This window comes from Enterobacter sp. ECC_219_Taxon_10, assembly GCF_058354905.1.
The window spans coordinates 171,982-229,652 of the sequence record NZ_CM178005.1 but is presented as its reverse complement, the minus strand read 5'-3'; the positions used below and the strand labels follow the sequence as shown (position 1 = coordinate 229,652).

At 56.2% G+C, this 57,671-nt stretch carries 48 protein-coding genes, 1 tRNA gene and 2 pseudogenes (1 of these 51 running past the window's edge); 23 read left to right on the top strand and 28 right to left on the bottom strand.

Features of this window, described 5'->3' with window-relative positions; genetic code table 11:
- The 9 genes from dppF to AC4ICF_RS00940 all read right to left on the bottom strand — a co-directional run.
- On the bottom strand, positions 1–328 hold the beginning of the coding sequence (gene dppF / locus AC4ICF_RS00980) for a dipeptide ABC transporter ATP-binding subunit DppF (protein WP_116343104.1). The gene continues 686 nt to the left of window position 1, outside the view; the window shows 328 of its 1,014 coding nt (coding positions 1–328); its start codon is at positions 326–328; its stop codon lies beyond the left edge, outside the window.
- A complete protein-coding gene (gene dppD, locus AC4ICF_RS00975; RefSeq protein WP_008502772.1) occupies positions 325–1,308 on the bottom strand; it encodes a dipeptide ABC transporter ATP-binding protein in 984 nt (327 codons plus the stop codon). The genes dppF and dppD overlap by 4 nt, the downstream gene beginning before the upstream one ends.
- A gap of 10 nt (positions 1,309–1,318) precedes the next feature.
- The gene (dppC, locus tag AC4ICF_RS00970; protein ID WP_233003603.1) at positions 1,319–2,221 is read right to left on the bottom strand and encodes a dipeptide ABC transporter permease DppC; all 903 of its coding nucleotides are present in this window, start codon (positions 2,219–2,221) and stop codon (positions 1,319–1,321) included.
- Positions 2,222–2,230: 9 nt separating this feature from the next.
- Positions 2,231–3,250 carry a dipeptide ABC transporter permease DppB gene (gene dppB, locus AC4ICF_RS00965; RefSeq protein ID WP_028015092.1) on the bottom strand — a complete coding sequence of 340 codons (1,020 nt, stop codon included), beginning with the start codon at positions 3,248–3,250 and terminating at the stop codon, positions 2,231–2,233.
- A gap of 161 nt (positions 3,251–3,411) precedes the next feature.
- A complete protein-coding gene (dppA, locus tag AC4ICF_RS00960; protein ID WP_080329898.1) occupies positions 3,412–5,019 on the bottom strand; it encodes a dipeptide ABC transporter periplasmic-binding protein DppA in 1,608 nt (535 codons plus the stop codon).
- Positions 5,020–5,639: 620 nt separating this feature from the next.
- Positions 5,640–5,716: transfer RNA gene (locus AC4ICF_RS00955), tRNA-Pro, on the bottom strand.
- Between the two features lie 91 nt (positions 5,717–5,807).
- Positions 5,808–7,502, bottom strand: coding sequence for a kdo(2)-lipid A phosphoethanolamine 7''-transferase (gene eptB, locus AC4ICF_RS00950; protein ID WP_116343100.1), 1,695 nt, complete (start codon positions 7,500–7,502; stop codon positions 5,808–5,810).
- A gap of 237 nt (positions 7,503–7,739) precedes the next feature.
- Positions 7,740–8,942: an L-lactate MFS transporter gene (locus AC4ICF_RS00945; protein WP_316380448.1), complete on the bottom strand. Its 1,203-nt coding sequence runs from the start codon at positions 8,940–8,942 to the stop codon at positions 7,740–7,742.
- Between the two features lie 238 nt (positions 8,943–9,180).
- On the bottom strand, positions 9,181–9,879 hold the full coding sequence (locus AC4ICF_RS00940) for an autotransporter domain-containing protein (RefSeq protein WP_316380447.1): 699 nt from the start codon (positions 9,877–9,879) through the stop codon (positions 9,181–9,183).
- Between the two features lie 162 nt (positions 9,880–10,041).
- Here AC4ICF_RS00940 and tag point away from each other — a divergent pair, with 162 nt between their 5' ends.
- Positions 10,042–10,623, top strand: coding sequence for a DNA-3-methyladenine glycosylase I (gene tag / locus AC4ICF_RS00935; RefSeq protein WP_116343083.1), 582 nt, complete (start codon positions 10,042–10,044; stop codon positions 10,621–10,623).
- Positions 10,601–11,047 (top strand): N-acetyltransferase, encoded by a 447-nt coding sequence (locus AC4ICF_RS00930; RefSeq protein ID WP_116343081.1) that lies wholly within the window; start codon positions 10,601–10,603, stop codon positions 11,045–11,047. Before tag ends, AC4ICF_RS00930 begins: the two co-directional genes overlap by 23 nt.
- Here AC4ICF_RS00930 and AC4ICF_RS00925 read toward each other — a convergent pair.
- Positions 11,010–13,289: a molybdopterin guanine dinucleotide-containing S/N-oxide reductase gene (locus AC4ICF_RS00925; protein ID WP_439209900.1), complete on the bottom strand. Its 2,280-nt coding sequence runs from the start codon at positions 13,287–13,289 to the stop codon at positions 11,010–11,012. The two genes, AC4ICF_RS00930 and AC4ICF_RS00925, sit on opposite strands and share 38 nt — an antisense overlap.
- A 211-nt stretch (positions 13,290–13,500) precedes the next feature.
- On the opposite strand from AC4ICF_RS00925, the gene AC4ICF_RS00920 reads away from it, so the two are divergent.
- The 6 genes from AC4ICF_RS00920 to ghrB all read left to right on the top strand — a co-directional run bounded on the left by AC4ICF_RS00920 (position 13,501) and on the right by ghrB (position 19,552).
- The gene (locus AC4ICF_RS00920) at positions 13,501–14,163 is read left to right on the top strand and encodes an OmpA family lipoprotein (RefSeq protein WP_008502762.1); all 663 of its coding nucleotides are present in this window, start codon (positions 13,501–13,503) and stop codon (positions 14,161–14,163) included.
- Positions 14,164–14,292: 129 nt separating this feature from the next.
- Positions 14,293–15,309, top strand: coding sequence for a LacI family DNA-binding transcriptional regulator (locus AC4ICF_RS00915; protein ID WP_116343076.1), 1,017 nt, complete (start codon positions 14,293–14,295; stop codon positions 15,307–15,309).
- A 103-nt stretch (positions 15,310–15,412) separates the two neighbouring features.
- Positions 15,413–16,162, top strand: coding sequence for a sugar phosphate isomerase/epimerase family protein (locus tag AC4ICF_RS00910; RefSeq protein WP_316380446.1), 750 nt, complete (start codon positions 15,413–15,415; stop codon positions 16,160–16,162).
- A gap of 3 nt (positions 16,163–16,165) precedes the next feature.
- Positions 16,166–17,104 carry a sugar kinase gene (locus tag AC4ICF_RS00905; protein ID WP_316380445.1) on the top strand — a complete coding sequence of 313 codons (939 nt, stop codon included), beginning with the start codon at positions 16,166–16,168 and terminating at the stop codon, positions 17,102–17,104.
- 166 nt (positions 17,105–17,270) lie between these two features.
- On the top strand, positions 17,271–18,551 hold the full coding sequence (locus tag AC4ICF_RS00900) for an MFS transporter (RefSeq protein ID WP_316380443.1): 1,281 nt from the start codon (positions 17,271–17,273) through the stop codon (positions 18,549–18,551).
- A gap of 26 nt (positions 18,552–18,577) precedes the next feature.
- Positions 18,578–19,552 carry a glyoxylate/hydroxypyruvate reductase GhrB gene (gene ghrB / locus AC4ICF_RS00895; protein ID WP_116343068.1) on the top strand — a complete coding sequence of 325 codons (975 nt, stop codon included), beginning with the start codon at positions 18,578–18,580 and terminating at the stop codon, positions 19,550–19,552.
- A gap of 58 nt (positions 19,553–19,610) precedes the next feature.
- Here the strand turns inward: ghrB and cspE are convergent, their stop codons facing one another.
- The gene (gene cspE, locus AC4ICF_RS00890; protein ID WP_003860775.1) at positions 19,611–19,823 is read right to left on the bottom strand and encodes a transcription antiterminator/RNA stability regulator CspE; all 213 of its coding nucleotides are present in this window, start codon (positions 19,821–19,823) and stop codon (positions 19,611–19,613) included.
- Positions 19,824–20,070: 247 nt separating this feature from the next.
- Positions 20,071–20,781 carry a DUF3053 domain-containing protein gene (locus AC4ICF_RS00885; RefSeq protein ID WP_045260020.1) on the bottom strand — a complete coding sequence of 237 codons (711 nt, stop codon included), beginning with the start codon at positions 20,779–20,781 and terminating at the stop codon, positions 20,071–20,073.
- A 331-nt stretch (positions 20,782–21,112) separates the two neighbouring features.
- Here AC4ICF_RS00885 and AC4ICF_RS00880 point away from each other — a divergent pair, with 331 nt between their 5' ends.
- On the top strand, positions 21,113–21,400 hold the full coding sequence (locus AC4ICF_RS00880; protein WP_116343066.1) for an HTH-type transcriptional regulator: 288 nt from the start codon (positions 21,113–21,115) through the stop codon (positions 21,398–21,400).
- A gap of 38 nt (positions 21,401–21,438) precedes the next feature.
- On the opposite strand, the gene AC4ICF_RS00875 is transcribed toward AC4ICF_RS00880, so the two are convergent.
- A complete protein-coding gene (locus AC4ICF_RS00875; protein WP_316380441.1) occupies positions 21,439–23,058 on the bottom strand; it encodes an ABC-F family ATP-binding cassette domain-containing protein in 1,620 nt (539 codons plus the stop codon).
- An 840-nt stretch (positions 23,059–23,898) separates the two neighbouring features.
- On the opposite strand from AC4ICF_RS00875, the pseudogene AC4ICF_RS00870 reads away from it, so the two are divergent.
- Positions 23,899–24,003 (top strand): annotated as a pseudogene (locus tag AC4ICF_RS00870) (hypothetical protein); the annotation flags it as partial.
- A pseudogene (locus AC4ICF_RS00865) lies at positions 23,970–24,419 on the top strand (hypothetical protein). The pseudogenes AC4ICF_RS00870 and AC4ICF_RS00865, both read left to right, overlap by 34 nt.
- A gap of 93 nt (positions 24,420–24,512) precedes the next feature.
- Here AC4ICF_RS00865 and glyS read toward each other — a convergent pair.
- The 3 genes from glyS to AC4ICF_RS00850 all read right to left on the bottom strand — a co-directional run bounded on the left by glyS (position 24,513) and on the right by AC4ICF_RS00850 (position 27,969).
- A complete protein-coding gene (gene glyS, locus AC4ICF_RS00860; RefSeq protein WP_316380439.1) occupies positions 24,513–26,582 on the bottom strand; it encodes a glycine--tRNA ligase subunit beta in 2,070 nt (689 codons plus the stop codon).
- A gap of 9 nt (positions 26,583–26,591) precedes the next feature.
- Positions 26,592–27,503, bottom strand: coding sequence for a glycine--tRNA ligase subunit alpha (gene glyQ, locus AC4ICF_RS00855; RefSeq protein ID WP_003860141.1), 912 nt, complete (start codon positions 27,501–27,503; stop codon positions 26,592–26,594).
- 160 nt (positions 27,504–27,663) lie between these two features.
- Positions 27,664–27,969 carry a YsaB family lipoprotein gene (locus AC4ICF_RS00850; protein WP_192984078.1) on the bottom strand — a complete coding sequence of 102 codons (306 nt, stop codon included), beginning with the start codon at positions 27,967–27,969 and terminating at the stop codon, positions 27,664–27,666.
- A gap of 182 nt (positions 27,970–28,151) precedes the next feature.
- Here AC4ICF_RS00850 and AC4ICF_RS00845 point away from each other — a divergent pair, with 182 nt between their 5' ends.
- Complete coding sequence (locus tag AC4ICF_RS00845; protein WP_316380438.1) at positions 28,152–29,147, top strand: acyltransferase; 996 nt, start codon at positions 28,152–28,154, stop codon at positions 29,145–29,147.
- Here AC4ICF_RS00845 and AC4ICF_RS00840 read toward each other — a convergent pair.
- The 4 genes from AC4ICF_RS00840 to xylA form a co-directional block, all read right to left on the bottom strand.
- The gene (locus AC4ICF_RS00840) at positions 29,140–30,060 is read right to left on the bottom strand and encodes a GlxA family transcriptional regulator (protein ID WP_233003611.1); all 921 of its coding nucleotides are present in this window, start codon (positions 30,058–30,060) and stop codon (positions 29,140–29,142) included. The two genes, AC4ICF_RS00845 and AC4ICF_RS00840, sit on opposite strands and share 8 nt — an antisense overlap.
- Positions 30,060–30,599 (bottom strand): isochorismatase family protein, encoded by a 540-nt coding sequence (locus AC4ICF_RS00835; protein WP_166709722.1) that lies wholly within the window; start codon positions 30,597–30,599, stop codon positions 30,060–30,062. The genes AC4ICF_RS00840 and AC4ICF_RS00835 overlap by 1 nt, the downstream gene beginning before the upstream one ends.
- A 103-nt stretch (positions 30,600–30,702) precedes the next feature.
- Complete coding sequence (gene xylB, locus AC4ICF_RS00830; RefSeq protein WP_316380435.1) at positions 30,703–32,157, bottom strand: xylulokinase; 1,455 nt, start codon at positions 32,155–32,157, stop codon at positions 30,703–30,705.
- Positions 32,158–32,218: 61 nt separating this feature from the next.
- A complete protein-coding gene (gene xylA / locus AC4ICF_RS00825) occupies positions 32,219–33,541 on the bottom strand; it encodes a xylose isomerase (RefSeq protein WP_116343112.1) in 1,323 nt (440 codons plus the stop codon).
- 371 nt (positions 33,542–33,912) lie between these two features.
- On the opposite strand from xylA, the gene xylF reads away from it, so the two are divergent.
- The 4 genes from xylF (at position 33,913) to xylR (ending at position 38,890) form a co-directional block, all read left to right on the top strand.
- Positions 33,913–34,905: a D-xylose ABC transporter substrate-binding protein gene (xylF, locus tag AC4ICF_RS00820; protein ID WP_008502746.1), complete on the top strand. Its 993-nt coding sequence runs from the start codon at positions 33,913–33,915 to the stop codon at positions 34,903–34,905.
- Positions 34,906–34,977: 72 nt separating this feature from the next.
- On the top strand, positions 34,978–36,519 hold the full coding sequence (locus AC4ICF_RS00815) for a xylose ABC transporter ATP-binding protein (protein WP_316380434.1): 1,542 nt from the start codon (positions 34,978–34,980) through the stop codon (positions 36,517–36,519).
- Positions 36,497–37,678 (top strand): xylose ABC transporter permease XylH, encoded by a 1,182-nt coding sequence (xylH, locus tag AC4ICF_RS00810; protein WP_041911621.1) that lies wholly within the window; start codon positions 36,497–36,499, stop codon positions 37,676–37,678. The genes AC4ICF_RS00815 and xylH overlap by 23 nt, the downstream gene beginning before the upstream one ends.
- A 33-nt stretch (positions 37,679–37,711) precedes the next feature.
- Positions 37,712–38,890 carry a D-xylose utilization transcriptional activator XylR gene (xylR, locus tag AC4ICF_RS00805; protein ID WP_021242460.1) on the top strand — a complete coding sequence of 393 codons (1,179 nt, stop codon included), beginning with the start codon at positions 37,712–37,714 and terminating at the stop codon, positions 38,888–38,890.
- A 39-nt stretch (positions 38,891–38,929) separates the two neighbouring features.
- On the opposite strand, the gene AC4ICF_RS00800 is transcribed toward xylR, so the two are convergent.
- A complete protein-coding gene (locus AC4ICF_RS00800) occupies positions 38,930–39,754 on the bottom strand; it encodes a protein bax (protein ID WP_045630274.1) in 825 nt (274 codons plus the stop codon).
- A gap of 314 nt (positions 39,755–40,068) precedes the next feature.
- Here AC4ICF_RS00800 and AC4ICF_RS00795 point away from each other — a divergent pair, with 314 nt between their 5' ends.
- Positions 40,069–42,099: an alpha-amylase gene (locus tag AC4ICF_RS00795; RefSeq protein ID WP_316380432.1), complete on the top strand. Its 2,031-nt coding sequence runs from the start codon at positions 40,069–40,071 to the stop codon at positions 42,097–42,099.
- A gap of 245 nt (positions 42,100–42,344) precedes the next feature.
- Positions 42,345–43,601, top strand: coding sequence for a valine--pyruvate transaminase (gene avtA / locus AC4ICF_RS00790; protein ID WP_163330044.1), 1,257 nt, complete (start codon positions 42,345–42,347; stop codon positions 43,599–43,601).
- A gap of 57 nt (positions 43,602–43,658) precedes the next feature.
- On the opposite strand, the gene AC4ICF_RS00785 is transcribed toward avtA, so the two are convergent.
- Positions 43,659–44,477, bottom strand: coding sequence for a helix-turn-helix domain-containing protein (locus AC4ICF_RS00785; RefSeq protein ID WP_116343044.1), 819 nt, complete (start codon positions 44,475–44,477; stop codon positions 43,659–43,661).
- A gap of 221 nt (positions 44,478–44,698) precedes the next feature.
- On the opposite strand from AC4ICF_RS00785, the gene AC4ICF_RS00780 reads away from it, so the two are divergent.
- Entirely contained in the window at positions 44,699–46,099 is a 1,401-nt protein-coding gene (locus AC4ICF_RS00780; protein ID WP_316380431.1) for an MFS transporter, read from the top strand.
- Positions 46,100–46,109: 10 nt separating this feature from the next.
- A complete protein-coding gene (locus AC4ICF_RS00775) occupies positions 46,110–48,059 on the top strand; it encodes a glycoside hydrolase family 127 protein (protein ID WP_316380430.1) in 1,950 nt (649 codons plus the stop codon).
- A gap of 29 nt (positions 48,060–48,088) precedes the next feature.
- Here AC4ICF_RS00775 and AC4ICF_RS00770 read toward each other — a convergent pair whose 3' ends face one another.
- The 3 genes from AC4ICF_RS00770 to AC4ICF_RS00760 form a co-directional block, all read right to left on the bottom strand.
- The gene (locus tag AC4ICF_RS00770) at positions 48,089–48,493 is read right to left on the bottom strand and encodes a type II toxin-antitoxin system HicB family antitoxin (protein WP_116343040.1); all 405 of its coding nucleotides are present in this window, start codon (positions 48,491–48,493) and stop codon (positions 48,089–48,091) included.
- A 14-nt stretch (positions 48,494–48,507) separates the two neighbouring features.
- A complete protein-coding gene (locus tag AC4ICF_RS00765) occupies positions 48,508–48,693 on the bottom strand; it encodes a type II toxin-antitoxin system HicA family toxin (RefSeq protein ID WP_151412682.1) in 186 nt (61 codons plus the stop codon).
- A gap of 209 nt (positions 48,694–48,902) precedes the next feature.
- Positions 48,903–49,643, bottom strand: a complete 741-nt coding sequence (locus AC4ICF_RS00760; RefSeq protein WP_116343036.1) for a MipA/OmpV family protein — start codon at positions 49,641–49,643, stop codon at positions 48,903–48,905.
- A 117-nt stretch (positions 49,644–49,760) separates the two neighbouring features.
- Here AC4ICF_RS00760 and AC4ICF_RS00755 point away from each other — a divergent pair, with 117 nt between their 5' ends.
- A complete protein-coding gene (locus AC4ICF_RS00755) occupies positions 49,761–50,726 on the top strand; it encodes a LysR family transcriptional regulator (protein ID WP_316380429.1) in 966 nt (321 codons plus the stop codon).
- Here the strand turns inward: AC4ICF_RS00755 and aldB are convergent.
- Positions 50,723–52,261 carry an aldehyde dehydrogenase AldB gene (gene aldB, locus AC4ICF_RS00750; protein ID WP_316380428.1) on the bottom strand — a complete coding sequence of 513 codons (1,539 nt, stop codon included), beginning with the start codon at positions 52,259–52,261 and terminating at the stop codon, positions 50,723–50,725. The genes AC4ICF_RS00755 and aldB overlap by 4 nt on opposite strands.
- 165 nt (positions 52,262–52,426) lie before the next feature.
- Here aldB and AC4ICF_RS00745 point away from each other — a divergent pair, with 165 nt between their 5' ends.
- Positions 52,427–53,311, top strand: a complete 885-nt coding sequence (locus AC4ICF_RS00745; protein WP_316380427.1) for an ROK family protein — start codon at positions 52,427–52,429, stop codon at positions 53,309–53,311.
- A gap of 3 nt (positions 53,312–53,314) precedes the next feature.
- Here the strand turns inward: AC4ICF_RS00745 and selB are convergent, their stop codons facing one another.
- The gene (selB, locus tag AC4ICF_RS00740; RefSeq protein WP_316380426.1) at positions 53,315–55,153 is read right to left on the bottom strand and encodes a selenocysteine-specific translation elongation factor; all 1,839 of its coding nucleotides are present in this window, start codon (positions 55,151–55,153) and stop codon (positions 53,315–53,317) included.
- Positions 55,150–56,538: an L-seryl-tRNA(Sec) selenium transferase gene (gene selA / locus AC4ICF_RS00735; RefSeq protein WP_316380425.1), complete on the bottom strand. Its 1,389-nt coding sequence runs from the start codon at positions 56,536–56,538 to the stop codon at positions 55,150–55,152. Before selA ends, selB begins: the two co-directional genes overlap by 4 nt.
- A gap of 226 nt (positions 56,539–56,764) precedes the next feature.
- Here selA and AC4ICF_RS00730 point away from each other — a divergent pair, with 226 nt between their 5' ends.
- Entirely contained in the window at positions 56,765–57,655 is an 891-nt protein-coding gene (locus AC4ICF_RS00730; RefSeq protein WP_316380424.1) for a hypothetical protein, read from the top strand.
- Positions 57,656–57,671 lie beyond the last annotated feature (16 nt).

Sequence of the window (57,671 nt, the reverse complement as noted above, 5' to 3'; positions counted from 1 at the left end):
CATACGGGTTCTGGAACACGATCTGGATTTTCTGGCGACGCAGCTTCTGCGCCTGCGGATCGTGCTTGAGCAGATCCTGCCCCTGATAATAGAGCTCACCGCCGGTCGGCACTTCAATCATCGTCAGCAGACGACCGAGCGTGGATTTACCGCAGCCTGACTCCCCCACCACCGCCAGCGTTTTACCGCGCTCGAGGGTAAAGGAGACGCCGTCCAGCGCCTTCACCAGGCGTTCAGGGGCAAAAATTCCCTTCTTCACCGGGTAGTGTTTTTTCAGGTCGATGGCCTGCAACAGCGGCTGTTGCGTGGTGGCCTGTTGCGTACTCATAGTGTTGGCCTCCCGGCATCATCGAGTGGGTAGTGACATTTCGACTGGCGGCCGTCAGCAAGCTGGTTTAGCTCTGGCTCTTCCGCCCGGCACTTATCCGTCGCATACGGACAGCGCGGATTGAGCAGGCAGCCCTGCGGTCGGTCATATTTACCCGGAACGACGCCCGGCAGCGACGCCAGACGCGCTTTGTCCTGGGCAAACTCCGGCAGCGCACGCAGCAGCGCCTGCGTATACGGGTGACGCGGCGCGCGGAAGATGTCGTGCGAATTACCGGTCTCGACCACCTGGCCGGCATACATCACGATGATTTTGTGCGCGGCTTCGGCCACCAGCGCCAGATCGTGCGTAATCAGCACCAGCGCCATGTTCTCTTTCTGCTGCAGCTCCAGCAGCAGCTCGATGATTTGCGCCTGAATGGTCACATCCAGCGCCGTTGTCGGTTCATCCGCAATCAGCAGCTTTGGCCGACAGGCAATCGCCATGGCGATCATCACGCGCTGGCTCATCCCTCCGGAGAGCTGGTGCGGGTAAACGTCCAGGCGCGATGCCGGATCAGGGATACCGACCTGATTCAGCAGGTCGATCGCGCGCTGGCGACGGGTTTTCTTGTTACCGCCCTGGTGCACCTTAATCGCTTCCATAATCTGGAAACCGACCGTGTAGCACGGGTTCAGGCTGGTCATCGGGTCCTGGAAGATCATTGCCACTTCGGCGCCCACCAGTTGGCGGCGCTGTTTCTCAGAAATGCGCTTCAGGTCCTGACCGTTGAACTGCAGGTTTTCCGCCATCACGCGGCCTGGGTAATCAATCAGCCCCATGATCGCCAGTGAACTCACCGACTTACCGGAACCGGACTCCCCGACAATGCCAACCACTTCGCCCTGATTTACGCTGTAGCTGATGCGGTCCACGGCGCGAAACGGGGTGCCTTCGTCGCCGAAGTGCACCGATAATTTATCTACATTTAATAACGCCATCTCGTGCCTCTTACTGCTTCAGTTTGGGATCAAGCGCATCACGCAGACCATCACCCATCAGGTTAAATGCCAGCACCGTCAGCAGGATTGCCAGACCCGGGAAGGTGACAACCCACCAGGCGCTTTGTGCGAACTGCAACACGTCGGAGAGCATGGTGCCCCACTCCGGTGTTGGCGGCTGCGCACCCATGCCCAGGAAGCCAAGAGCGGCCATATCAAGAATGGCGTTAGAGAAACCGAGCGACGCCTGAACAATCAGCGGCGCAAGGCAGTTAGGGAAGATATTCACGAACATCTGGCGCATCGCACCCGCACCCGCCACGCGAGACGCGGTGACATAGTCGCGGTTCACTTCCACCAGCACCGCCGCACGGGTTAAACGTACGTAGTGAGGGAGCGCCACGAAGGTCAGCGCAAGCGCGGCGTTACCGATCGACGGACCGAAGATCGCCACCAGCACCAGGGCCAGCAGCAGGCTTGGCAGCGCCAGCATGATGTCGACAATACGCATGATGATGTTATCAACGATGCCGCCGAAGTAACCGGCAACCAGACCGAGTACGATCCCCATAATCAGGGAGAGCACCACCACCAGGCAGCCAACCAGCAGCGACAGACGCGCGCCGTACATCAGACGCGACAGCACGTCGCGGCCCACATCATCGGTACCCAGCAGGTGCGCCAGGCTACCGCCGTCCTGCCAGGCAGGGGGAGCCAGCAGCGCATCGCGGAACTGATCCGCCGGGTTATACGGCGCAAGCACGTTTGCAAACACCGCAATCAGGATCATGATGGATACATACACCAGCCCGACTACCGCGCCTTTATTGCGCTTGAAGTAGTGCCAGAACTCCTGCAGCGGCGTCATCGGAACCGGTGCAGCAACAGCTTTGTTTTCAGAAACCTGTGACATGATGGCCCCTTACTTCTTATGACGAATACGCGGGTTCACCACGCCGTACAGCAAATCGACCAGCAGGTTGACGAGGATAATCATCGTCGCGACCAGCAGCACCCCGCCCTGCACCACCGGATAGTCGCGGCGTTGCAGCGCATCAATCAGCCAGCGTCCGAGGCCCGGCCAGGAGAAGATGGTTTCGGTCAGGATCGCTCCCGCCAGCAGCGTACCCACCTGGAGGCCGATAACGGTCACCACCGGCAGCATGGCGTTACGCAGCGCGTGGACAATGATGACGCGCATCCGGGTTAACCCTTTAGCGCGTGCGGTACGAATGTAATCCTCGCCCAGCACTTCCAGCATGGAGGAACGGGTCATACGCACGATCACTGCCAGAGGAATGGTGCCCAGCACCATGGCAGGCAGGATCATGTGCGCGACGGCATCAATGAAGTTGCCCTCCTCGCCCCAGATGGCCGTGTCGATCAGCATAAAGCCGGTTAACGGGTTGGTATCATCAAGGAAGACCATATCGCTGACGCGCCCGGAGACCGGCGTCAGGTTCAATTGCACCGAGACCAGCATGATCAGCATCATGCCCCACCAGAAGATAGGCATGGAGTAACCGGTCAGCGCCAGACCCACGGCGGTATGGTCGAAAATAGAGCCACGCTTAACGGCAGCCAGTACCCCGACAGGAATACCCACCGCAGTGGCAAAAATCATGGCGCAGATGCCAAGCTCCAGCGTCGCTTTAAAACGCGGCACGAACTCGTCCCACACCGGAAGACGGCTTTTTAACGAAATCCCCAAGTCACCGTGCATCACGCCCCAGATATAGTGGAGGTACTGCTGCCACATCGGCTTATCGAGGCCGAGCTCAGCCAGCAGCTGCGCATGACGTTCAGGGGAGATACCACGCTCGCCCGCCATAATCATTACCGGGTCGCCGGGGATCATATGAACGAAGGCAAAAGTGAGAAGGGTGATACCGATAAACGTCGGGATAACAAGTCCCAGACGTCGGAGGATGAACTGCAACATAACCCGGATTCTCTCTGATGACGCACGGCCAGTGGCGTGACGTCTGTATTGCTCACAAATGTAAATTCCCTCTCCCTTCGGGAGAGGGTTAGGGTGAGGGGATGCATGCACGCCCCTCACCCCTGCCCTCTCCCACAGGGAGAGGGAGAACACCCTACTTATTATTCAACCGATACGTTTTCGAAGTGGTGTTTGCCCAGTGGATCAACCACGTAGCCCTTCACTTCTTTACGCACTGGCTCATACACGGTGGAGTGAGCAACAATCAGCGCCGGAGCCTGATCGTGCATAACAACCTGAGCCTGCTTGTAGAGTTCAATACGTTTGTTGTGATCGTCGGTGGCACGCGCCGGCTGGATCAGGTCTTCAAACGGCTTGTAGCACCAGCGAGAGTAGTTAGAACCGTCTTTCGCCGCCGCGCAGCTGAACAGGGTAGCGAAGAAGTTGTCCGGATCCCCGTTGTCACCGGTCCAGCCCATCATCACCGCCTGGTGCTCACCCGCTTTGGCGCGCTTCAGATACTCGCCCCACTCGTAGGTCACAATCTTGGCCTGAACGCCAATCTTCGCCCAGTCAGCCTGAACCATTTCCGCCATACGGCGGGCGTTCGGGTTGTAAGGACGCTGAACAGGCATCGCCCACAGCTCAACGGTAAAGCCTTTATCCTGACCCGCTTCTTTCAGCAGCGCTTTCGCTTTTTCAGGATCGTAGCTGTAGTCTTTAACGTCGTCGTTATAGCCCCACATGGTTGGCGGGATCAGGTTTTTGGCCGCAACGCCCGCGCCCTGGTAAACGGCTTTGATGATCGCTTCTTTGTTCACCGCGTAGGTCAGCGCCTGACGCACTTTCACGTCATCAAACGGTTTCTTCTCGGTATTGAAGGAGAGATAGCCCACGTTCAGGCCCGCCTGCTCCAGCAGGTTGATGTTTTTATCCTGCTTCATGCGCGCGATGTCAGCCGGGTTCGGGTACGGCATAACCTGGCATTCGTTTTTCTGCAGTTTTGCATAACGAACGGACGCATCAGGCGTAATGGAGAAGACCAGACGGTCGATCTGCGGCTTGGTGCCCCAGTAGCCCGGGAAGGCTTTATACAGAATACGGGAGTCTTTCTGGTACTGCAGCAGCTGGAACGGACCGGTACCGATTGGGTTCAGGTCCACTTTTTCCGGCGTGCCGGCTTTCAGCATGTTATCCGCATACTCTTTAGAGAGAATAGAGGCGAAGTCCATGGCCAGGTCAGCCAGGAATGGCGCTTCCGGGCGCGTCAGTACGAACTGAACGGTTTTATCGTCCACTTTTTTCACTTCGGCGATCAGGTCTGGCAGCCCCATCCCTTCGAAGTATTCGTAGCTGCCGCCAGACACTTTGTGGTACGGGTTCTGCGCGTTTTTCTGACGGTCGAAGGAGAACACAACGTCGTCGGCGTTAAAGTCGCGCGTTGGTTTGAATTCTTTGCTGTCCTGCCACTTCACGCCCTGGCGCAGGTGGAAGGTATAGGTTTTACCGTCTTCGCTGATGTCCCACTTCTCGGCCAGACCCGGAATCACTTCCGTGGTGCCGGTTTTGAATTCAACCAGACGGTTATAGATTGGTACAGAGCTTGCGTCGTAAGTCGTACCAGAGGTAAAGAGCTGTGGGTTAAAGCCTTCCGGCGAGCCTTCAGAACAGTAAACCAGGGTTTTTGCCTGTACGCTTGCTGCCACGGTCATAGCCACCAGGCTCAGACCAAGCTTCAGCATCCCTGACTTCTTCAAGGAAATACTCATTATTCTGCTCCAATGTGATGTTTTGCTTTGTTGTGTTACGCCGCCAGACCTTTATTTATTTTTTACCCGGTCCGGTCGGAGGTGCCCGAAGGCGTTAAAGGGATGGAGAATCCTTTCAGAAGAGCGTTTGAGTTGCAGCGCAGATCGTCCCTGAAATGCCCCTCATGCCCTACAATCTGTCAACAGAATGTGAAAACGTCAATACAGGTGACGGGGATTTGCGCTGAGTGTGAGAAACCGCAAACAAAGATTAAAAAAACCCTGAACGCCAGTTTTCAGCAGGGAAATTTATGCTACTCGCCAACTTGCAGCACAACTATCTTCATATTTCGCAACAATCAGTGATTAACTTTTATTCAGAATGGGTAAATTTTCTTGCAGAATGGTGATTATCTGAGCACTAAATACCGCGAACGTTAAAACGCACAGCGAAAAATGCTGAGGTTATCCATAAGCAACGCGAAAAAAGATCAATCTATATATAAAAAAATACAATGGATTATGTCACAAAATCGTTAACAGGCAGGGAGAAGCAGGTCTAAGGGGCGTTTTGGATACTCTGACAGGATAAGGTCATAATGCAAAAAGGGCTAACCTTGCGGTTAGCCCTTTTCAGAATGTGGTCGGCGAGAGAGGATTCGAACCTCCGACCCACTGGTCCCAAACCAGTTGCGCTACCAAGCTGCGCTACTCGCCGAATGCGGAGCGCATCTTACTGCTGAGGTACGCCCCCGTCAATCCCTTATTTTCAAAAAGCCATTCAACTGGCGATATTCTCGCCAGAGCTACTACTGCGCGGCTTTTGCGGTGTTATCAGGGAGTTTACACCAGTTGTTGTTTTCGTTAATCCCACCGTTTGGTGAGGTATAGCCGAGACAACCCATAATGGTGTCGTACAGCTCAACGTGACGGCGAGGTACCTTGATTTCTGCCTGCTGTTTCAGATGGGCAAACATTTTCGCCTTATCAGGGTTCTCCAGATACTTATCGGACATCCACATGATCATCGGCACGCGGAACTGCTCCGGCGGCGCCAGCTTGCGCGGCGTACCGTGCAGATGCTCTTTCTCGTTGATGGACTCACCGTGGTCTGCGGCGTAGATAACAATCGCTTTTTTATCACGCAGCTGGTCGATTACGCGGCTCAGGAACGTATCCACATACAGAACGGAGTTATCGTAGGCGTTGATCAGCTCCTGCTTGCTGCAGTCTTTATTAATGCCAACACACTCAGGTTTCCACTTCGCGAAATCACGGGTATAGCGCTGGTAATAGCTGTAGTGCGACCCTTTGGTATGAAGAATGACAAGATGCTTACCTTTCGGATGGTTCTTCAGAGATTGCGACATCTCTTCCAGCAGTAGCATGTCATCAACGTTTTTGCCCCGGTTACGCGGCTCGGCGCCAATCTGCTCACGGTACGCGATGTTATCTGCCAGCGTGTTGGTGTAGAACCACATCTCACTCTGCATGGCGAACAGGTCAGCGCTAAATCCAAGCTGCTTCAACACGGCAAAGACGTTTTGCTCTTTCAGCGTGCGCTGTGGGTTATCGCTTGCCCCGCCTTCACGCACAAACATACAGCGCAGCGAGAGCTTCGTTGCGGTATCGCAGGAGTAACCCCGATAGGCCACCAGGTTCTTTTCCTGCGCCAGTTTTGGCGTGGTATCGCGGTCATAGCCGAGAATACCCATATGATCCCAGCGCGTCGTTTCTCCGATAACAAAGACCACGTAAGTATCATCCAGTCCGTCAGCCGGCGCCTGATAGGTAAATTTTTTGGTCGGGTTCATCAAGGATTTCACATCGCTGGACTCGTCCGCCTGCGCCCAGGCATACAGGCCTAACGCTGACAGCCAGTTAGACGGCAAATAGGAGTTCGCCACTACGCCGCCATAGCTTGGCATATCCACGCCCGTCGCTTTTTCGATACGTTTTTGCTGTTTTTCCATCAAACGAATCGGCGCCCACACCAGCAGACCCGCCAGTAGAACGACGAGGACGTTGCGGATACGTTGCTCCCGCGTACGCAGCTGGCGTAACAGGGTATAGCGGCAGGTATTACTCCAGATAAAGAAGAGTGGTATCAGGCAGGTTAATACCGTCCAGACGATAAAGCCTTTTCCTACCACCTCTTTCGAGAGGTCGATATCCGTGGTCATCACCGAGGCAACGATGCCGTAGCCAATCACCACGTTCATGAATGTCATGTAATAGCTTGCAGCGGCGGAAATAATCACCACCAGCGAGGCCAGAATTTGCCAGGTACGTCGGCCAAAGAGCGAGAGCAGACGCAACAGGAAGAAGGTAGCGAGAACAGAGCCAAACACTTCAATCGCGGCAAAAATTCCATTTCTTACGGTGAGGTGTTCAAAATAACCTTCCACTCTTCTGAACAGCACCGCGCCATTCAGAAACAAACCGATATAGACAGCCAGCATCAGACATAATCTTTGCTGGGTAAGAGACCTAATATATTTCATGCAAACAACCCTGGGGGAAGGGGTATAAAGACCCGCCGAATCTCATCGAGAAAGCAGACAGAGTAAGTAGATGCGAGAGAAACCGTTATCAGAAACGTCCACAAGCGCGATAAGTAGACCACAGCGGGGAAAAAAAGTGGCAGCAGAGAGTGTGATCGATGAAGATTTTTACAAAATAACAGGTCAGGCAGCGATGCGGAGATAAAAAAAGAGGCCCTGCGGCCTCTTTTCATCGAATCATGCGTGCGCTTCTTTATACACTTCACGCTGCGGCTGACGGATCGTCGTGGACAGCGCCAGCGAAATAATCAGCAGGGCAAAGATAACGCAGAAGGTGACATAGAACCCGCCAAACAGCGTGGCAATCAGCGAGCCGCAAATACTGCCGATACCGAAGCCGAGATAAATGACACCGTAGTTTTTCGCCAGGTTGTTCAGGCCAAAGAACTCGCTCACCAGCGACGGGAAGACGGTAATGGTGCCGCCGAAGTTAAAGGCCACGCAGGCAATCGCCGCAAAGAAGGTCGCTTCATTCAGCGGTGCAAACAGCAGTGCCGCCATTCCTACCAGCGAAACCACCTGCCCAATCGTAATCACGCGGATGCGGGCAATTTTGTCAGACAGAATACCGAGCACCAGGCGACCCGAGAGGTTGGCAATGGAGATGACCGTCACCGCATTCGCCGCCGTCGCGGCATCCAGTTTTACCATCCCCTGAGCAATATCTTTCGCCACACCGATAACATACAGACCGCTCATGCAGGCCGTCAGGAACATCACCGCCAGCATCCAGTACTGCGGCTTACGCATGGACTGCGCGAGGGTGAAATCGTTCTCCACCACGCCGTTAACGGATTTCACTTCCTGCTGCGGGGCATCTTTCATCAGCGTAGCGCCAAACAGGATCATCACCAGGACGATTGCGCCCCAGATCATAAACGTTTTTTCGAGGCCAACGGATGCCAGCAGTTGGGAGTCGATAAATTTAAAGCCGAGGCTGCCCAGGCCATAGGAGCCAATGGCAAACGCGGAGATTAAGCCTTTACGCTCCGGGAACCACTTCACGCAGTTCGACAGCGTCAGCAGGTAACCTGCACCGTCTGCCAGCCCCACCAGCACGCCGGCGCTCAGCCACAGCATCATCAGGTTGCTGGAATGCGCCGTCAGGAAAAAGCCCAGCCCCAGCAGTATGCCGGACGCCATGGTCACACGCTTCACGCCAAAACGCTCCTGCAGCTTGCCCGCGACGGAAGACGAAATCGCCAGACCCAGACTCAGCAGGCCGAAGGAGAACGCTACCTGGCTGACCGGGGCGTCGAGTTTGTCGGAAAGCGCGCTGTTAAACAGGCTCCAGGTATAGACCGATCCCAGCGCGAACTGGGTAACGATGGTGCCGAAGAGCGTGAGCCAGCGCGTACGGTTATAGGTTGATGTGTTCATGGCCGTTGTCCTGCAACAGAAATTAAGGGAATTCGCTGAGGACAACGATAAACAAAACCTTAATACCGATGGGGTAAAACGTCATGAAATGCAGGAAGAACGGAATGAAATGCCTGGAATCGGGAATGAATGACCTTGCCGGGGAAGAAAGCGATGGCAGGTTAGTGCCTGCTATCGCTGCAAAGCCTGTGGTCATTGTTTTTAAGATGTTATCGTAACGTTTAAAAAAGTAACAATACTAAAAATTCGCGCTCACCCCCAGGGTATAGAGAAACTCCTCACCAGTGGTGGTGCGTTCCCCCTGAACCAGCGACGCATAGGCCGCCATGTGCGTATTAAACGGAATGTCTGTTCCCACGGTGACGTCCATCCAGTTACCACTTTGAACAGGGGCTGGCGTTTGAGGCATGCCAAACTGCGATTTCCACTGGTTTTCACCAAACTGCTGGTTATAGCTAATCTGTGCCCAGGGACGAAGATCGCCGTACTGGGTATTCACGCGCCAGCCTAGCGTACTCACGCTGGCATGCCAGAGCGGATCGGCGAGCGTCTGCGTCGTCGCGCTATCACCAAACTCATTGATCATCATCGGCGTAGAGCCGTCATACCGCCAGGCCATCACCGGACCGGTGGTTACCCGCGCCGAAACCGGAAAATTCCAGCCTACGCTCATCGCCGCTTCCGTTTTGGCACCAGATGGCAGAGCAAGGGCCAGCCCCGGCAAATTTTGGGAAGACTGAATTCGCTCAGCCAGAATATCCTCGTAACGCGGTTGGTGATCCGCGTCCCATGTATAGCGTTCAGCCGTATTATTTTGGGCGTCTGAAACGATATATTCCTGTTGCCAGGCAGACGCTGTATTACACAACAACAGGCAGGCTGAAATCCCCACCAGACCAGAAGCGGCATGGCGACCACTGATTTTTTTTATCATCATCAAAGCGACCCCAGAGAGAGCCGAATTCGGCGATATTTGTCGTTATTCAGGAAGACTTGAGAGAGCATATGGCCCTGTATTAACTATTGTCTTTATAGTAAACACGTCAAGCCAGTCAGAACGAAATTTTTGCGAAATCAGTATCAATAAGGGAGAGGACGAATGGAACGTTGCGGTTGGGTTAGCCAGGATCAGCTTTATATCGACTATCACGATCGGGAATGGGGCATACCGGAGACGGATGGCAAAAAACTCTTTGAGATGATCTGCCTGGAGGGCCAGCAGGCAGGATTATCATGGATTACGGTACTGAAGAAACGCGAAAACTACCGCAACGCCTTCCACCAGTTCGATCCCGTTGCCGTCGCCGCCATGACCGAAGATGACGTAGAACGGCTGGTGCAGGATGCCGGTATCATCCGCCATCGCGGTAAAATCCAGGCCATCATCGGCAACGCCCGCGCCTGGCTGGCGATGGAACAAAACGGCGAACCGTTCTCAGCGTTTGTCTGGTCGTTCGTGAATAACGATCCGCAAATCACGCAGGCCGCCACGCTGGCGGAGATCCCGGCGTCCACGCCTGCGTCGGACGCGCTCTCTAAAGCGCTGAAAAAACGCGGCTTTAAGTTTGTCGGCTCCACCATCTGCTACGCCTTTATGCAGGCCTGTGGACTGGTCAACGACCATGTCACCGGCTGCTTCTGTCATCCGGGGAGGCAACATGATCCGCAAATGGCAAAGTGAAAATGCCGATCCGCTCATGAGCCTGTGGCTTGAAAGCACCACCGAGGCGCACCCGTTTATTAGCGCGAGCTACTGGCAAGAGAATGAAGCCATGGTGCGGGAGGTCTACCTGCCCGCGGCAGAAACCTGGGTGTGGGAAGAAGAAGGCGCGCCGCGCGGGTTTATCAGCGTCATACAGTCGCAGTTTGTGGGGGCGCTGTTCGTTACGCCTGCGTATATCGGGCACGGTATTGGACGCGCGCTGCTGAACCATGTTCAACAGCGCTTCCCGCACTTAAGCCTGGAGGTGTATCAGAAAAACGTCCGGGCGGTGAATTTCTATCATGCTCAGGGCTTTCGCATCGAAGACAGCGCCTGGCAAGATGATACTCAGCACCCGACGTGGATCATGAGCTGGCAGGCGGATCAAACGCCGTTAAGGTAAGCTCGGGCCCCTCATATTTCTCGACCCAGGCCAGCGCCGTGTTCCCCGCGCAACCGTTCCCCAGCTTCGAGCTGGGGAGATCTTTGGTCAGCACGTTAACCGCCCCGTTTTTACAGATACCGCCTTCGGCGGGCTCAAGGTCGGGCCATGCCCCCTGGTGAATACAGATCACGCCCGGCTTAATCCCGTCACTGACCACCGCTCCTGCCAGCACCTGTCCACGCGAGTTCCAGACGCGCACCACGTCGCCGTCTGCAATCCCGCGGGCTTTCGCGTCAAAAGTATTCAGCGTAATCGGCTCTCGCCCGGCAACCGCATACTGCTCACGCAGTGAGGTGTAGTTAAGCTGGCTGTGGAGACGATGCGCGGGATGAGCAGACAATATCTGGAGCTGTTCCGGCAGCGCATTGCCGTGCCACTCGTCCGGCTCCAGCCACGAAGGGTGTGGCGGACAATCGGCATAACCAAAGCTGGCGATGCGCTCGCTGTAGATCACAATCTTGCCGCTCTCCGTTTTCAGCGGATGGTTTTCCGGGTCCCGGCGGAAATCGGCGAAACGGACAAACCGGGCGTTCTGTTCGCTTTCCGGCATTTCGAGAATCTGGTTCGCCTCCCAGAACTCAGCAAATGGCGGAAGTGTCACGCCCTGCGCCGCACCGCGCTGCCCGGCGATCTGATAGAAACTCTCCAGCCACTGCAGGTCATTTTTCCCTTCGGTAAAGCGTTCGCGACCGCCCGCTTCCCACAGCTCGCTCAGTTCGGCAAATACGTCAAAATCATCACGCGCTTCATCACGCGGGGCCACAACGCGCTTCATCGGTACCATATGCTGGTTGCTGTAATCGCCGGTCATGGTGAGATCGTTACGTTCAAACGACGTGGTCGCCGGCAGCACGATATCGGCGTGTTTGGCCGAGGCGGTCCAGAAGCACTCGGAAATCACCACCAGCTCAGGCTTTTGCCAGGCGCGGATCAGGCGATTGGTATCCTGGTGGTGCGTAAAGTTCGCCCCGCCCGCCCACCAGACAAACTTAATGTCCGGGAAGTGGCGGTCCAGACCGTTGTGCTGATAAAAACCGCCCGGCTTTTCCAGGGCTTCAACGATCCGCGCCACCGGAATTTTATCCACGGCATCCACGCCGCCCTGCACCGAGCCTTGCAGGGACGCCAGCACCGCCGCTTTACGCGTTGGGTTACCGCCGTTCGCAAAATGATAGGAAAGACCAAAACCGCCCCCCGGCGTACCAATCTGTCCAAGCATTGCGGCAAGCGTCACCAGCATCCAGTGTTTCTGCTCGCCGAACTGCTGGCGCTGCATCCCCCAGCCGGACATTAACATCGTGGTGTTTTTATGGAACAGCCCCGCCAGTTCGCGGATTTTAGCCGCAGGAATGCCACAAATTTCTGCGGCCCACTCTGCCGTTTTCACTACCCCATTGGACTGGCCCGTCAGGTAGTCGGCGAATTTGTCGAAGCCAGAGGTGCAGCGGGCGAGGAAATCGCGGTCGTGCCAGCCGTTCTCCAACAGCGTATGGGCGATGCCCAGCATCATCGCCACGTCGGTGCCCATATGCGGAGCAATCCACTCGGCGCTGTCGCCGAAGAAATCCATGGTTTCAGAGCGCATCGGATCAATGCAGATGATGCGCTTGCCGCTTTTGCGCAGCGCGTCAAAATACCCAATTCCCTGCTCGTCGCTGGCATTCCAGGCAATTTTCAGCGTATTCAGCGGATTGGCGCTCCACAGCACCACCACGTCGGTGTGCTCCAGCACCAGCGGCCAGCTTGTCTGCTGCTGGTACACTTCGTTCCCCCCCACGACGTACGGCATGATCGCCTGCGCCGCGCCAGTGGAGTAATCACCCAGATGACCGGTATAGCCTCCTGCCAGGCTCATGTAGCGCTGCAGCAGCGTCGAGGCCTTGTGCAGCACGCCGTTCGAACGCCAGCCGTAAGAGCCGGCGAAAATGGATGACGGACCGTAGCTGTCGCGGATGCGCTTATGCTGGGCGTGGATCAGTGCCAGCGCGTCATCCCAGCTCACGCGAACAAACTCATCCTGACCACGGATCCCCTGCGGCTTGTCCGGCGAGGCCAGAAAACCTTTACGCACCATCGGCCAGCGCACGCGCGTTTTGCTGTGCACCTGATCGCGAACGACGGTCTGTAACGAGTTGGGATGTTGTGTTGGCAGTGCCCCACGGGACGACAGAACATTTTCGCCATCGGTTTCGACCAGCATCGGCCCCCAGTGGGCGGCGGTCAGAATGGTTTTTGTTGAGGTGCTCAAGCGTGCGCTCCTGGTTGCGTGCAGGTTTACGGCCTTCTCGTTGAGGCCGTTTATGGTTTGTCACAAATTTCAGAGTTATACCCGGAATTTTCTCCGTATCTGGACGTCATAATCAACTGCCACGCTCGCCGTGGCAAAGAATAAAAAGGATTAAGGAAAGAAGATGAAAAAACGCGTACTCGTTATTGCCGCTCTGGTGAGCGGTGCACTGGCTGTTTCTGGCTGCACAACCAACCCTTACACCGGTGAGCGCGAAGCGGGTAAATCCGGCATCGGCGCGGGCATCGGTTCGCTGGTAGGCGCAGGCGTTGGGGCGCTCTCCTCCTCCAAGAAAGACCGCGGTAAAGGTGCGCTGATTGGCGCAGCGGCGGGCGCAGCTCTGGGCGGCGGCGTTGGTTATTATATGGACGTACAGGAAGCAAAACTGCGCGACAAAATGAAGGGAACCGGGGTGAGCGTCACCCGCAGCGGCGATAACATCATCCTGAACATGCCGAACAACGTCACCTTTGACAGCAGCAGCGCAACGCTGAAACCCGCGGGTGCGAACACCCTCACCGGCGTGGCAATGGTGCTGAAAGAGTACAACAAGACCGCCGTGAACGTGATTGGCTACACCGACAGCACCGGCAGCCAGGATCTGAACATGCGCCTGTCCCAGCAACGCGCCGATTCCGTGGCCAGCTCGCTGATCACCCAGGGCGTTGAAGCGAACCGCATCCGCACCAGCGGCATGGGCCCTGCCAACCCTATCGCCAGCAACAGCACGGCGGAAGGCAAAGCGCAGAACCGTCGTGTAGAGATTACGTTGAGTCCAATTCAGTAATCGCATTTCCCCCTCTCCCCGTGGGAGAGGGTCGGGGTGAGGGCATCAGACCGCACACCCCGGCATGAACCACTTGCCATCGTTGATTTTCCCGCTAAGGTATTCTCACTAAATTCAGGGAAATCAGCGATGAGCAAACCAGCCCGGGCCACCATCAGCGACGTGGCGAAAGCCGCCAAAACCGGTAAAACCAGCATTTCGCGCTACCTTAACGGCGAGAAACACCTGCTGTCCGATGCGCTGCTGGCGCGTATTGAACAGGCCATTGCCGATCTCGATTACCGTCCCAGCCTTATGGCACGCGGGCTCAAACGCGGCCGCACCCGCCTTATCGGGCTTATCATCGCCGATATCACCAACCCCTACTCCGTCAACGTCCTCAGCGGTATCGAGGCCGCCTGTCGCGAGAAGGGTTTCACGCCGCTGGTCTGTAATACCAACAACGAAGTCGATCAGGAGCTGCACTACCTCGATCTGCTGCGCAGCTACCAGGTCGAAGGAATTGTGGTTAACGCGGTAGGCATGCGTGAAGAGGGCCTGAACCGCCTGCAGCAATCCTCCCTGCCCATGGTCCTTATCGATCGTAAAATCCCGGAATTCGCCTGCGATGTGGTTGGGCTGGATAACACCCAGGCAGCCACAACCGCTACCGAGCACCTGATCGAACAGGGCTTCGAGGCGATTCTGTTCCTGAGCGAACCGCTGGGCATGGTAAATACCCGACGCGATCGCCTGGCGGCATTTCGCGCCACGCTTGCACGTTATCCCGGCGTCATCGCCGAAAATGCCGAAACGCCGCTTCACGAAGCCGACCAGCTCGACAATACCCTGCGCCAGTTCCACACCCGACATCGCGGGATGCGCAAAGCCGTTATCTCCGCCAACGGGGCGCTGACGCTGCAGGTCGCCCGCTCCCTCAAGCGCATTGGCCTGCACTGGGGCAGCGACATCGGTCTGCTGGGCTTTGATGAACTGGAGTGGGCGGAGCTGGCAGGCGTTGGTATCACGACCCTCAAACAGCCCACCTGGCAGATTGGCTATGCCGCTGTAGAACAAGTGGTTCGTCGTATTGAAGGCACCAGCGATGCCGTACGCGAGCAGGTCTTCTCCGGCGAGCTGATCGTTCGCGGCTCCACCGCCCGTTAATTTCCCCTTGTGATAGCGATCATAAATTCGACATCCTGACCTTTTCTTTGGAACCGGTTCCATTTAGCGTAATAGTATTGATATGTTGCGATGGAGTCCGAAGATGGGCAGGAAAATTATGGTGGTCACCGCCGCGTACGGCGCGGAACAGGTGCGACAAGCTGGCGGTCAGCGGGCGATGCTTCCCGTTATTGCAGGCGCAGGGGCAGACGGCGTGGAGATCCGCCGGGAACTGTTCAGCAGCGAAGAGCTGCTGGCGCTACCTGCGCTGGGCGAATCCATTGAGCTGCTCGGCCTGCTGGCGTGCTACTCCGCCCCCGCAGCCCTGTTTATGCCCGACGGCACCCTCAACCCGGACCTGACCCGCTACCTTTCTGAGGCCAGCAACCTTAACGCCCTGTGGCTGAAGGTTTCCCTGGGCTATTTCCGCGACGCGCAGCCTCTCGACGCCCTGCGTAGCCTGCTGAATGCCAGCGGTATGGCGCTGGTCGTGGAGAACGATCAGACCGACTGCGGTCAGCTCGCGCCGATGCAGCGCTTCCAGGCCGCCTGTCGGGAAATGGCGTTGCCCGTCACGCTGACCTTCGACATGGGCAACTGGCTGTGGGTGGGCGATTCGCCTGAGGAGGCCGCGCGTCGCCTGGCCCCTGCGGTGAGCTATATCCACGTTAAAGCCGCCGTGCCGCATAAAGATAACTTCCGCGCCGTGGCGCCTGACCACGCCGATGCGCGCTGGCTGGATCTGCTCGGCCAGCTGCCTGCCGATGCCCCGCGCGGTATCGAGTTCCCGCTGGAAGGGACGGATTTAACCGCCGTTACCCGCCATTACGTCAATCTGCTGCGCGAGGAGTAAACCATGCACAAGACGCTGGATGTCATCACGATCGGCGAAGCCATGGCGATGTTTGTCGCCACTGAAACGGGCGAACTGAGCGCGGTAGAGCACTTTATCAAGCGCGTGGCGGGCGCAGAGCTGAACGTCGCGACCGGACTGGCGCGTCTCGGCCTGAACGTCGGCTGGGTCAGCCGCGTGGGGGACGACAGCTTTGGCCATTTCGTCCTCGACTCGCTGAAAAAAGAGGGTATTGATGCCGCAGGTGTCACCCTTGATGGACGCTTCCCTACCGGCTTTCAGCTTAAATCTAAAGTCGAAAATGGAACCGATCCCATTGTGGAATATTTCCGTAAAGGATCGGCGGCAAGCCACCTCTCTGTGGCGGATTACCACGCCGACTATTTCGCCTTCACGCGCCACCTGCACCTGAGCGGTGTGGCGGCAGCGCTCTCTGCCAGCTCGTATGAACTGCTGGATCATGCGGCAACGGCCATGAAGTCGCAGGGCAAAACGATCTCTTTCGATCCGAACCTGCGCCCGGTGCTGTGGAAAAGCGAAGCGGAAATGGTCGAGAAGCTCAACCGCCTGGCGTTCCAGGCGGACTGGGTGCTGCCGGGCCTGAAAGAAGGGATGATCCTGACTGGCGAAAGCACGCCGGAAGGCATTGCCGATTTCTACCTGAATCAAGGGGTAAAAGCGGTGGTGCTGAAGACCGGTGCCGATGGCGCATGGTTTAAGACGGCCGATGGTGAACAGGGCGCGGTCGCCGCGGTGAAGGTTGAGAACGTGGTCGACACCGTCGGCGCGGGCGATGGCTTTGCCGTGGGCGTTATTAGCGCGCTGCTGGAAGGCAAATCACTGCAGCAGGCCGTCGCGCGTGGCAACAAGATTGGCTCGCTGGCCATTCAGGTGCAGGGCGACAGTGAAGGATTGCCAACGCGTGTGCAGCTCAACGAATAGATCCCCTCACCCCAGCCCTCTCCCCAAAGGGGAGAGGGAGCAAATCATCCCCTCGCCCCTTTGGGGAGAGGGTTAGGGTGAAGGGCATAAATTACACTCAACAAAACAAGCCACCGTGTACCCTACAGACAACGGCGGTAACAACCTCAACAACAGAGGCAAGCCTATGAACAGTTCGACCAATGCAGTAAAACGCTGGTGGTACATCATGCCAATCGTGTTTATCACGTACAGCCTGGCGTACCTTGACCGTGCCAACTTCAGCTTCGCGTCCGCGGCGGGGATCACAGAGGACCTTGGCATCACCAAAGGTATCTCCTCCCTGCTGGGTGCCCTTTTCTTCCTGGGCTACTTCTTCTTCCAGATCCCCGGTGCGATTTATGCGGAACGCCGCAGCGTGCGCAAGCTGATCTTCGTCTGCCTGATCCTGTGGGGTGCCTGCGCGTCACTGACCGGCGTGGTGAACAATATTCCTGCCCTGGCCGCCATTCGCTTTATCCTCGGTGTCGTTGAGGCGGCGGTCATGCCGGCGATGCTGATCTACATCAGCAACTGGTTTACCAAATCCGAACGCTCGCGCGCGAATACCTTCCTGATCCTCGGTAACCCGGTCACGGTACTGTGGATGTCGGTGGTGTCTGGCTACCTGATCCAGGCCTTCGGCTGGCGCGAGATGTTTATCATCGAAGGGGTACCCGCGATTATCTGGGCATTCTGCTGGTGGGTGCTGGTAAAAGATAAGCCTGCACAGGCAAAGTGGCTTTCCGAAGATGAAAAAGCCGCACTGCAGGCGCAGTTGGATAAAGAACAGCAGGGGTTGAAGGCGGTACGCAACTACGGCGAAGCCTTCCGCTCCCGCAACGTTATCCTGCTCTGCGCGCAGTATTTTACCTGGAGTATCGGCGTGTACGGCTTTGTGCTGTGGCTGCCGTCGATTATCCGCAGCGGCGGAGAAAACCTCGGCATGGTTGAGGTGGGCTGGCTCTCTTCCGTACCGTATCTCGCCGCGACCATCGCCATGATCGTCGCATCATGGGCATCGGACAAGCTGCAGAACCGTAAGCTGTTTGTCTGGCCGCTGCTGCTGATCGCTGCCTTTGCGTTCATTGGCTCATGGGCCGTCGGCGCGAATCACTTCTGGGCCTCTTACGCCCTGCTGGTTATTGCCGGTGCCGCCATGTACGCCCCGTACGGTCCGTTCTTTGCCATCATCCCGGAAATGCTGCCGCGTAACGTCGCGGGCGGTGCAATGGCATTGATTAACAGTATGGGTGCGCTGGGGTCGTTCTGCGGCTCCTGGTTTGTGGGCTACCTGAACGGTGCCACCGGCAGCCCGTCTGCATCGTACATCTTTATGGGGGTAGCGCTTTTCGCCTCCGTGTGGCTTACTCTGATTGTTAAGCCTGCTAATAATCAACAGCACCCCGTCGGTGCACGCCACGCCTGAATCCTTAAAAATCAACGGAGATTAGCATGAAGCCGTCCGTCATTTTGTATAAAGCACTGCCGGAAGATCTGCAGAAACGCCTGGAAGAACACTTCACCGTTACGCAGGTGAAAAACCTGAGCCCGGAGACCGTGGCGCAGCACGCCGACGCGTTCGCGAGCGCCGAAGGCATGCTGGGTTCAAGCGAAAAAGTGGATATCGCCCTGCTGGAGAAAATGCCGAAGCTTCGTGCTACCTCTACCGTTTCAGTAGGTTATGATAACTTCGACGTGGATGCCCTGAACACCCGTAAAATCCTGCTGATGCACACGCCGCATGCCCTGACGGAAACCGTGGCCGACACGCTGATGGCACTGGTACTCAGCACGGCCCGTCGCGTGGTGGAAGTGGCCGGGCGAGTGAAAGCTGGCGAATGGACAAAAAGCATTGGGCCGGACTGGTTCGGCGTGGATGTGCATGGCAAAACGCTGGGCATCGTGGGCATGGGGCGTATCGGGCTGGCGCTGGCTCAGCGCGCGCATTTCGGCTTCAACATGCCGATTCTGTATAACGCGCGTCGCCATCACAGCGAAGCTGAAGAACGCTTTAACGCGCGTTACTGTCAGCTGGATACGCTGCTGCAGGAAGCCGACTTTGTCTGCCTGATCCTGCCGCTGACGGATGAAACGCGCCATCTGATCGGCAAATCCGCGTTTGAAAAAATGAAGAAATCCGCCATCTTCATCAACGCGGGTCGCGGCCCGGTGGTGGATGAGAAGGCGCTGATTGAGGCGCTGCAAAACGGCGAGATCCACGCCGCGGGTCTGGACGTGTTTGAGCAGGAGCCGCTTCCGGTGGATTCCCCGCTGCTGAGCATGCCAAACGTCGTTGCCCTGCCACACATCGGCTCAGCCACCCATGAGACGCGCTACAATATGGCGGCGACGGCAGTAGACAACCTGATTGCCGCGCTTGCTGGAAAAGTGGATAAGAACTGCGTTAACCCTCAGATCCAACAGTAGAAACGAAAAAACCCGCCAGAAGGCGGGTTTTTGAATTTTGTGCTACTGGGTTGGAAGCTTACAGGCTTACAACGTTACCAGCTGCTGGGCCTTTAGCGCCGCTTTCGATGGTGAAGGAAACTTTCTGACCTTCGTCCAGAGATTTGTAGCCATCGTTCTGGATAGCAGAGAAGTGTACGAACACGTCTTTAGAACCATCGTCAGGAGTGATGAAGCCGAAACCTTTATCAGCGTTGAACCATTTAACCAGACCAGTCATTTTAGCAGACATAGAAATTACCTTATTAACAAATATATTGTGCCTTCCGGCTTGATGGATTGCGTTACAGATTTTTAAGCGATGAAGGAAGGGTCACTACGAAGGGTATCTATGGATAACAATCTGGACTGCTTTACTAAACTGCTTTAGGTCTGTGTAACAAACCGACGCAGACAGTTATACCGATGTGGTAGAGGAATGACAAGCGTTATTTTCTGAATGCCGAAAAAAAACCCCGCCTGAAGCGGGGTTTTTCAGTTTATTCTGTGGCAGCAACTGCTGCGCCCCACGCCTGGCTAAAGGCCTGGTGCTGGGCGGCCAGCGGCCCAATCAGCGTATTGTACTGACTTGCCTGCTGCGAGGTCGGGAACTGAATGCCGTTGGCAACAAAGCTCACCTGCGTACCCTGCTGGGAGATAAAATCTCCGACCTGAACCAGCTGCTGAGTGAAGACTTGCGCGGCCGGGATCAGCGGTTGTATCGCTTCAGACGGTTTCGTCACCACTTTCTCATACACTTTATCGAAGACCGGTTTGAGGTCCTCGCCCTGCTTCAGCGCAGAACGTGACGCGTCAGCCTGCATTTTCGCATTCTGCAGCTGCTGGCTCAGCACGCCGAGCGCGCCGTTGGACTGGCGCAGCGGCTCGCGCTGAGTCATATAATCCTGGGGAACACGGATGGCGTTCACGCTATCCACTACCGGGCGGATACCCGAGTCCATCGCCTGGCTCACCTGCTGTGAATACCCATAAAGAATGGCGTAATCGGACACAAAGGGGCCAAACTGTTTTTTCTGATCCGCAGTCAGCGTCGGCAACCGCTCGCCGCTGCGCATCACTGTATTCTGCAGAAAATCGATAAACGCTTTGCGCTGATCGCCTTCTTTATCAAAACACCCACTCAGGCTAACAACCATCAACAACGCCGCAATAGGCGCAAACCAGCGAGAGCAGGACTTTCCTGTCGCCATTTTATTACTCCTTTCACCCAAAAAAGCGCACACCGGCACACGCGTGCCCGACGCTGACAAGGATAGTCCAGGTCAGCCTTGCAAGATACTCTTTTCATGTAAAACGGCTATTGCCGATTTATTTCTTACTATTTACAAAAAAATACCTGGCGAAACCGACATATGGTTAATCAGGTAATTAGCATAACTATCCGTATAGCTGAATCGGATAAAGCGATCGTTACCGCACGATTAATCACAGCCGTTACGATCCTGGGTTTGTATTAGGGACTATTCTTAATTGGCTCTCTGATGTTCTTGATCACGATGTGAGATTTAAGAGGAGTTCTCAATGGAATATAAAGATCCTGAGTTTGAGCTGCTGAGCAGTCTGGAACAGATCGTTTTTAAAGATGTACCGCAGACCATTACCCTGCAACAAAAATCCAATCCCTTTACAGAATATGAGCAATTGCGCAAAGGGACAGGACTGAAAACGGAAGAATTCGCCAGAGCGATGGGTGTCAGCGTGGCTATGGTGCTGGAGTGGGAGTCAAAACGAGAGAAACCCACCCCAACCGAGTTAAGGCTGATGCGCCTGATTCAGGCCAACCCTGCACTCAGCAAACAGATAGCGTAGTGAAGATTGAATGCCCCCGCCTCTGCGGGGGCTTGTGTTTAAAGGCTCTCGAAACGCCAGCCCGTCTCCTCCCACACCATCTCATGCGTCAACGTTAACCCTTTTAAAAACGCATCATCGTGTGACACCACCAGCAGCGCGCCGGGGAAACCCGCCAGTGCCGCTTCAATGGCCTGAACCGAGGCCAGATCCAGATGGTTGGTCGGTTCATCCAGCAGCAGGAGCTGCGTGGCCTCCGCGCGCCATAGCACGCAGGCCAGCGCAGCCTTCAGACGCTCGCCGCCGCTCAGTTCCGCCAGCGGAAGCGAAACTTTATCGGCCCCCAGCTGAAGCTGGGCTAAACGGGTTCGTAACATGCCCTCTTCCAGGGGCGTATTGCCCAGGTTGAGGTGCGTCATGACCGACTGCGAGAGATCGAGCCGGGAAAGATGCTGATCGAGATAAGCGCAGCTGACCGACACCTTACAGGTTCCTGAACGCGGGCGAATGTCGCCGAGGATTGTTTTCAACAGCGTCGATTTCCCGCAGCCGTTCGGCCCTTTTAGCGCCACGCGCATCGGTCCATCCATCCGCCAGTTGAGTGGTGGTAAAGACACATGCGGCAGCACCAGATCCTCCAGCACCAGCACCTGTTTGCCTTCCGGGATCTGGCTCCCCGGCAGGGTGAACATCACAGGGTTATCTTCGTCAACCCGCTCACGCGCCTTGTTTACCGCGGCGTTCAGGGCTTCATTTTGCTCGCTATGCTGCTTTTTCCATGAGCCGATCCGCTCCTTCGCAGCGCCTTTGTATTTGACCCGTTCAAACGACGCGATATTCAGGGTATCGACGGTGCGCAATGTTTTTGCTGAACGCCGCTGGCTGTCGTCATGCTCTTTTTGCATGCGTGCGCGGGTGCGTTTGCGCTCCGTGGCAGCATGCTCCAGCGCCGCTCGGGCCGCCTGCTGTTCGGCATCGCGCTGGGTTTGATAATCCGCATAATTCCCGCCGTAGCTGCGCAGGCCGCCGCTGCTCAGCTCAAGGATACGCGGCACCTTCGCCAGCAGTTCGCGGTCATGGGAGGCAACCAGCACACCGCCCTGATAACGGGCAAGCTGGTCGTAGAACCACGCCCTGCCTTGTCGATCGAGATGGTTTGTGGGTTCGTCCAGCAGCAGATAATCCGCTTCAGCAGTAAATGCACCGCACAGCAGCGCGCGAATGCGCTCGCCGCCGCTGAGCTCACCGGCTGGCTTATCAGGATCAAACGGCGGAAGTTTTGCCCGGGTAAACGCCTCGCCCAGACGTTCAGCTAAATCCCACAATCCATCAAGCGTTTCCAGATCGTCAGGCTGGTAATCACCGCTGTCGATGCGCGCTCGCGCCGCGAAGATGGCCTCGAACCCGAGCAGTTCAGCCAGCGTCGTGTGCGGCAAAATGTCCTGCTGCTGAGCCACATAAACATGTGTTCCGGTACGTTCGATATGCCCGCTTGCAGGCTCATCAAGCCCCGCCAGCAGACGCAGCAGACGCGTTTTCCCGCTGCCGTTGCGGCCCACCAGCGCGCACAGGGAGGATTCCAGAGAAAGATTCAGCGGACCAAAAAGGGTATCGCCCGTCGGAAACTGACAGGTGACCTGATGCAAAATAAAAGAAGGGGACTGCGCAAAATGAGCCATAAGCACTCCTGAATGAAATCAAAACATCCCCTGCCGACGCGGTGGCGTTTAGCAAGGATCGAAATTCATCAGTCGTGTTTGTTCATTTTTGGGGGGCGCTCCAGAGCGAGAAATTTAATGGAGATAAGGATAGCGGTAATGGGTTGACCATTTCAAGGTTAAATTTTGGACGGCTTATACTCCCTCTCCCTTTGGGATGAGGGATCCCCACAAATTAATGCGAGCAGTGAACAATCCCCTCGCCCCTTTGGGGAGAGGGTTAGGGTGAGGGGGAGCATACGGCTCTGGTGGTCATTCCGCTCACTTTATGTTCCTTGCTACTCTGTAGCGACAATACCCGTGAGCGTGCCAGGGTGGCTCAGTCGCCACCACCCTGGCTACCCGGGCTCCCGGCGGTAAATCGCCGCTACGCGGTACCTTCGGCTTATTCCTTCCGGCTTATCGGGGACGGGCGGAGGTAACATCCCTGTAAAGCCCGCCCTCTCGGCGCATCCCTGCGCCTCGCCCCGGCCGGAAGGCAAACGCCTCAGCAATTTACAGCCGGACCATAGCGTCGCTGTAAGACCTCTGCCCGCAGTATGCTTTTCGTTGCGGTAATTTTGCGAGTCTCTTTCCAGAAATGGTAATATCCTCAGTGGCATAGCTCAAATCTGTTGCCGCCTGTTTTGATGAGCAGTAAGTTCTCTTCGCACCTGCAAAATCAGGTGCCGGGTTTAGCATCCTGGCTTATCTTATCGGCGGCACATTATGTGCAGCATGCTTTGCTACATCTCAATGGTGGGCTGAGCAGGGGCATCGAGAGATGCGCCGGTATCCGATAAGGCCGGTAATGCTAACTCTGTTCAGTCCACCACCAGCGAAATTAGCATTTCCGATGGTGGAAGCTTTATCACTTATCGGAGGCTGCCAATATGGCTACTACCCCAACCCAAGTTCATTCTTTAATCACCCTGCCCTTCAACCATGCCACCGACTTCACCGAACTGGCGGATAACTGCGAACGTTTTACCGACGCACTGGTAGATTGCGAAGAACCCGCCCCAAAAATGGCGCTTTACGGCAGACTTTATGCCTGTCTGAATCTTCTGCAACCCACGCTTCTGGATCCTGTTCCGGACGCTTTAAAAGCCAGCCTGACCGTGAAGGAACTCCCGTCACGCGTTCCAGCTTTCGAACCCGAGTGCGATCAGCTGGGGCGCTACTGTCAGGAGATTACGCAGATGCTGATGAACGGATCACTGCCGCAACAATCTTAAATCGTGATGGAAGATTTGCTGTGCGAACTGGTCAGCTACTTTGCCGATACGCTGAAGGCACCGCGCTGGCTGCAGACAGACGAAGGCACAATCGCGATCGGCTAAACCTGCCGGATGACGCTGCGCTTATCCGGCCTACAAAAGCTCCATAAAAAAACCCGCCGAAGCGGGTTTTTAGCATGTGTAACAGCGGGCACATTACTGCAGCAGCGAAATATCCGCTACGCGCAGGAACAGCTCGCGCAGTTTCTCGAGCATAGAGAGACGGTTAATACGCAGCTCTTTATCTTCTACGTTCACCATCACTTTCTCGAAGAAGGCGTCGATAACGTCACGCAGCTCGGCCAGCTCCACCAGCGCTTCCTGGTAGCGGCCTTCCGCGAAGTACGGCTCGAGCTTGTCGCGCAGCACCACAACCTGCATCGCCAGAGCGATCTCTTCCGGCTCTTTCAGGGTTGCGGCGTTCACGCGCTCGTTCAGCGTCTCGTCGGATTTCGCCAGAATGTTGGATACACGCTTGTTGGCCGCGGCCAGGGCAGATGCCGCTTCCAGGGTACGGAAGTGGGAAACCGCCTTCATACGCGCATCGAAATCAGCCGGACGGGTCGGACGACGCGCCAGCACCGCCTGAATGGTGTCAACGGAGTAACCTTCGTCCTGATACCAGGCGCGGAAACGGCCGAGCATAAAGTCGATCACGTCATCCACAACGTTCGCGTTGGTCAACTTGTCGCCGTACAGACGCACCGCTTCTTCGGTCAGGGTCTGCAGATCGAGGTTTAGGTTCTTCTCAACGATGATACGCAGCACGCCCAGCGCAGCACGACGCAGCGCAAACGGGTCTTTGTCGCCTTTCGGATGCTGGCCGATACCGAAGATACCCGCCAGGGTGTCCATCTTATCGGCAATCGCTACGGCGCAGGCCACCGGGTTGGACGGCAGATCGTCACCCGCAAAGCGCGGCTGATACTGCTCGTTCAGGGCCACGGCCACGTCTTCCGCTTCGCCATCGTGACGCGCATAGTGCATACCCATCACGCCCTGGGTGTCGGTAAATTCGAACACCATGTTGGTCATCAGGTCGCACTTGGAGAGCAGGCCCGCACGCGTCGCGTGGTTAACGTCGGCACCGATTTCACGGGCAATCCAGCCGGACAGCTCCGCGATACGGTCGGTCTTGTCGCGCAGCGTACCCAGCTGCTGCTGGAACAGCACGGTCTGCAGGCGCGGCAGGTTATCTTCCAGACGCTTTTTACGGTCGGTGTTGAAGAAGAACTCGGCATCCGCCAGACGCGGGCGCACCACTTTTTCGTTACCGGAGATAATCTGGCTCGGATCTTTCGATTCGATGTTCGCCACGAAAATGAAGTTTGGCAGCAGCTTGCCGTCGTTGGCATAGACCGGGAAGTACTTCTGGTCACCCTTCATGGTGTACACCAGCGCTTCAGCCGGAACGGCCAGGAATTTCTCTTCGAACTTCGCGGTCAACACAACCGGCCATTCAACCAGAGAGGTGACTTCTTCCAGCAGGCTGTCGCTCAGGTCGGCATTACCGCCAATCTTGCGCGCCGCTTCTTCCGCGTCCGCCTTAATTTTGGCTTTACGCTGTTCGTAGTCGGCAATGACCTTACCGCGCTCCAGCAGGATTTGCGGGTACTGGTCGGCATTGTCGATGGTGAACTCAGGCTCGCCCATAAAGCGGTGGCCGCGGATCACGCGATCGGACGCCACGCCCAGAATGGTGGCTGGAATAACGGTATCGCCCAGCAGCAGGGTCACGGTGTGAACCGGACGTACGAAGTGAACGTCAGACGCGCCCCAGCGCATCAGCTTAGGAATCGGCAGCTTAGCCAGCGAGGTTGCGATCATGTTCGGCAGCAGCGCTTCCGCGCTTTCGCCTTTCACCTGCGCACGATACAGCAGCCACTCGCCTTTATCGGTGGTCAGACGCTCGGCCTGATCAACGGTGATGCCGCAGCCGCGCGCCCAGCCCTCAGCCGCTTTGCTCGGCTTGCCTTCCGCGTCGAACGCCTGGGCAATCGCCGGGCCACGTTTTTCGACTTCACGATCCGGCTGAGAGGCCGCCAGATTTGCCACTTTCAGCGCCAGACGGCGCGGTGCAGCAAACCACTCAATTTTACCGTGCGCCAGGCCAGCGTTATCCAGCTCGGCAGTCACGTTCGCAGCAAAAGATTCAGCCAGGCTGCGCAGGGCTTTTGGTGGCAGCTCTTCGGTGCCGATTTCCACCAGGAAAGTTTTCTCAGACATGGCCGCCTCTTATTTGTTTCGGTTGCACATCGGGAAGCCAAGGGCTTCACGGGACGCATAGTAAGCTTCTGCAACGGCTTTGGTCAGGGTACGAATACGCAGAATGTAGCGCTGACGTTCAGTCACGGAGATCGCTTTGCGGGCGTCCAGCAGGTTGAAGCTGTGGGCGGCCTTCAGAATACGCTCGTAGGCAGGCAGCGGCAGCGGAGTCTCCAGCGCCAGCAACTGCTGCGCTTCTTTCTCGTACTGCTCGAAGCAGGTGAACAGGAAGTCCACGTCCGCGTATTCGAAGTTATAGGTGGATTGCTCCACTTCGTTCTGATGGAACACGTCGCCGTAGGTGGTTTTACCCAGCGGGCCGTCGCTCCAGACCAGGTCGTAAACGCTGTCTACGCCCTGAATGTACATGGCCAGACGTTCCAGACCGTAGGTGATTTCACCGGTGATTGGCTTACATTCCAGCCCGCCAACCTGCTGGAAATAAGTGAACTGGGTCACTTCCATGCCATTCAGCCACACTTCCCAACCGAGACCCCAGGCACCCAGCGTTGGGTTTTCCCAGTTGTCTTCCACGAAACGGATGTCGTGGATGGTTGGATCCATACCCAGCTCTTTCAGCGACCCGAGGTACAGTTCCTGAATGTTGTCGGGTGATGGCTTAATCACCACCTGGAACTGATAGTAATGCTGCAGACGGTTCGGGTTTTCACCGTAACGACCATCGGTCGGACGACGGGAAGGCTGCACATACGCGGTCGCCATTGGCTCTGGCCCCAATGCGCGCAGGCTGGTCATCGGGTGTGAAGTGCCGGCGCCGACTTCCATGTCCAAAGGTTGAACAATGGTACAGCCCTGACGAGCCCAGTAATCCTGTAAGGTCAGGATCAGGCCCTGGAAGGTCTTGGTATCAAACTTTTGCATAGTATTTCGTGCTGGATACGTGTGGTTTTAAATGGAAGGGACCAGTATACCCGCTGGCTGCAAGATATACAGTACGAAACGGGGTTGTTTAGGGAAAATTGGGAAATAAGCCTTCCGGCCAGAACGCTGACGGCGTCTGGCTGTTGATTATGCGAGCAGGCTAGCGCATGGAGAGATGTAAAAACTGACCGTCCGCATCAAACGAGCAGACAAAGCCCTCTTTACGCGCAGTATACCCTCTAAGCTCATAGCTGCCCTGAAAGCGCTCGAATCCGATGACGTTAATTTTCTGAACGTCCGAGTTATAGCGCCGGGCGGCCTGGTCTTTACAGAGCGCTTCCATATTCAGTGAACGCTCCGGGCTTATTTTACCCTGCTGCGCTTTTTGCACGGGTACTTCCTGTGGCGCACTGCATCCTGCCAGCATAAATAGCAGAAAGAGTGATACCACACGCTTCATCATCATTTTTATTACCGTCCTGGTCAGCGGCTGTTATTTTTAGTATCAACACTTTTATAGATTAAGGTCTGCCATTCTGCGAATCTCGCGGTCTCCCGGCAAGCCTGCACATAAAACTCAGAATTTTCCAAACGAAGACTTTTGGACAATGGTAGTCACACTCAATTTACAGGGAATACGAGGAACTGATGCCGTCAAAAATTAACTGGATTGATAACCTGCGAGGAATAGCGTGTCTGATGGTGGTCATGATCCACACGACGACCTGGTACGTCACGAATGCCCACAGCATCAGCCCCGTTAACTGGGATATTGCCAATATCCTCAACTCCGCGTCGCGCGTCAGCGTGCCGCTGTTTTTTATGATTTCCGGCTTTCTCTTTTTTGGCGAACGCAGCGCGCAGCCGAGGCACTTCATCCGCATCGCGGCCTGCCTGGGGTTCTACAGCGCCGTTGCCCTGCTTTATATCACCTTGTTCACCTCTATTAACGCCGGGTTATCCCTCAAATATTTGCTTCAAAAACCGGTGTTCTACCACCTGTGGTTCTTCTTCGCCATCATCGTTATCTATCTGGTCTCTCCGCTCATTCAGGTGAAAAACGTCAGCGGGAAAATGCTCCTGGCCCTGATGGTGGTGATCGGCATCGTCGCCAACCCGAATACGGTCTCGCAGAAAATCGACGGTTTCGAATGGTTGCCGGTGAACCTTTATATCAACGGCGATACCTTCTACTACGTGCTTTACGGCATGCTGGGGCGCGCCATCGGGATGATGGACACGCAAAAACGCGGTCTGAACTGGCTATGCGGGGCGCTGTTTATCGCCGGCGTGGCGGTGATTTCACGCGGGACGCTGCATGAGCTTCAGTGGCGCGGCAATTTTGCCGATACCTGGTATCTCTATTGCGGGCCGATGGTCTTTATCTGTGCCGTATCGCTGCTTACGCTCGTCAAAAACACCCTGAACGCGCGTCCCCTGCCCGTGCTGAGTCTTATCTCTCGCCACTCTCTCGGGATTTACGGTTTTCACGCGCTGGTGATCCACGCGCTGCGCACGAGAGGCGTTGAGCTAAAAAGCTGGCCGGTGCTGGATATCGTCTGGATTTTTGCCGCCACGCTGGCGATAAGCCTGCTGCTGTCGATGCTGCTGCAAAAAATAGATGCTCGCCGCTTCGTCAGTTAATGCTCCGCTGCCGGGCGCGATGGTACTGGCGCGGGGAGGAAAATCCTGCCGCCAGTGAAGCCTGCTCCACGCCGCGTCCCTGCATCAGCCACTGCTCCGCCACCGCCAGACGCAGCTGCTCCAGATAATCGCGAACGCTAATCCCTAAATGTGACTGGAAAAGCCGGGTGAGATGGCGTGGGCTGACGTGCGCCAGCGCGGCGATATCAGGCAAGCTCCACGTTTTTTGCGGCTCGGCGGTGAGCGCATCCTGCGCCCGATGGATCGCCGGGTGAAGATGATTGCGGTAGCGTAGCCACGGGGATAGCTGAGGGTCGTCACCGGAACGGCGGAACCAGACCACCATCTCACGCGCCACGGCCAGCGCCTTTTCGGGGCCGCACAGGTGGTTGATCGTGTGCAGCGCCAGATCGATGCCCGAGGTGATCCCCGCGCTGGTCCAGATATTTTCATCCTGCACAAATATCCGGTTTTCTTTAATCGTCGCCGTAGGGGCCGCGGTGCGTAAACGGCTAATAACGTCATGGTGGGTTGTGCACTGCCGGTTATTCAGCAGGCCCGATTTCGCCGCCAGCAACGCTCCTGAACAGACGCACATCACGGTGATTTCCTGGCGCTGGATCTGCGGCTGCCGGCGCATCAGCCAGTGCTGAATCTGCTGCGCCTGCGGGGTTGAGAACTGAAAGCGGGAGTCGCTCACCCCCGGCAGGACCAGCAAGCTGCCCGGAGACAGGCTTTCCGGCAACGGCTGGATGCCGCTCATCGTCAGACCTATCGACGTCGGAACCTCCTGCTGCGGGCCAATGTAATGCAGACGAAACGCGTCGCCTGCCAGCACAAAGGTTTCTGCCGGGCCGGTCATGTCTAATGACAGCACTCCGGGCAACATCACGAACCAGACGTCGATGGGCATTACAGTGACTCCAGCGTCTCCGCTACCGTTTTAATTTCGGCAAAACGCCCGGACAGTACCGTTTCGGTACGGTGGTGAATTTCCGCTGCGCTAAGGGTAATGCCCTTGTAGGTCATGGGAAACGTCAGCGTTGCCTCGCTCACAAAGGTCACAGCATACCCCAGATCGGATGCCACCCGGGCGGTGGTTTCACAGCATTGTTCAGTGCGAATGCCGCAGATAATCACACTGTTGATATCACGCTCGCGCAGCCAGCGGTCAAGCCCGGTATCCGTGAAGGCATTATGGACGTGTTTCTGGAAAACAACATCCGGCTGATGACGCAAAAAGGCCATCGGTTTGACATAGCCGCTTTCCAGGGTAAAGGGACCGTCTTCATCAACGTGAAAAATATCAACGACCGGAATATTGCGCGCCTGGCAGCCTTCAATCAGCCCCAGCATCGCCTGCTGAAAGGCAGGAATTTCGTCCTCCTGCCAGTAATTGCGCTGATGGAAGGACTGCTGAGTATCAATGTTGATTAATGCGATGCGTGACATGATAAATCTCCTTGCCAGTGGGTGTAACACCATACTGGCAAGGAATGGAAGGCACGCACAGACCAAAAAAGGACATCCTCGTGCCTCTTCCGGACAAGCGTATTTAAGACATAAGCGGCAGCAGCTGCTGATAGATTTTGCGGAATACGTCGCGCCTTTCCGTGTACCGCGCATAGCGTACAGCGTCCGGGAAATGCGCCTGCTCAAGCGTAAGCTGCGGCAACAGCTGTGAAAGCGGTTTTTCCGGGTTCATGGCGATCTGCGCCAGTCGTGCAGCACCCAGCGCGGGGCCGACATCCCCTCCGGTGCGGAAATCCAGCTGCAACCCGCTGATATCCGCCAGCATCTGTCGCCAGTAAGGGCTTCGCGCTCCGCCGCCAATCAGGGTGACGCTCGTCGGCTTCAGGCCGCAGTCGTGCACCACGTCCATCCCGTCCGCCAGTGCATACCCCACACCTTCCAGAACCGCACGCGCCAGCTCTGCCGGGCCATGTTGATGGGTTAAGCCAAAGAACACCCCTTTCGCTTCCGGGTTGTTGTGCGGCGTACGCTCGCCGGAAAGATACGGTAAAAACCAGACCGTACCCGCCGCGTCATCCGCCTGCTGCGCCGCGGAGATGAGCGCCGGAACGTCGGCCATGCCGGTGAGTTTTGCGGCCCAGTCCAGGCAGGACGCCGCACTGAGCATCACCGACATCAAATGCCATTTTCCAGGCAGGGCGTGGCAGAAGCTGTGCACTGCGCTTTCAGGGTTGCTGCGATACCCGTCGCTAACGGCAAAATAGACGCCGGAGGTTCCCAGCGAAAGCATCGCCTGCCCCGCCTCAACCATCCCGACACCGACAGCCCCCGCCGCGTTATCGCCGCCTCCGGCCACCACCGGTACGGCAGGCATGTTCCAGCGTTCGGCAACGTCCGGCAGCAGCGTGCCCGTCACCTCGCTACCTTCGAACAGCGCGGGCATGTGTTCGCGGGTCAGATTACAGGCATCCAGCATCGCCTCGCTCCAGTCGCGTTTCGCCACGTCGAGCCACATCGTGCCGGCGGCATCGGACATGTCGCTGGCGAAATCGCCCGTCATGCGAAAACGCAGATAGTCTTTTGGCAGCAGAACTTTCGCCACCTGACGGAAAACCTCCGGCTCGTGGCGCTGAACCCACAAGAGTTTTGGTGCGGTGAAGCCCGGCATCATCAGGTTGCCGGTAATCTCGCGGGAGGCAGGTACGCGCTCCTCAAGAAGCGCGCACTCTTCTGCGCAGCGGCCGTCGTTCCAAAGAATCGCAGGACGCAGCACGCGATGCTCGCTATCCAATAAGGTTGCACCGTGCATTTGCCCGGCCATTCCCAGCGCTTTCACGTCACGCAGAGAATGCTGCTCGCCTAACGCGGTAATTGCGCGATCCGTGGCCTGCCACCACTGTTCCGGGTCCTGCTCCGACCACAGTGGGTGCGGGCGTGAAACCTGCAGCTTTTCAGTCTGCGTTGCTAACACCTCGCCCTGCTCGCTTAACAGGATGGCTTTCACACCCGATGTGCCCAGATCGATCCCGATATACATTGCGGTGACTCCTTTGACAGAAATGCCCGGTGGCGCTTCCGCTTACCGGGCCTGGATGCTGTTATTTATCGAACAGGTAGTGATTAACCAGATTTTCCAGCAGCTCCTGGTGCCCGCTCTGGTGCTGCGGCGCCAGCTGATGTTGTTCAGCGTACTTCGCGATTTCCGCAAGCGATAACTGACCTTTCAAAATTTGCTGGCCCAGCTCACTGTTCCAGCCGCTGTAGCGCTTCGCCACGCGTTTATCCAGCTCACCGTCTTCAATCATACGTGCCGCCACTTTCAGCGCCAGCGCCATTGTGTCCATCGCGCCAATATGGCCGTAGAACAGATCGTATTTGTCGGTGCTCTGGCGACGCACCTTGGCGTCAAAGTTCAGGCCGCCGGTGGTGAAGCCGCCCGCTTTGATGATTTCGTACATCACCAGCGCATTCTCTTCCACGCTGTTCGGGAACTGGTCGGTGTCCCAGCCCAGCTGTGGATCGCCACGGTTCGCATCGACAGAGCCGAAGATGCCCAGCGCAATCGCAGACGCGATTTCGTGATGGAAAGAGTGGCCCGCCAGCGTGGCGTGGTTGGCCTCAATGTTCACTTTAATCTCTTTTTCCAGACCGAACTGTTTCAGGAAGCCATACACCGTCGCCACGTCGTAGTCATACTGGTGCTTCGTCGGTTCCTGCGGCTTCGGCTCGATCAGCAGCGTGCCGCGGAAGCCGATTTTGTGCTTATGGTCGACAACCATCTGCATAAAGCGGCCAATCTGCTCGCGCTCCTGGCGCAGGTCGGTGTTGAGCAGGGTTTCATAGCCTTCACGACCGCCCCACAGGACATAGTTTTCGCCGCCCAACTGATGCGTGGCGTTCATTGCCGTCACCACCTGCGTGGCCGCCCAGCTAAACACTTCCGGATCCGGGTTGGTTGCCGCACCCGCGCCGTAGCGTGGGTTAGTGAAGCAGTTTGCCGTGCCCCAGAGCAGCTTCACGCCGCTTTGCTGCTGTTTTGCCGCCAGCACATCCACCATCTGCGCAAAATTGTTCAGGTACTCTTTCAGCGACGCCCCTTCCGGCGACACGTCAACATCATGGAAGCAGTAGTACGGCACATTCAGCTTGTGGAAGAACTCAAACGCCACATCGGCTTTGCGTTTCGCCAGCTCGATGGCCTCACCCGGCTGCTGCCACGGACGGTCAAAGGAACCGACGCCGAACATATCGGCGCCGTTCCAGCAGAAGGTATGCCAGTAACAGGCGGCAAAGCGCAGATGATCTTCCATGCGCTTACCCAGCACCAGCTCATCCGGGTTGTAGTGACGAAATGCTAAAGGATTGGTCGTTTTTGGGCCTTCGTAACGAACGCGATCGAGTTGGTCGAAATAAGCTTGCATATTGAGCTCCATAATCAGGGTATGCGGCGAGTCGTTGATACAGGAGTAATAGTGAATAGACATTTGGGGTTGCTCAATTACGTTATTTCACACTGCTATTGAGAGAATGCACAACTGTGCGCTGGCTCGCAAAATAATGCGCAGACAAACTATTTTTCGGCGCGCATTCCAGAATCAAATGTAATTAAGGCGTTACGAATTTTAAAATCCGATCGCGGTCATAAATTCAGAAATAAACCAAATATCGTAATGAGAAGATAAAAATCTGTAATTGCCAGCCCGCCTTTCCGCGTTAAAAATTTGCTGCGACCCAGCAGTGAATGTTTCTTTTATCTCAGCAACACATACCCCTACAAAAAGGCCTAATAATTATGAAGATAAAGAACCTGACCCTAACGCTCTGCACTACGCTCCTCCTTGCAAGCTTTGCAGGGCATGCCAAGGAGGTCAAAATTGGCATGGCGATTGACGACCTGCGTCTGGAGCGCTGGCAAAAAGATCGCGATATTTTTGTGAAAAAAGCGGAATCACTCGGTGCGAATGTGTTTGTACAGTCGGCTAACGGCAATGAAGAAACGCAAATGTCGCAGATCGAGAATATGATCAACCGGGGAGTCGATGTTCTGGTCATTATCCCTTATAACGGCCAGGTATTAAGTAACGTGGTGAAAGAAGCGAAGCAGGAAGGGATAAAAGTTCTCGCTTATGACCGCATGATTAATAATGCGGATATTGATTATTATATTTCCTTCGACAATGAAAAAGTTGGCGAATTACAGGCGCAAAGCCTGATCGACAAAGTGCCTCAGGGCAATTATTTCCTGATGGGCGGTTCGCCGGTGGATAACAACGCCAAACTGTTCCGCGAAGGGCAAATGAAAGTCCTTAAGCCGTACATCGACAACGGCAAAATTAAGGTGGTTGGCGATCAGTGGGCTGACGGATGGTTGCCAGAAAATGCCCTGAAGATTATGGAAAATGCGCTGACGGCCAATAACAACAAAATTGACGCTGTTGTGGCCTCCAACGATGCCACCGCAGGTGGGGCTATTCAGGCCCTGAGCGCCCAGGGGCTGGCCGGTAAAGTTGCGATTTCTGGCCAGGATGCCGATCTGGCTGGCGTAAAACGCATTATCGCAGGTACCCAGACCATGACGGTCTATAAACCGATTACCGAGCTTGCCAATACGGCGGCAGAAATCGCCGTTGAGCTGGGCAACGGTAAGCAACCTAAAGCAGACGCGACGCTGAATAACGGCCTGAAAGACGTTCCGGCTCGCCTGCTCACGCCAATTGAAGTCAATAAAGAGAACATTGACGCCACCGTGATTAAAGACGGTTTCCACAAGAAGAGCGAACTGTAATCCTGCGCTGCCCCTGCCCTGCAGGGGCGCATCACGTTGTACTGTTCTTCCCTCGGGTTATGTGGAGCAGTTATGCCTTATTTACTTGAAATGAAAAGCATCACCAAGCGCTTCGGCGCGGTGAAAGCCGTCGACAACGTCAGTCTCCGGTTGAACCCCGGCGAAGTGGTTTCGCTGTGTGGCGAGAACGGTTCGGGCAAATCAACGTTGATGAAAGTGCTGTGCGGGATCTACCCGCACGGCAGTTACGAAGGCGAAATCGTCTTTGCCGGTGAAGTCATCCAGGCGACACACATTCGCGACACCGAACGTAAAGGCATCGCCATCATTCACCAGGAGCTGGCGCTGGTGAAGCATCTCACCGTGCTGGAGAACATCTTCCTCGGAGCCGAGATTTCCCGCCACGGCGTGCTGGATTACGACACCATGACGCTCCGCTGTGAAAAGCTGCTGGCGCAGGTGAGCCTCCACATTTCGCCGGATACCCGCGTGGGCGATCTGGGTCTGGGGCAACAGCAGCTGGTCGAAATTGCGAAGGCGCTGAATAAACAGGTCAGGCTGCTGATCCTCGATGAGCCAACGGCCTCGCTCACCGAGCAGGAAACCGCGGTTCTGCTCAATATCATCCGCGATCTGCAAAACCACGGCATCGCCTGTATCTACATTTCGCATAAGCTGAACGAGGTCAAAGCCATTTCGGACACCATCTGCGTGATCCGCGACGGACAACACATCGGCACGCGTGAAGCCGCAGGCATGAGCGAAGATGACATCATCACCATGATGGTGGGCCGCGAGCTGACGGCACTCTACCCGAATGAACCCCACACAACGGGCGATGAAGTGCTGCGCGTGGAAAACCTCACCGCTTGGCACCCCGTCAACCGCCACATCAAGCGGGTAAATAATGTTTCGTTTTCCCTTCACAGCGGCGAAATTCTTGGGATTGCGGGCCTCGTCGGTGCCGGGCGCACCGAAGCCGTGCAGTGCCTGTTTGGCGTGTGGCCAGGACGCTGGGAGGGCACAATTTATATCGACGGCCAGCCGGTGAAAATCGACAACTGCCAGCAGGCGATTGCCCGCGGCATTGCCATGGTGCCGGAAGACCGCAAAAAAGACGGCATAGTACCGGTCATGGCGGTGGGTAAAAACATTACGCTTGCGGCACTCGATCGGTTCTCCGGCGCGCTGAGCAGCCTGGACGATGCTGCCGAGCAGCAGTGCATCCTCCAGTCGCTTGCCCGGCTGAAGGTCAAAACCTCTTCGCCGGAACTGGCAATCGGCCGCCTGAGCGGGGGTAACCAGCAGAAGGCGATTCTGGCGCGCTGCCTGCTCCTCAATCCACGCATATTAATCCTTGATGAACCGACGCGCGGGATCGATATCGGTGCCAAATACGAAATCTACAAACTGATTAATCAGCTTGTACAGCAAGGGATTGCCGTCATCGTCATTTCGTCTGAGTTACCCGAAGTGCTCGGCCTGAGCGACCGCGTGTTGGTCATGCACGAGGGAAAACTGAAAGCCAACCTGATTAACCAGAACCTGACGCAGGAGCAGGTGATGGAAGCCGCTTTAAGGAGCGAACGTCATGTCGAAAAGCAATCCGTCTGATATCAAAGTCGCTGTTCCGACGCCCGGCGCGTTCGCTGGGCTAAAAGCGCTGAACCTGCAGGTTTTCGTGATGATCGCGGCGATTATCGTCATCATGCTGTTCTTTACCTGGATGACGGATGGCTCGTACTTGAGCGCGCGAAACGTCTCCAACCTGCTCCGCCAGACCGCCATCACAGGCATCCTGGCCGTGGGCATGGTGTTCGTGATCATCTCTGCGGAAATCGACCTGTCTGTCGGGTCAATGATGGGTCTTCTCGGCGGCGTGGCGGCGATTTTTGACGTCTGGCTTGGCTGGCCGCTGCCGCTGACAGTGGCGGTGACGCTGGTGCTGGGGCTGGTTTTAGGCGCCTGGAACGGCTGGTGGGTTGCTTACCGTAAGGTGCCGTCGTTCATTGTCACCCTTGCGGGGATGCTGGCCTTTCGCGGGATCTTGATCGGTATTACCAACGGTACCACCGTCTCCCCGACCAGCGCAGCCATGTCGCAGATTGGTCAGAGTTACCTCTCTGATAGCATCGGCTTTACGATCGGCGTGGTGGGGCTGCTGGCGTTTGTCGCGTGGCAGTGGCGTGGACGCATGCGCCGTCAGGCGCTGGGGCTTGCATCGCCAGCGTCAACGTCGGTGGTGGGACGTCAGGCGTTGACGGCGGTCATTGTGCTGGGTGCCATCTGGCTTCTTAACGACTATCGCGGCGTTCCGACGCCGGTGCTGCTGCTGGCGCTTTTGCTGCTGGGCGGCATGTTTATGGCGACGCGCACCGCGTTTGGCCGCCGTATTTATGCCATCGGCGGCAACCTTGAAGCTGCCCGCCTCTCGGGTATTAACGTCGAACGTACCAAGCTGGCGGTTTTCGCCATTAACGGCCTCATGGTCGCTATTGCCGGGTTGATCCTCAGCTCGCGTCTGGGGGCCGGCTCTCCCTCCGCCGGCAACATCGCCGAGCTGGATGCTATCGCCGCCTGCGTCATCGGTGGCACCAGCCTCGCAGGCGGTATCGGGAGCGTGGCGGGCGCGGTCATGGGGGCATTTATCATGGCGTCGTTGGATAACGGGATGAGTATGATGGACGTCCCGACGTTTTGGCAGTATATCGTCAAGGGGGCCATTCTTTTACTGGCAGTCTGGATGGATTCTGCCACCAAGCGACGGGCCTGATAACCGTATAGTGACTTAATTGGGAAGTGAGCCATGTTTGAAAAGCGTCACCGCATTACGTTGTTATTCAATGCCAACAAAGCCTACGACCGTCAGGTGGTGGAAGGTGTCGGTGAATATTTGCAGGCGTCGCAATCCGAGTGGGATATCTTTATTGAGGAAGACTTCCGCACCCGTCTGGAGAACATTAAAGACTGGCTGGGGGACGGCGTCATCGCAGACTATGACGACCCCGTCATCGAGCAGCTGCTGACCGACGTCGACGTCCCGATAGTGGGCGTCGGCGGCTCCTACCATTCACCTGAACACTATCCCCCGGTCCACTATATCGCCACCGATAACCATGCCCTGGTCGAGGCGGCCTTTCTCCATTTAAAAGAGAAGGGCGTCCATCGCTTCGCGTTTTATGGTTTACCCGCCACCAGCGGCAAGCGCTGGGCCGTTGAGCGCGAACATGCGTTTTGCCAGCTGGTCGCGCAGGAGAAGTATCGCGGCGTGGTCTATCAGGGGCTGGAAACCGCACCAGAGAACTGGCAGCACGCGCAAAACCGCCTGGCGGACTGGCTGCAAACGCTGCCGCCGCAAACCGGTATTATTGCCGTGACGGACGCCCGCGCCCGACACGTGCTGCAGGTCTGCGAGCATTTGCATATCCCGGTGCCCGAAAAACTGTGCGTGATTGGCATTGATAACGAAGAACTGACCCGCTACCTGTCCCGCGTAGCGCTCTCCTCCGTTGCACAGGGCACGCGTCAGATGGGCTATCAGGCGGCGAAGCTGCTGCACCGCCTGCTCGATAAAGAGTCTCTGCCGCTTCAGCGCCTGCTGGTGCCGCCTGTCCGCGTTGTGGAACGTCGCTCAACCGATTATCGCTCCCTAAGCGACCCGGCCGTCATTCAGGCCATGCACTATATTCGCAACCACGCCTGCAAAGGGATTAAGGTCGATCAGGTGCTGGATTCGGTGGGCATTTCCCGCTCGAATCTGGAGAAGCGCTTCAAAGAAGAGGTGGGCGAGACTATTCATGCCGTCATCCATGCGGAGAAGCTGGAGAAGGCCCGCAGCCTGCTCATCTCCACGTCACTGTCGATCAACGAAATCTCGCAGATGTGCGGATACCCGTCGCTGCAGTATTTCTATTCGGTGTTTCGCAAAGAGTATGACACCACCCCAAAAGAGTATCGGGATCGCCACAGCGAGGTGCTGATATAGAAAAGAAAACGCCTTCCAGGTGGAAGGCGTTTTTTGACATTACATATGGGCGGCGATTAAGCGCTGGTTATCCTGGTACATAGCGAACAGATAGTTGTTATAGCTATTTCCCTTCGTCGAATAACCTTTCAGCTTGTGAATCATCGCACTGGCCGTCACTTCCTGATCCGCTTTACGCAACTGAGCGCGTGATTTACGGAACGATGAGTAGGCCGGGTGCGTATTAAGATTCACCGCGTAAGCATTCACGGAATCTTTTACTGATTCGAACTGAGAATAGCCCTTCACCTTACCGGGCGCATTATTACAACGACCTTTCGCACACTTCATGCCGAACAGGTTATTGTTATTACGCGCCAGCTTAGACGTCCCCCAGCCGCTTTCGGCTGCCGCCATGGTCGCAACCATGCTGCCTGGGATAATGTCCACACGCTCAAGGAGAGCATTCCACGGTACGCGACGCGTGTTACCGTTCCAGCTCAGCTTGTAGCGCTTCGTGATGTCTTTCAGACGCGCGCGTTCAGACGGCGACCAGCGGCTATCGTACTGTTTTGAAATCAGCCAGTTACGATCCGCCGTAATCGCGGCATTTTGACTTGTTATGTAAGGCATTACCGTCCGGAGAAACGCTTTTTTTCTTGGTGTTCCGGAAGGGTATTTTCGCAAATCAGGAAGTGAACTACTCTTTGCACTATTGCGAGAATACTCTTGTTTACTGCTAACCTTACTACTTGTCGTCTTTATTACGTGGGCTTTCTTACTCGTTGTATCCGTGTGCGTCTTCGCAAGCACCCCACCCGAAAATGTCGTGGTGAGTAACATGAGTATCGCGGCCCCATATCGTCGAATGGGAGTCGATATCATTAGGTCTCCTGGTCGGATGTAATCATCCCAACACCTTATTTTTTTCACAAATTTGAGAGCGGAATCTCAAATCATATCAAAAATAGACTTCAAGAGCACGTATAGAAATAGTCCAATTCCGAAACTATGTCACCTGAAAATTGCTCACAAAAACATCATTCCTGAAAAAATGTGTGCGATATCGCAGATAACTGCCTCATTTTGCGCGGGATCACTCATCCTCACACGTCCTCCCGGGAGAAAGCGATGGGGGATGAGTTTTTCACCGCATCCTGATGGCACACTGGTCAAAAATGCCGCGACAGGAAAATGGAATGAAACGCACCGCATTAGCTCTTCTGCTGTTACCCGCTCTGGCACATGCCGACTGGTCATCGCCGGGGTTTAACGCATTTCGCGCCGAAGGCACCGGCATTTTCACCAGCCAGACAAAGCTTGCGAAGGGTACGCGTCCTCTGACGCTGAGTTTTGACAAGACGTGCTGGCAGCCTGCGGAGGCGATAAAACTCAATGAGATGCTGTCGCTTAAGCCCTGTGACGGCACGCCGCCGCAGTGGCGCCTTTTCCGCGACGGTGACTACCAGATGCGGATTGATACCCGCTCCGGCACGCCCACCCTGCTGCTGACAATTCAGAGTGCCGCAGAACAGTCGGTTGCAAACGTTATCCGCCAGTGCCCGAAGTGGGACGGTAAACCGCTGACGCTGGACGTCAGCCATACCTTCCCGGAAGGCACCGTGGTGCGTGATTTTTACAGCAAACAGACCGCGACGGTGCAGAACGGAAACATTACCCTACAGCCCGCCGCCAGCAGTGGTGGCCTGCTGCTGCTTGAGCGCGCCGAAACCGACAAGCCAGCGCCGTTTAGCTGGCAGAACGCCACCGTCTATTTTGTGCTCACCGACCGCTTTGTGAATGGCGACCCGAGCAACGACAACAGCTATGGCCGCCACAAAGACGGCATGCAGGAGATTGGTACCTTCCACGGTGGCGATCTCAAAGGGCTCGCCAGCAGGCTCGACTATTTACAGCAGTTGGGGGTGAATGCGCTCTGGATAAGCTCCCCGCTTGAGCAGATCCACGGCTGGGTAGGCGGTGGCACCAAAGGGGATTTCCCACACTACGCCTATCACGGCTACTACACCCAGGACTGGACGAAGCTTGATGCCAACATGGGCACCGAGGATGACCTGCGCCATCTTATTGATGAAGCGCACAGGCGCGGCATTCGCATCCTGTTCGATATCGTCATGAACCACGCGGGCTACGCGACGCTTGCGGACATGCAGGCGTACCAGTTTGGCGCGTTGTATCTGCAGGGCGATGAGTTGAAAAAGACGCTGGGAGACCGCTGGACTGACTGGAAGCCTGGCGCGGGCCAAAGCTGGCATAGCTTCAACGATTACATCAACTTCAGCGACAAAGCCGCATGGGAAAAATGGTGGGGCAAGAAATGGATCCGCACCGACATTGGCGATTACGACAACCCCGGCTTCGACGATTTAACCATGTCGCTGGCATTCCTCCCGGACCTGAAAACGGAATCCACTACCCCTTCAGGCCAACCCAACTTCTATCAACACAAGCCCGATACCCACGCGAAAGCCATCCCGGGGTATACCCCACGCGACTATCTCACCCACTGGCTCAGCCAGTGGGTGCGCGACTACGGCATTGACGGCTTCCGGGTGGATACCGCGAAGCATGTCGAGCTTGAGGCCTGGCAACAGTTAAAAGACCAGGCAAACCAGGCGCTGGCCGCCTGGAAAGGGGCTAACCCGGACAAAAAGCTCGATAACGCACCGTTCTGGATGACCGGAGAATCCTGGGGCCACGGGGTGATGCAAAGCGATTATTACCGCCACGGTTTTGATGCGATGATTAATTTTGATTATCAGGAGCAGGCGGCAAAAGCGGTGGATTGCCTGGCCGATATGGACCTTACCTGGCAGCAGATGGCGGAGAAGCTGCAAAGCTTCAACGTGCTGAGCTACCTCTCATCACATGATACGCGTCTGTTCCGCGAAGGGGGCCAGCGCGCTGCGGAGCTGCTCCTGCTGGCACCGGGCAGCGTGCAAATCTATTACGGGGATGAATCCGAGCGTCCGTTCGGGCCGACAGGCTCCGACCCACTACAGGGTACCCGGTCAGATATGAACTGGCAGGACGTCACGGGCAAGCAGGCCTTAACCGTTGCCCACTGGCAAACGCTGGGCCAGTTCCGCGCCCGCCATCCTGCAATTGGCGAAGGCAAGCAAACCACGCTGTCGCTGAAAGAGGGGTATGGCTTCGTGCGCGAGCACAAGGGCGATAAGGTGTTGGTGGTATGGGCGGGTAATCAGTAATCTCCCCCACCCCTCACCCCGTCCCTCTCCCCAAAGGGGCGAGGGGGAAAAGACGGCTCCGTGCAGCCCCCTCTCCCCTCCGGGGAGAGGGTTAGGGTGAGGGGAATTCCACCAGAACTATTCACTACAAAAATCCAAACCTACCATATAAAACGACAAATCCGACCACATCCCCCGATTTGCACCAGCACGGTGCTAGCGTTATGGTTACCCACTTTCAAAATAAGCTCGATAGAACACCTGCTATGACGTTTTCACTTTTCGGCGACAAATTCACCCGCCATTCAGGCATTACTCGCCTGATGGAGGACCTCAACGACGGGCTGCGCACTCCGGGCGCCATCATGCTCGGCGGCGGAAACCCGGCGCAAATTCCGGAGATGACGACCTATTTCCAGACGCTGCTCGCACAGATGCTGGAAAACGGTAAAGCGACCGATGCGCTATGCAATTACGACGGTCCGCAGGGTAAAACCGAGTTGCTGACTCTCCTTGCCAAAATGCTGCGTGAAGAGCTGGGCTGGGATATCGAACCACAGAATATTGCACTGACAAACGGCAGTCAGAGCGCGTTTTTCTACTTGTTTAACCTGTTCGCCGGACGTCGCGCCGACGGCACGACCAAAAAAGTGCTCTTCCCGCTGGCACCGGAGTACATCGGCTACGCCGATTCCGGCCTGGAAGAGGATCTGTTCGTCTCCGCGCGTCCGAACATCGAGCTGCTGCCGGAAGGCCAGTTCAAATATCACGTCGATTTTGAACACCTGCATATTGGTGAAGAGACGGGCATGATCTGCGTATCGCGCCCGACTAACCCAACGGGCAACGTCATCACAGACGACGAACTGATGAAGCTGGATGCGCTGGCGAATCAGCACGGCATTCCGCTGGTGATCGACAATGCTTACGGCGTGCCGTTCCCGGGCATTATCTTCAGCGAAGCGCGTCCGCTGTGGAACCCGAACATTGTCCTGTGCATGAGCCTCTCCAAACTGGGCCTGCCGGGCAGCCGCTGCGGCATCATCATCGCTAACGAGAAAATCATCACCGCTATTACCAATATGAACGGCATTATCAGCCTCTCACCGGGCGGCATTGGCCCGGCGATGATGTGCGAAATGATTAAGCGCAACGACCTGCTGCGTCTGTCAAATGAGGTGATAAAGCCGTTCTATTTCCAGCGCGTTCAGGAGACGATCGCGACGCTTCGCCGCTATTTACCGGAAGAACGCTGCCTGATCCATAAACCTGAAGGGGCGATTTTCCTTTGGCTGTGGTTTAAGGATTTGCCGATTACCACCGAGCTGCTCTACCAGCGCCTGAAAAAGCGCGGCGTGCTGATGGTGCCGGGCGATTACTTCTTCCCGGGTCTGGATAAGCCGTGGCCGCACACTCACCAGTGCATGCGCATGAACTACGTGCCCGATCCGGAAAAAATTGAAGCAGGCGTCAAAATTCTCGCCGAAGAAATTGAAAAAGCCTGGCACGAAGCCGGTCAGTAACGCGTTACGCCAGATTATGCCGCCGGGTCGGGCGTAATCTGGCGGCCCCGGCACGGGTCAGCCGGAGTTAATATGCTCCTTACAGTACCGCCGTTTCCACACGGCGGGGGTTAACCCGGTATGCTTAGAAAATATCTGCCGGAAATACCCCACGTCATTAAAGCCGCAGCGCGTTGCGACCTCGGTTAACGATGCAGAATCGTTGAGCAGCAGTTTTTCCGCCGCCCTGACGCGCTGGCGATGTATCGCCTCCGTCAGGGTTAAATGGAAAGTCCGGCGAAATACACGCCCGAGATAATCTGCATTACAGTGCAACGCTTTTGCCAGCTGCGATGTGGATATTGGTAAATGAAACTGCGTGCGAATAAGCTGTTTTGCCTTCCAGGCCATCGCCGCACCGGCCTGATCCGCGTTATCTTCATATCCTGACGAACGGGACACCTGCTGTAAAATCAATAATAAAATCATCTCCAGCGCCATACTTCGCTGTAATTTCTCCTGCTCGCTGAGGAATTGCCGAAATAGCGCAATCACATATTCCGCATCCCTTACGCGGCAGTGTTGTTCTATTGCCAGAGGAGCGGCGTTGGGTAACGATGAATCTGGCAGCTCCACCTCAAAATGGAGCCAGTAAAAGCGCAGGTCCGCCGGAAAATCTTCCACCCCTACGTGCCGACGGCCCGGCCAGAGCAGCAAACTCTCTCCTGCATTAACGTCAAAAATATGATTTTCTTCCTGGATCGTTAATATCCCTTTTTCGACAAAAATAATCTCCCATGACGTTAATTTTCGCGCAGGATGGCGGCCCACTCCGCGGGAAATAAACAACCCGCCGTTCTGGACCTTAACCGGAAGCGCTATGGATAATTCGAGCATGGATATTCACCATTCCGCTTTTATTACCGTTAATTTTCGACTTAGACGTTGATTATTAATCAATATTCGAACAACTGTCCGATCGGAATCACATTTTCATCATCAGGTCGGAATCGTCACCTTTTTATACTTTTCCCTTCCCTTGTTGGTCTGGCCGTTGAATGCAGAATAAACAGGGTACCTACAAATACGATAAAAAATCGTTTATCGAGGAGTTACCCATGACTTCCACACCGATTACAGACGCAGACGTTGCAAACCAGAAAGTCGATGACCGGCTCTCCGTCCGCGAGAAAATTGGCTACGGCCTGGGCGATGCGGGCGGCACGGTGATTACCTGCCTGATCATGAACTTTCTGACCTTTTTCTATACTGATGTATTTGGCCTCACCCCTGCGCTGGTGGGCACGCTGTTTATTGCCCTTCGCGTGTTTGACGCCATTTCCGATCCGGTGATGGGCGTCATTGCCGACCGCACGCAGAGCCGCTGGGGACGCTTTCGCCCCTGGCAGCTGTGGGTCGCGCTCCCCATCGGCATCGTTGGCGTACTGACCTTCACCGTCCCGGACGCCAGTATGGGCGTGAAAATCGCCTGGGCGTTCGGCACCTATTTGCTGCTGTCCGTGGGCTATACCGCCATCAACGTGCCCTACTGCGCGCTGATTAACACCATGACCACCCGCCACAACGAGGTGATAGCCTGCCAGTCATGGCGCTTTGTGCTGTGCGGCGTGGCGGGCTTTTTGGTCTCCGTTGGCCTGCCGTGGCTGGTCGCGGAGCTGGGCCAGGGCAATGCTGCCCGGGGTTATCAGCTGGGCGTTGGCGTGCTGTGCGCCATCGCCGTGGTGATGTTCCTGTGCTGCTTCTTCTGGGTGCGCGAACGCGTCCCGCTGGCGCTGATGGGCAAATTCACCCTGCGCGAGCACCTGGCGGGCCTGCGTAAAAACGATCAGCTGCTGCTGATGCTGGTGATGTCGTTCCTGCTGATCAACGTCTTCAATATTCGCGGCGGCGGTTATATGTACTTCATCACCTACGTGCTGCAAGGCAGCACGGCGTACACCTCGCTGTTTTTCACGATGGTGACCTTCGCCGCCATTCTGGGCGCGGTGATCGTCAGCCCGCTGTCGCGCCGCATTGATACCGTCAAACTCTACTACCACACCAACCTGGTGCTCGCGGCGCTTGCGGTGGGTATGTGGTTCCTGCCGGGTGACCCGGCGCACCAGACGCTATGGCTGATCGTCATTTTAAGCAATGGCGTGATCCTGGGCTTCACTCTGCCGCTGCACTTCTCGCTCATGGCCTTTGCCGACGACTACGGTGAATGGAAAACCGGCGTGCGCTCCTCGGGCATGAACTTCGCCTTCAACCTGTTTTTCATCAAGCTCGCATGGGCGTCCAGCGCCGGGATCATCAGCCTGGTGTTTATCGCCGTGGCCTATCAGCCAGGCGCGGGCAACCAGACGCCAGCCTCATTGCAGGGGATCACCGCCATGGAGACGCTGCTGCCTGCCCTTTTCCACCTGCTGCTGGCGGTCGCTATCCGCTGGTGCAGGCTTAACAACCCTGTGATGTCGCGCATTGCCACCGATCTGCGCCAGCGTCACGTACCGTCCTGAGGAGAACGCTATGTCCATAATGGAACCCGATCTGCACCAGCTGAAAATCAACGACCCGTTTCTCGGGCAGTATCAACGGCTGGTCCGGGACGTGGTCATCCCCTACCAGTGGGATGCGCTGAACGACCGCGTGGCGGAGGCCGAACCCAGCCACGCCATCACCAACTTCCGCATCGCGGCCGGTCTGGAACAGGGGGAGTTTTACGGGATGGTGTTTCAGGACAGCGACGTGGCGAAATGGCTCGAAGCCGTGGCGTGGTCGCTGTGCCAGAAACCGGATGCAGAACTGGAAAAAACTGCCGACGAGGTGATTTCGCTGGTCGCGGCGGCGCAGTGTGAAGATGGCTACCTCAATACCTACTTTACGGTAAAAGCCCCCGAGGAACGCTGGACGAATCTGGCCGAATGTCACGAGCTGTACTGCGCCGGGCATATGATTGAAGCGGGCGTGGCGTATTTCCAGGGAACCGGAAAACGTCGCCTGCTGGACGTGGTGTGCAGGCTGGCGGACCATATCGATGGCGTGTTTGGCCCGGGCGAAACACAGCTGCACGGTTACCCTGGTCACCCGGAAATCGAGCTGGCGCTGATGCGGCTGTACGATGTCACGCAGGAGTCGCGCTATCTCAATCTGGTGAAATACTTTATCGAAGAACGCGGCGCGCAGCCTCACTTCTACGATACCGAATACGAGAAGCGCGGCAAAACGTCTTACTGGAACACCTATGGTCCGGCATGGATGGTCAAGGACAAAGCCTACAGCCAGGCGCATCAGCCGCTTGCCGAGCAGCAAACGGCCATCGGCCACGCGGTGCGTTTCGTCTACCTGATGGCGGGCATGGCGCACCTGGCGCGCCTGAGTCATGACGAGGGTAAACGGCAGGACTGTCTGCGGCTGTGGAACAACATGGCGCAGCGCCAGCTGTACATTACCGGCGGGATTGGCTCGCAAAGCAGCGGCGAGGCGTTCAGCAGCGATTACGATCTGCCCAACGATACGGTCTATGCCGAAAGCTGCGCCTCCATTGGCCTGATGATGTTTGCCCGCCGGATGCTGGAGATGGAGGCAGACGGCCACTACGCCGACGTGATGGAGCGCGCGCTGTACAATACGGTGCTGGGCGGGATGGCACTGGACGGTAAGCATTTCTTTTACGTGAACCCGCTGGAGGTGCATCCGAAAACGCTGGCCTTTAACCATATCTATGACCACGTGAAGCCGGTGCGCCAGCGCTGGTTCGGCTGCGCCTGTTGCCCGCCGAACATTGCCCGCGTGCTGACCTCGCTGGGGCACTATATTTATACCGTTCGCCCGGATGCGCTGTTGATCAACCTGTACGTGGGGAACGACGTCGCCATTCCGGTGGGTGATAGCACCCTACAGCTGCGCATTAGCGGTAACTATCCGTGGCAGGAGCAGGTGAAGATCGAAATCACCTCGCCGGTTCCGGTCACCCATACGCTGGCACTCAGGCTACCGGACTGGTGTGCGGAACCTGCTGTTTCGCTGAATGGCGAAGCCATGACTGGCGAGATATCCCGTGGATACCTCTATCTCAGCCGCCGCTGGCAGGAAGGCGATACCCTGACCCTCACGCTACCGATGCCGGTCCGCCGCGTGTACGGTAACCCCCAGGTGCGCCAGCAGGCGGGTAAAGTCGCGCTCCAGCGCGGCCCGCTGGTTTACTGCCTGGAAGAAGCGGATAACGGCGCCAACCTGCATAACCTCTCCTTGCCACGAGAGAGCGAGTTCCGGGTGTTTGAAGGCAAAGGCATTTTCGCGCACAAGATGCTGATACAGGCGGAGGGGATCGGGGGCCACGCGAAGGAGACAGAGGCGCTGTGGCAGTACGATCGCTCGCCGGTGCAGCGTCAGCCCCGGACGCTGACCTTTATTCCCTGGTTTAGCTGGGCTAACCGGGGAGAAGGGGAAATGCGGATATGGGTGGATGAAGGCTGAATAGCCTCACCCACGGGAGAGGTTGAACGCTATGGCAGCACGCGACGTGCTGCCTCAGCCAGAAACGCACTTCGATTGCTGAACTGCGGATGCTCGCTGACAAAGGAATCAATCTTCATCAGTAAACGACGAGGCATGGTGATGTTGATACGCTCGGCCCTACCGTCGAACTGTTTCATATTAATATCCACCAGCAGCCATTGCCCGCCAGTGAAGTTGTCAGGGTGGCTTTCCAGGTGCGCTTCCACGTTACCCGGCAGCGGCAATGCTTCATCCATTTCAAACAGCGCTTCGAAGTGCGCTGTGAGCGCCTCACGTGCATCCTGAAATGCGTCATCCAGGGAGTCACCTGCAAAAAAACAGCCTGGAACGTCAGGGAAAAAGCCGCTGGCGCTACCGTCGGTGTCAGAATGAATGTAAGCCGGATAAAACATAACTACTCCTGATATCAGTGTTTAATTCCCGCCTGCCGCCATATCTGCGCGAGCGTGCCCGGTTTAATATCCTTTTTAGGATGTGGGACGGTAACCAGTCCTTTCTGCACGGGATGGCGAAACTGATGATGGCTTCCTTTCGTTCTGACACATTTCCAGCCGTGGCCGATCAGAACAGTAATGACATCCGCACTTTTCACATCCCAATCCTTCCATGATTATACACATGATACACACCATCGCTATCGGGTTAAATCACATTAGCGCACAAGGAACATCAGTGCAGCGGTGTTTTGACGGAACGGGAAGAAGCATCGAGAAATGAAATAGGAATACATTGTATTGCAGACAAAAATGCAGGCACGATCGTAGGCCGGGCAAGGCAACGCCGCCACCCGGCTTTACCGCATCAGAAACGCCAGGTCAGGCCGGTCATCAGCGCGAAGCTGTCGTCGCGGTCGATCATCGGGCTGTTCTTCACGTCGTCAGGCAACACGGTGTAGACCGCGCTGGCGTTGAGGTACAGCTTCTGGGTTAACTGATATTTAGCCGCCAGGCCAACGTAGGGCGTCCAGCTGTCACCAGCGGTGTATTGATCCAGACCTGAGCGGCGAGACTCGCTGCCGGATACGCCGTAGTAGTAGTCGTTATAGCTCTCGTCGCTATAGAAAATACCGACAGAGGGCGTGAGGGTAAGGCGTTCCATCCTGATTGGACGGAAGTAAGAGACCTCACCCACCACGCCACCGCTTTCATCCGTGGCATCACCCGAGACCGCCACTTTCAGCGACCCCCAGCTTTCATGGCGGTAGTACGCGCCGCCGAGGAAGGCTGACGCTTTACGCTCATCAAGCTGCTTCATCTGATGGTCGTCGTTGTCATCAGGATCGAAATGTAGCGGCATCCACGACGCGGTCAGGCTGAATTCATTTTTTGCGTCTTTCCACAGGATCCATCCTCCGGTGGTCTGACGAACGTAAAAGCGATCGCCTTCGTAGCTAATTAACGGTACTGCAGTAGTATTTTCGTTATAGCCTTTGTAAGGAGACTCATTAAATACAGCCCCCGCTCCAAGTGAAAAATCTCCGGCCATTGCTGAAGATGCTGCAAATAACGTGGCAGCGATGAGTAAATTGTATTTAATAGTCATTACGTGTAATCCATTAAAATGCCAAACAAGCGGGGCGCATAATAATGGTTACAAATTTGCCAATGCAACGCTGCGGTTTATATAATATTATATATAAAATCATATAGATGGGTGCCCATGATGAGTAAATTACAGCTAAAGCCACGCGAATTAAAAATAATCTCCGTCATCGCAGCCACCCACAGCATTGGTGATGCCGCCGCCCTGCTGGGCATGGCGCAGGCCAACGTCAGTAAATATCTCTCAGATTTTGAAACGCGGGTTGGGCTTAAGGTTTTTGAGCGCACGACCCGTCAGCTCGCTCTGACACAATTTGGTGAAGCGTTACTCCCGTATGTCGACGCCACCCTGGACAAACACACTCAACTTGTTAATTTCATTGCCGATTATAAGCATGAAAAGCGTGGAAAAGTCACGATTTATGCCCCAACGGGCATCGTGACCTATCTCGCGCGCCAGGTGATCCACCAGATAAAGGACATCGGGGACATTCGCATCTCCCTGAAAACCTATAATCTGAACCGCAATGAATTTTCAGAAGGCGTTTCCTTTCCGGATGACTGCGATATTTTAATTACCTATGCTCAGCCAAAAGATGAAAACCTGGTCGCCAGTGTGTTAACAAAATATTCCGTCACGGCATTCGCAACCCAGGCATATTTAAATAACCACCCTTTAGCCGGACCTGAAGATTTAATTAATCACTCGTGTATCCTGATTGACTCCATGCTCGTCGATGATGCCAATATCTGGCGTTTTCGCATGCATGGCAGTGATGATGTGCATGATTATCGGGTGATCGGCAATTATATTTGCGACAATACGCAGACGGCCCTGGAGCTGGCAAGAAATAATCTTGGCATTGTGTTCGCACCGAAAGAGAGCCTGAAAAGAGAATTAACGCAGGGCACGCTGGTTCCCTGCTTCCCGCACCAGGAAGAGTGGTGGCTCGATCTGACGGCCATCTTCCGCAAACGCGAATACCAGCCATGGCGTGTGCAATACGTTCTGGATGGCGTTCTGAACTGCCTGCGCCAGCAAATTGCTCAGGCCGCCCACGGACGGCCTGAGCTGGGCGATTAAAACAGCCCCAGCGGTTTATCGGAGTAGCTGACCAGCAGACATTTCGTTTGCTGATAATGCTCCAGCATCATCTTGTGGGTTTCACGCCCGATGCCCGACTGCTTGTAACCGCCAAATGCCGCGTGCGCCGGATAGGCGTGGTAGCAGTTGGTCCAGACGCGCCCGGCCTGAATGCCCCTGCCCATTTTATAGGCCAGATTACCGTTGCGGCTCCAGACGCCCGCCCCCAGGCCATACGGCGTGTCGTTGGCAATTTCCAGCGCCTCCTCCATCGTTTTGAAGGTTGTCACGGCCAGAACCGGTCCGAAAATTTCCTCCTGGAAGACGCGCATGTTGTTCTGCCCGAACAGGATCGTCGGCTCAAGGTAATACCCTTCCTGCAGATCCCCGCCGAGCACCTTACGGCGACCGCCGGTCAGAATATCCGCCCCTTCTTTCTTACCGATATCAATGTAGTTAAGGATGGTTTCCAGCTGGCCATGCGAGACCTGCGCCCCCATCTGGGTGACGTTATCGAGCGGGTTACCGCTGCGGATTGACTCGACGCGGCGAATGGCCCGCTCCATAAAGCGCTCATAGATGGATTCCTGCACCAGCGCGCGGCTTGGGCAGGTGCAGACTTCGCCCTGGTTAAACGCAAACAGCGCAAACCCTTCCAGCGCCTTATCGAAGAAAGCGTCCTCTTCCACCATCACGTCTGCGAAAAAGATGTTCGGGGATTTCCCGCCCAATTCCAGGGTCACCGGAATGATGTTCTGCGTGGCGTACTGCATAATCTGCTGGCCCACTTCCGTCGACCCGGTAAACGCCACTTTAGCGATCCGTTTTGAGGTGGCCAGATATTCTCCTATCTCACCGCCCGCGCCGTTCACCACGTTAATGACCCCCGGCGGCAGAAGATCGCCAACAATTTCCATCAGCAGCAGGACCGAGAGTGGGGTTAAACGCGCCGGTTTAAGCACAATGCAGTTCCCGGCGGCCAGCGCAGGGGCCATTTTCCAGCTCGCCATCAGCAGCGGGAAGTTCCACGGAATGATTTGCCCGACGACGCCCAGCGGCTCGTGGAAGTGGTACGCCACGGTATCGCTGTCAACTTCGCTGATCCCGCCCTCCTGCGCACGTATACAGGAGGCAAAATAGCGGAAGTGGTCGATAGCCAGCGGCACGTCTGCCGCCATGGTTTCCCGGATCGGCTTGCCGTTATCCCAGGTTTCTGCCGTCGCCAGCAGCTCCAGGTTCTGCTCCATCCGGTCGGCGATTTTGAACAAAATGGCCGCGCGGTCCTGAACGGAGGTATGCCCCCATTTATCTTTCGCTTTGTGCGCGGCATCCAGCGCCAGGTCGATATCACGCTTGCCGGAGCTGGCTATCTCGCACAGCGGCTGGCCGGTAACGGGGGTCAGGTTGGAATAGTATTCGCCGTCGACGGGGGCCACCCAGCTGCCGCCAATAAAGTTGTCATAGCGGGGCTTCAGCTTGAGGGGAAAACCATATTCGCCGGGCTGGATACGCGAAGAGGGAGGATTATTTGTCATGACCGTCTCCTTGCTGTTGTTATACAACAAGGGTAGTCCCGGCTGGCGGTTTTCTCGCCAGTGGGTGACGGGTTTACGAGCCGTATCACGGATTACCGTACTTTACGTTTCGTTTCTGCTACTGAGCCATACTTATCAGCTCAAGCGCTCATGAGGAACGATGCGATGCAGCTATTTATCGGTTTTGACGTAGGCGGAACCCACATCAAGCACGGCGTGATTGATGAAAATGGCAGGGAGCTGGCGACGGACGAGTACGATACCCCTGAGGATAAAAACACCTTTAAAAAGAAGTGGAAAGCGGTGGTTGAAGCGTATCAGGACGAACACGACATCGCCGGTATCGGCGTGAGTTTTCCCGGCCATATTAACCACCACAGCGGCGAAGCGGCGAAAGCGGGCGCGCTCGACTATCTCGACGGCGAAAACCTGTGCGAACTCTTCGCCGGGCTGACCGACCTTCCCGTTACTGTAGAAAACGACGCCAACTGTGCGGCGCTGGGCGAGCGCTGGCAGGGCGCAGGTAAGGATTACGAGCATTTCGTCTGCATCACCATCGGCACAGGCATCGGTGGCGGGATTGTGATGGAAGGCGATCTCTATCGCGGATCGCATTACCGCGCCGGCGAATTTGGCGTGCTACCCGTCGGGGATCAGGGCGAACCGATGCACGAGGTTGCGTCTGCCAGCGGCCTGATGAAAGCCTGCCGCCGCGTGCTGGCCGTATCAGAAGAAGAGATGCCTGATGGCGAGGAGCTTTTTAAACGTATGGAGAGCGACGTGCATCTGCGCGAAGCTATTGAAGCCTGGGCGCATTTTCTCTCGCGCGGCGTTTACAGCGTGATCTCGATGTTCGATCCACAGGCAGTGCTGATTGGTGGCGGGGTAAGCGAGCAGGAGAAAATCTATCTCCTGCTCGATAAATATCTACAGCGATTCGAGGAGTGGGAGGCACTCAAGGTGCCCATTCTGCCCTGCGAGCTGGGTAACCAGGCGGGAAGACTGGGCGCGGTATGGCTGGCTAAGCAGAAACTCTCCCGCAGCACGTAGCGCTCAGGGGAACAGCTGCGCGTCGCGAAGCAGATGGTCATTACCCCGGCGACGCGTAAACCCGATACGGTTGAAATATTCCAGGATCTGAATCGCCAGCTTGCGGCCTACGTTCAGCCGATCGCGGAAATCGGCTGCGCAGGTGGAGCCGCGCGCCTGATCCAGTTCGCGGATCAGGTTGGCAAATGCCACAATGCGATCGTTACGGTAATAACGATCTTTCACGATCGCGACTATCAGCCCCTGCTGCGCCGCATGGCGCAATACCTGACGCATCGCCTGCTCGTCGGTGTTCGTCTCACGCGCCAGATCGCGAACCCACCACGGTTCATCCCCAAACATTAAGGCCACTTTTTGCCATATAGCCTCCTGCTCTGCGGTGAACCCGGCCTTGTGATCCGGCAGATGCAGCCAGCCGTGATGGCTTTTAATCACCCCGCTTTCGCGCATGTTTTCAATCAGCAGCAGCACCAGCGCGTCATCTTCCATCGGCAGCGCCATGCGTCTCAGACGCTCACGGCCAGGACCGGGCTCATCCTGATGCTGTTCATGGTACGTTGCGAGCGTGTTCAGTATCTTACGCTGCCAGTGTGCAGCCACCGGCGCATCGAGCAGGCTGTTGCCGGCCTGAATAAAGCCCGGCTGCCGGGTCAACTGACGTAGTCCTTCGTCGCTCAGCTGACGTGCCCATGCAAAATCACTCAGGCTCACCGCCCCGCGCTCAAGATGCACCCGCAGCGCGGCGTTATCATCCGGAGCCTGGGCCAGCGCTGCCAGCCATTGCAGATATTCAGGCTTACGCTTGCCGCGTCGAGGCGGGTTAAGCGTCACTACCCGCGCCCCGGCCAGCGTTTCCCGCGCGGAAATATCCCGCAGCACCAGACGGTCGTTGTCCGCCAGCCAGAGCGGCGAATCAAAAACCAGTTCGGCAAGATCGTTTTCCAGCAGGGACACGCGCCCGGTGATATGGCTGGCCGCGTGGTGAATATGCAGCGGCTGCCATTGGGTCAGGGGTACGTGCGTCTGCAGGGAGACAATCACACGCTCAGACGGCTCGGGCGGGGCGTCGGCCAGCAGCCAGTCGCCGCGGTTAAGCTGCTCTTTTTCTGCATCCCCGACAATGTTGAGCGCGATCCGCTGCCCGGCGTGGGCGTGCTCTGCGGGCTGGTTTTGCGCATGTAAGCCGCGCACGCGCATCGGTTTATTAACGCCCGTCAGCCACAGGCAATCTCCCACCTTCACTTCACCGCTCAGCGCCGTACCGGTGACCACCAGCCCCGCGCCTTTTACGGTAAACGCCCGGTCAATTGCCAGACGGAAACGGTGATGGCTGGCGTGGTCGCGCGACGATAATTGCTGCAAGTGGTAGCGAAGATCGTCGATACCGCGGCCTTCAGTCGCCACGGTGACAAAAAGCGGCGCCTCGGCAAAACCATATTCCCGTAAGGTCGCCCGCACCACTTCACGCACCTCGCTGATGCGCGCCTCATCCACGCGATCGGCTTTAGTCAGCGCCACGGTCAGCTGCGGGTTGCCGGTCAGCTGGAGGATTGCCAGATGCTCACGGGTTTGCGCCATCACGCCGTCGTCGCAGGCCACCACAAGCAGCGCATGATCGATGCCCCCCACGCCCGCCAGCATGTTAGACAGAAACTTTTCATGCCCCGGAACATCAATAAAACCCAGCACGCGGCCATCCGGCTGGGGCCAGTAGGCATAGCCCAGATCGATGGTCATGCCGCGCTTTTTCTCTTCCGGCAGGCGATCGGCATTTATGCCGGTGATCGCCTGCAGCAACGTGGTTTTTCCATGGTCGACGTGACCGGCGGTGGCAATAATCATTTCAGCAACATCTCCAGAAATCGCTCTTCATCTTCAAGGCAGCGCAGATCCAGCCACATGCGGCCATCGTAAATCCGCCCGATGACCGGCGTCGGCAAGCCGCGCCAGCGCAACGACAGCGCCTCAAGGCGGCTGCCGCGCCCGTCACGCGGGGTGAACGTGAGCGCTTCACTCGGCAGCCTGTCCACCGGCAGCGAACCGCTGCCTATCTGCGACTGGCAGGGCTCAATGCGGACGTCAAAATCGGGGTAGTGCGGGGCGACGCGCGGCAGCAGCAGTTCGGCCTGCGCGCGAATCGAGGCGGCATCCCGGCTTAACAGGCGCAGCGTGGGCAGACGGTCGGCCAGCTTCTCCGGGTGGAGATAGAGCCGCAGCGTCGCGTCCAGCGCGGCAAGGGTCATTTTATCGGCCCGCAGGGCGCGCTTGAGCGGGTGCTGCTGCAGTTGCGCAATCAGCTCGCGCTTGCCGACGATAATCCCGGCCTGCGGCCCGCCCAGCAGTTTGTCTCCGGAAAAGCTGACCAGGCTCACGCCTGCGGCAATCATCTCCTGCGGCATCGGCTCTTTTGGCAACCCGTACAGGCTGAGATCCACCAGCGAACCGCTGCCGAGGTCGGCAATCACCGGAATATTCAGTTCCTGCCCAATCGCCGCCAGCTCGGCCTCGTCAACGGTTTTGGTGAAGCCCTCAATATGATAATTGCTAGTGTGGACCTTCATCAGCAGGGCGGTGTTTTCATTCACCGCCGCGCGATAATCTTTCGCATGGGTACGGTTCGTGGTGCCCACCTCATGCAGCGTGCAGCCCGCCTGACGCATCACGTCCGGGATGCGAAACGCCCCGCCAATCTCCACCAGCTCGCCGCGGGACACCACCACCTCTCTGCCGCTCGCGGTCGCCGCCAGCATCAACAGCACCGCCGCCGCGTTGTTATTCACAATGCAGGCATCTTCCGCGCCGGTTAGCTGGCAGAGCAGATCTGCCAGCGCGCGATCGCGATGCCCGCGCCCCGCGCCGTCCAGATCGTACTCCAGCGTCACAGGCGAGCGCATGGCCTGCACGACCGCAGCCACCGCCTCTTCCGCCTGCTGCGCGCGCCCCAGGTTGGTGTGCAGCACGGTTCCCGTCAGGTTAATCACCGGGCGCAGGGCGTGGGCATGGCTTTGGGAGAGATATTCTGAAACGGCTCGTACCCAGTCGTCATTCCATACCGGCAATACGCCCTTCTCACCGATCGTCCTGCGCGCCTCGTCCTGTAAATCCCGCAGCACAGCGACCACGCGGGTATGACCATATCTGGCGAGCAGAGGGCGAAATCCTACGTCTCGCAACAAGCGATCCGTAGAGGGGAGAAGACGATAAAGCGAGCTGTGCGTCTGGTTCATAAGCCTGCCTGAGAGTAAGAAATCTGTGGCTATTTTAGCAGGTTGACCTGAGGGAGTCCTTATACATCCGCATACTTTAATTTACCCAGATCAATAATTACCGAGAATAATTAAAATTATTTCATAACTTACTTGAATAAATAATTCAGAAAACATCAATATCAATCAATCAACGAAGCGAATATTATTATGAATTCCTTACCCCGCAACGCATGGAAGCATACAGATGAAAATGAAGATCAAGGTTCTTGCTGCTCTTTTATTATCGGCCTGCACTCTTTATACCGCTCAAACGCAGGCTGATCAGAAATTTGGCTTTGCCAAAAGGTGCTCACTACCCGACGCACCGATGCCGATTAAATTCAGAGTCGATGATTACATCGAAAACTTCGATGGTATGGCTTATAATATTATTTATGTTGCTGCAGACCAAAGAAAACGTGGCGATCTTTATAGTCTGTACAGTAACAGTGATGGTTATAACTACCTGAAAACAAAACCGGCCACTGGGCGCGATCCTTTTCCCTCCACGGTTCTGCTATACGATAACAACCCCTCAGGAACAACCGGTAGCTACCTTTCCAAACCTGTATGTATGGATAAATCGGATTGTCAGCCATATCCAGCAGACTGGCATCCCACCGTTGGGCGAGGCTTGTCTGCTTATAATAAAGTTTTAGAACAATATCCTAATGACTTTATTTATGTGCATTCTGGCATGTTCCCGTCCCTGTCTGACGACTCCATCGACACCACGATTTTCACCATGACCAGAAACTTTGAATATTTACGCGTAGAGGTTTTCGCCGTAACAAAGATTGGCGACCCTAACGTTACTAGTGCATTTATGGATGAATATGGTGCTGAGCCTATTGTGTTTGAATATGGTCGCGCACAATTTGGTAACCCTGATTATTATATTGGTGCAGACTCTAACCACCTCACTCGCCCAATGGCAGGTAGTCTGCCTGATTTCCCTGCCCACCTTGATAAAAATATCCAGGCGATGGATTTCTATATCAAATATCCAAAAGGTTATCTTGGCGAAGTTGTCACCTCGGCTAAATTCTATTATTTTTCAGACAAGCAAAAAGAAATTCTCTCGACATGTAACTAATCTGCCCGGCTTCGCC

What these genes read in the sequence shown, in the direction of transcription:
- dppD (WP_008502772.1), bottom strand. Translation starts at nt 1,308, where the DNA reads ATGGCGTTATTAAATGTAGATAAATTATCGGTGCACTTCGGCGACGAA.
- dppC (WP_233003603.1), bottom strand. Translation starts at nt 2,221, where the DNA reads ATGTCACAGGTTTCTGAAAACAAAGCTGTTGCTGCACCGGTTCCGATG.
- dppB (WP_028015092.1), bottom strand. Translation starts at nt 3,250, where the DNA reads ATGTTGCAGTTCATCCTCCGACGTCTGGGACTTGTTATCCCGACGTTT.
- dppA (WP_080329898.1), bottom strand. Translation starts at nt 5,019, where the DNA reads ATGAGTATTTCCTTGAAGAAGTCAGGGATGCTGAAGCTTGGTCTGAGC.
- eptB (WP_116343100.1), bottom strand. Translation starts at nt 7,502, where the DNA reads ATGAAATATATTAGGTCTCTTACCCAGCAAAGATTATGTCTGATGCTG.
- AC4ICF_RS00945 (WP_316380448.1), bottom strand. Translation starts at nt 8,942, where the DNA reads ATGAACACATCAACCTATAACCGTACGCGCTGGCTCACGCTCTTCGGC.
- AC4ICF_RS00940 (WP_316380447.1), bottom strand. Translation starts at nt 9,879, where the DNA reads ATGATGATAAAAAAAATCAGTGGTCGCCATGCCGCTTCTGGTCTGGTG.
- tag (WP_116343083.1), top strand. Translation starts at nt 10,042, where the DNA reads ATGGAACGTTGCGGTTGGGTTAGCCAGGATCAGCTTTATATCGACTAT.
- AC4ICF_RS00930 (WP_116343081.1), top strand. Translation starts at nt 10,601, where the DNA reads ATGATCCGCAAATGGCAAAGTGAAAATGCCGATCCGCTCATGAGCCTG.
- AC4ICF_RS00925 (WP_439209900.1), bottom strand. Translation starts at nt 13,289, where the DNA reads ATGCTGGTCGAAACCGATGGCGAAAATGTTCTGTCGTCCCGTGGGGCA.
- AC4ICF_RS00920 (WP_008502762.1), top strand. Translation starts at nt 13,501, where the DNA reads ATGAAAAAACGCGTACTCGTTATTGCCGCTCTGGTGAGCGGTGCACTG.
- AC4ICF_RS00915 (WP_116343076.1), top strand. Translation starts at nt 14,293, where the DNA reads ATGAGCAAACCAGCCCGGGCCACCATCAGCGACGTGGCGAAAGCCGCC.
- AC4ICF_RS00910 (WP_316380446.1), top strand. Translation starts at nt 15,413, where the DNA reads ATGGGCAGGAAAATTATGGTGGTCACCGCCGCGTACGGCGCGGAACAG.
- AC4ICF_RS00905 (WP_316380445.1), top strand. Translation starts at nt 16,166, where the DNA reads ATGCACAAGACGCTGGATGTCATCACGATCGGCGAAGCCATGGCGATG.
- AC4ICF_RS00900 (WP_316380443.1), top strand. Translation starts at nt 17,271, where the DNA reads ATGAACAGTTCGACCAATGCAGTAAAACGCTGGTGGTACATCATGCCA.
- ghrB (WP_116343068.1), top strand. Translation starts at nt 18,578, where the DNA reads ATGAAGCCGTCCGTCATTTTGTATAAAGCACTGCCGGAAGATCTGCAG.
- cspE (WP_003860775.1), bottom strand. Translation starts at nt 19,823, where the DNA reads ATGTCTGCTAAAATGACTGGTCTGGTTAAATGGTTCAACGCTGATAAA.
- AC4ICF_RS00885 (WP_045260020.1), bottom strand. Translation starts at nt 20,781, where the DNA reads ATGGCGACAGGAAAGTCCTGCTCTCGCTGGTTTGCGCCTATTGCGGCG.
- AC4ICF_RS00880 (WP_116343066.1), top strand. Translation starts at nt 21,113, where the DNA reads ATGGAATATAAAGATCCTGAGTTTGAGCTGCTGAGCAGTCTGGAACAG.
- AC4ICF_RS00875 (WP_316380441.1), bottom strand. Translation starts at nt 23,058, where the DNA reads ATGGCTCATTTTGCGCAGTCCCCTTCTTTTATTTTGCATCAGGTCACC.
- glyS (WP_316380439.1), bottom strand. Translation starts at nt 26,582, where the DNA reads ATGTCTGAGAAAACTTTCCTGGTGGAAATCGGCACCGAAGAGCTGCCA.
- glyQ (WP_003860141.1), bottom strand. Translation starts at nt 27,503, where the DNA reads ATGCAAAAGTTTGATACCAAGACCTTCCAGGGCCTGATCCTGACCTTA.
- AC4ICF_RS00850 (WP_192984078.1), bottom strand. Translation starts at nt 27,969, where the DNA reads ATGATGATGAAGCGTGTGGTATCACTCTTTCTGCTATTTATGCTGGCA.
- AC4ICF_RS00845 (WP_316380438.1), top strand. Translation starts at nt 28,152, where the DNA reads ATGCCGTCAAAAATTAACTGGATTGATAACCTGCGAGGAATAGCGTGT.
- AC4ICF_RS00840 (WP_233003611.1), bottom strand. Translation starts at nt 30,060, where the DNA reads ATGCCCATCGACGTCTGGTTCGTGATGTTGCCCGGAGTGCTGTCATTA.
- AC4ICF_RS00835 (WP_166709722.1), bottom strand. Translation starts at nt 30,599, where the DNA reads ATGTCACGCATCGCATTAATCAACATTGATACTCAGCAGTCCTTCCAT.
- xylB (WP_316380435.1), bottom strand. Translation starts at nt 32,157, where the DNA reads ATGTATATCGGGATCGATCTGGGCACATCGGGTGTGAAAGCCATCCTG.
- xylA (WP_116343112.1), bottom strand. Translation starts at nt 33,541, where the DNA reads ATGCAAGCTTATTTCGACCAACTCGATCGCGTTCGTTACGAAGGCCCA.
- xylF (WP_008502746.1), top strand. Translation starts at nt 33,913, where the DNA reads ATGAAGATAAAGAACCTGACCCTAACGCTCTGCACTACGCTCCTCCTT.
- AC4ICF_RS00815 (WP_316380434.1), top strand. Translation starts at nt 34,978, where the DNA reads ATGCCTTATTTACTTGAAATGAAAAGCATCACCAAGCGCTTCGGCGCG.
- xylH (WP_041911621.1), top strand. Translation starts at nt 36,497, where the DNA reads ATGTCGAAAAGCAATCCGTCTGATATCAAAGTCGCTGTTCCGACGCCC.
- xylR (WP_021242460.1), top strand. Translation starts at nt 37,712, where the DNA reads ATGTTTGAAAAGCGTCACCGCATTACGTTGTTATTCAATGCCAACAAA.
- AC4ICF_RS00800 (WP_045630274.1), bottom strand. Translation starts at nt 39,754, where the DNA reads ATGATATCGACTCCCATTCGACGATATGGGGCCGCGATACTCATGTTA.
- AC4ICF_RS00795 (WP_316380432.1), top strand. Translation starts at nt 40,069, where the DNA reads ATGAAACGCACCGCATTAGCTCTTCTGCTGTTACCCGCTCTGGCACAT.
- avtA (WP_163330044.1), top strand. Translation starts at nt 42,345, where the DNA reads ATGACGTTTTCACTTTTCGGCGACAAATTCACCCGCCATTCAGGCATT.
- AC4ICF_RS00785 (WP_116343044.1), bottom strand. Translation starts at nt 44,477, where the DNA reads ATGCTCGAATTATCCATAGCGCTTCCGGTTAAGGTCCAGAACGGCGGG.
- AC4ICF_RS00780 (WP_316380431.1), top strand. Translation starts at nt 44,699, where the DNA reads ATGACTTCCACACCGATTACAGACGCAGACGTTGCAAACCAGAAAGTC.
- AC4ICF_RS00775 (WP_316380430.1), top strand. Translation starts at nt 46,110, where the DNA reads ATGTCCATAATGGAACCCGATCTGCACCAGCTGAAAATCAACGACCCG.
- AC4ICF_RS00770 (WP_116343040.1), bottom strand. Translation starts at nt 48,493, where the DNA reads ATGTTTTATCCGGCTTACATTCATTCTGACACCGACGGTAGCGCCAGC.
- AC4ICF_RS00760 (WP_116343036.1), bottom strand. Translation starts at nt 49,643, where the DNA reads ATGACTATTAAATACAATTTACTCATCGCTGCCACGTTATTTGCAGCA.
- AC4ICF_RS00755 (WP_316380429.1), top strand. Translation starts at nt 49,761, where the DNA reads ATGATGAGTAAATTACAGCTAAAGCCACGCGAATTAAAAATAATCTCC.
- aldB (WP_316380428.1), bottom strand. Translation starts at nt 52,261, where the DNA reads ATGACAAATAATCCTCCCTCTTCGCGTATCCAGCCCGGCGAATATGGT.
- AC4ICF_RS00745 (WP_316380427.1), top strand. Translation starts at nt 52,427, where the DNA reads ATGCAGCTATTTATCGGTTTTGACGTAGGCGGAACCCACATCAAGCAC.
- selB (WP_316380426.1), bottom strand. Translation starts at nt 55,153, where the DNA reads ATGATTATTGCCACCGCCGGTCACGTCGACCATGGAAAAACCACGTTG.
- selA (WP_316380425.1), bottom strand. Translation starts at nt 56,538, where the DNA reads ATGAACCAGACGCACAGCTCGCTTTATCGTCTTCTCCCCTCTACGGAT.
- AC4ICF_RS00730 (WP_316380424.1), top strand. Translation starts at nt 56,765, where the DNA reads ATGAAAATGAAGATCAAGGTTCTTGCTGCTCTTTTATTATCGGCCTGC.